This window comes from Bradyrhizobium roseum (assembly GCF_030413175.1).
Classification (GTDB): Bacteria; Pseudomonadota; Alphaproteobacteria; order Rhizobiales; family Xanthobacteraceae; genus Bradyrhizobium; species Bradyrhizobium roseum.
The window spans coordinates 857901-912431 of sequence record NZ_CP129212.1; the positions used below are offsets into that span (position 1 = coordinate 857901).

Here is a 54531-nt window from a genome sequence, read left to right on the forward strand (position 1 = left end):
ATCCGGGGGATGGCGGAAATCACTCGGGCCATCGCCGTTACGGTGACGTCGCCGTAGTCTTCACCGGAGGTTCGTGCCGCGTGGCCTTGGATGCAGTCGACGACCCTGTGGTCTAGTCCCAAGTTGCGGCTGATCGTTTTCAGCCGGTGTCGCCAAGCGTGATTGGGTTGGATCCGTTCGTCAGTGGCAACGGTTCGAACAAGATCAGTCACGCGCTTGTAGCTACCCTTCGCAAACAAGGGGCCATGGTCGGAGCCGTCAATGAAAGACAACAGGCCCAACTCGATCAAGTGTTGATGTACTGGTACCAACCGGTATGACCCCGATTTGATGCTGCCGGCCAGTGGGTTGAGATCAAAAATATAGTGTCCGGACTCATTCCGGATATCTTCTTTTCGAAGCTGCAACGCCTCGGCAATCCGGCATCCGGTATACGCGGCTATGAGCGGAGCCCATCGCTTGGCTGCGGCGGTCTTGGAATCCTCTTTCGGCTTTCGCACGTAGCCAAGGCAGGCCTTGAATATCGCCTTGGCTTCGTCATCGGTAAAGCCTTTCGAACGAGTCCGCTTTTTCTTCTCTGACTTTACCTTGACGGCATCGGCCGGATTTTTGGTCAGCTTCCGATTATCAACTGCCCAGCCGAAGACTGATCGTATTCCCGGTAGATCACCGTCCTTCAAGCTCTTGGCAGTGACCACCTTGAGCCGCGCGTCCTTGAACGCCAGCATGTCCGATTCGGTCACGCGGCGAGCATCGTCATGACCTAAATGCTTGACCAATCGGTCTACGGCGCCCCGGTAGGTTTCATAAGTTTTCTGCGAGCGGCCGGTGGCTCTGGCTTCCTGCCACCAGTGATCAAGTAGACCAGTGATGGTCAGCTTTGGTTTGACGGAGGTGACTGAGTCGATTGGCGGGAAACGTTGCGCCTTAGGATCGGGGCTGTAATCGCCTTCAGCGTTCCGGCGAAGTTGCCACGACGCATCCAGTGAGGCCACCCCCACTAATCTGAGGAAACGTTTCCGATCGTCAGGCGCTAGGTGGATGATGTGTCGGATGAGTACCCAATCCGCCAACAGCCCGAACCGTGCCTCTAGCCCATCGTGCTGACCGGCCGGCAATGCGTCGATCGACTGGGTTAAATTGCCCGTCTCGAACAGACCAGAGGCCGCGTCGTAATCATCAACCTTGAACGTGGCTGGTGGAGCGTCTTTGATCCGTCCTTCGAGAACGGCCCGTGTAAGCCCCTTGTGCCACGCCCATCTTCCCGGCTCGCCGGGATTATCTTCGTGGACATAGACATAGGCGTGATACACCTCGCCTGCCAAGGCGACCATGTCGCGATGGGACAGAGTAATTGGTGGACCTGCAGTCAGATCGAAAAGGCGCTGCAGGTGTTCAAGCGCGTTTGCGTGGCGAGCGGCAGCAATCGCTTCGTCGGTAGTCTCTAGACTGAAGGCGACATCGTTACCGATGGTCACGACCTTGATGCATGCGGAATCAGTATTGCGCGAGAGGTGCAGCAAGACTTGCTTGCCGCGCAATTGCGCAACCAACTTAGATGGGACGCGGCATCGGAATTGGGGGACGGAGGATCGGGCTCGCTTATCCATACGACGTTTTACGGAAACCATTGGTCTGTGTGGCACTCTTGTGTGGCACTCAGGACCGAATTTCCAATAAAATCAATGTTCCCAATGCAATGGGTGGTGCTGCCAGACAGGATTGAACTGTCGACCTCTCCATTACCAATGGAGTGCTCTACCACTGAGCTACGGCAGCGTGCCCGGTATATGAAGGAATCGGCCTTAAAGGCCCCTTACTAGGCGGCCGGTTCTTGCCACATGGGCCCCGCTGGCGCAAGCACGCGGGCGGGCCGGGAAGGGACAAAAATCGTCAGAAAGCGGGGCTTATTGCCGACCGACCGCTGCAACGCCGTCAAAAATCCAGAAAAATCTACCGGGGAGGCTCCCGACGCCAGCACGGATCCCGACCCTCCGCGGCGGACATTCGATGCGCCCGAACCGTGGCTTTCGCGCCGGTTTCCGGCGAGATGGTCATTGCGGCGGGCGGCGACGAAATCCGCTATGCTCGGGTCACGGCGTCGCGGACGGTGCGGTGCCGGATTCAACATCGAGACGTGTTCGACGGAATGACGACCAGGGACCATCAGGACGGCAGCTCCGAAAAGACCGGCGCGGGTGTGAAGGATTCACGACGCGATCGGCTGAAGCTCGCCTTGCGCGAAAATCTCAAGCGGCGGAAGTCGCAGGCGCGCGGGCGCGGCGATGTCGCATCTTCCGAAACCGGCGATACTTCCCTAGATACCGGCGGCGGAAAATCGTAGCCTCCATCACAGCGGGAACCCGTGCTTCGCTCGCCGGGCGGCTTGGCCCGTTTTTCGCATAGTTCTGGTTCTTTTGTGGGCGACGACAATGAGTTCAGACATCACGGCCGATCCGGCGATCGGCGCGGCTTCCGTCGTATTTCCCCGCCATGAGCAGACCTTTCCGTCGCTCACGGATTCCGAAATCGAGCGGATGCGCCGGTTCGGGGAACTTCGCAGCTACCGGCACGGCGAAGCGCTGTTCGAGACCGGCAAGATCGGTCCCGGCATGTTCGTGGTGCTGTCGGGCACCGTCTCGATCACCCAGCGCGACGGCCTCGGCCATGTCACGCCGGTTATCGACCAGGGGGCCGGGCAGTTCCTCGCCGAGATCGGCCAGCTTTCCGGCCGGGTGGCGCTGGTCGATGGCCATGCGGAGGGCGACGTCGAAACGCTGCTGATCCCGCCGGAGCAATTGCGCGCGCTGCTGGTCGCGGAAGCCGAACTCGGCGAGCGCATCATGCGCGCGCTGATCCTGCGCCGGGTCAATCTGATCCAGGGCGGCACCGGCGGTGTGGTGCTGATCGGCCCGACGTCGCTGGGCGACATGGCGCGGCTGCAGAATTTTCTGGCCCGCAACGGTCATCCGCACCATACGCTCGATCCCGCCACCGACAAGGACGCCGCCGATCTCGTCGCGCGCTACGTCACCACCCGCGCCGACCTGCCACTGGTGGTCTGTCCCGACGGCCAGGTGCTGCGCAACCCGACGGAGGCGGCGATCGCCTACGCGATCGGCATGATCGGCGACCACGACCATGAGAAACTCTATGACGTCGCGGTGGTCGGCAGCGGGCCGGCCGGACTCGCCACCGCCGTCTATGCGGCTTCCGAAGGACTGTCGGTCGCCGTGTTCGATTCGCGCGCGTTCGGCGGCCAGGCCGGCGCCAGCGCGCGGATCGAAAACTATCTCGGTTTCCCGACCGGCATTTCCGGCCAGGCGCTCACCGCCCGCGCGTTCAACCAGGCGCAAAAGTTCGGCGCCAACATGCTGATCCCGGTCTCGATCCAGTCGCTCGATTGCAGCCGCGCCGACGGCGCCTTTTATCTCGCGACCGACTGCGGCAAGAACATGCGGGCCAAATCCGTCGTGGTCGCGAGCGGCGCGCGCTACCGCCGGCCTGAGATCGAAAACCTCGCGACCTTCGAAGGCCGCGGCGTCTGGTACTGGGCTTCGCCGATCGAGGCCAAACTGTGCAGCGGGCAGGATGTCGTGCTGGTCGGCGCCGGCAATTCGGCGGGGCAGGCCGCGGTGTTTCTCTCCGCGCATGCCCGCAAGGTCTACATGATCATTCGCGGCGGCGGGCTCGGGGCCAGCATGTCGCGCTATCTGATCGACCGCATCGAGGCGGCCGACAATATCGAATTGATCTTCAACGCCGAAGTGGTCGGCCTCGAAAGCGACGATTCCGGTGCATTGTCGCGCATCCGCTGGCGTAGCCGCCTCGCGCCTGACGATGTGCAGACGCTGGATATCAGCAACCTGTTCCTGTTCGTCGGCGCCGATCCCGCCACCGACTGGCTCGACGGCTGCGGCGTCATGGTCGATCGCGGCGGCTTTGTCGTCACCGGCGCGCAATGCAAGCCGAAGGACGGACAGTTGGCATCGCCGCTGGAAACCTCGGTGCCCGGCGTGTTCGCGGTCGGCGACGTGCGTTCCGGCTCGGTCAAGCGCGTCGGCGGCGCGATTGGCGAGGGCGCGCAGGTGGTGGCGGCGTTGCACGGCTATCTGGCCGATTCCATGAAGCCGGCGCTGTAGTTCAATGATGCAGCTGAGGCGATCTATCCCCGTCACCCTTACGGTCCGTCGCCTTTGTAGCCCGCATGAGCACTTGCGATATGCGGGACCGGCGTGCGCGGCATCCCGCATGTCGCAAACGCTCATGCGGGCTACAATTCCGAACCCGTGCTCCAACCAAGAATGAGGAAATCTCACATGCCATCCATACCGAAGACGCTACGGGCCATTGCTTGTGTCACCTGGATGGCATTGTCGATCTCGTTGATCTCCTCAAGCGCTTCTTTCGCGCAGGCGCCGCAAAGCAAATTCGCCGAAGTCAACGGCGTCAAGCTGCATTATCTCGTGGCGGGTAAAGGCGATCCCGTCGTGCTGCTGCACGGCTTTGCCCAGACCAGCCACATGTGGCGGCCGCTGATCGCAAAGCTTTCCGCCAAACACACCGTGATCGCCCCCGATCTGCGCGGCTTCGGCCAATCGTCCACGCCCGACGGCGGCTACACCAAGAAAGCGATGGCGCAGGACATCCACGCTTTGGTGAAAAGCCTGAAATACGACCGCATCCGGCTGGTCGGCCACGACATCGGACTGATGGTCGCCTACGCCTATGCGGCACAATATCCTGATGAAGTCGACCGCATCGTGCTGATGGAGGCGTTTTTGCCCGGCGTCGGCGAATGGAATAACGTCTTCCTGCTGCGCGATCTCTGGCACTTCCACTTCTTCGGCAAGACGCCGCTGGCGCTGGTCACCGGCCGCGAGCGCACCTATCTCGAACATTTCTGGAACGATTTCGCCGCCGACGCCCAAAAATCTGTGCCCGAGGCTGACCGAAAATTCTACGCCAAGGAGTATGCGCGGCCGGGCCACATGAAGGCGGGCATGGAAGTCTTCCGCGCCTTCCCGCAGGACGCCAGCGAGTTTGCCGAACTTGCGAAGACCAAATTGCCGATGCCGATGCTGGTGTTGTCCGGCGAGAAGGCCGGCGGTACGTTCCTGATCGAGCAAGGCAAGATGGTCGCAACCAATGTCGAGGGCGTGCTGGTTCCAGGCCGCGGACACTGGCTGATGGAAGAGGCGCCCGATCAGGTGATCCCGAAGCTGGTCGAATTTCTCGATCGCTAACGCGACAAACGCTTTGCTGGCCGGTGCCTTCAATCCAATCGGTTCTCGTGCCGATGTTTGTGACAGCCGTGCAAATATTTCGTGCATCATACGACTTTCGTTGATGCGTCATTCTTTCGCGCACATGCCTGCATTGCCTGACCTGTGCGGGATGCGTGTGGAAATTCTCCGCGCTGCGTCGTAACCTTCGGAACAATTCCAGCGAGGGGGCGCTCCGATGATCTTGGGTATGAGTATGGCGACGTTTGTTCAGGTGCACGTCGTCATCAGTTTGATTGCCATTGTCGCGGGCCTGATCGTGATGTTCGGAATGCTCAGTTCGAAATCGCAGCCCGGGCTCACCGCGATCTTCCTGCTGTTCACCATCCTGACCAGCGCCACCGGCTTTCCGATTCCGCCGCTTCTGACCGAAAAGCTGCTGCCGTCGCACATCATCGGCATTCTGTCGCTGGTGCTGCTGGCGATCGCCTGTCTCGCGCTCTACGGCATGAAACTCGCCGGACCGTGGCGCTGGATTTATGTGCTGACCGCGCTGATCTCGCTGTACCTCAACACGTTCGTGCTGGTCATCCAGAGCTTCCTCAAGATTCCGGCATTGTCGGCGCTGGCGCCTGGCGCCCCGCCCTCAGGGCCGGTGTTCGCGGTGGTGCAGGGCATCGTGCTGGTGTTTTTCGTCGTCATGATCATCGGCGCCTTGCGGCGCTTCCGCCCGGTCTAGAGATGGCTCAAGGCGTAACCGCGTAACAGAAGGAGCATTCCCATGCCCACTATCACTACCAAAGACGGCGTCGAGATTTTCTACAAGGATTGGGGCAAGGGCCAGCCGATCGTGTTCAGCCATGGCTGGCCGCTGTCGGCCGACGACTGGGACACGCAGATGCTGTTTTTCGTCAACAACGGCTTTCGCGTCATCGCCCATGACCGCCGCGGCCACGGTCGCTCCAGCCAGGTCGCCGACGGCCACGACATGGATCACTACGCCGATGATCTCGCGGCGCTGACCGCGCATCTCGACCTGAAGAATGCCGTTCACGTCGGCCACTCCACCGGCGGCGGCGAGGTGGTGCACTACATCGCGCGCCACGGCGAAAGCCGGGTGGCGAAGGCCGCGATCCTCAGCGCCGTGCCGCCGCTGATGGTGAAGACGGATGCCAATCCCGGCGGCCTGCCCAAGGAGGTCTTCGATGGGCTGCAGGCGCAGGTAGCGGCCAGTCGCACGCAATTCTATCGCGACCTCGCGGCCGGGCCGTTCTATGGCTACAACCGGCCGGGCGCCAAACCGTCGGAAGCGGTGATCGAGAACTGGTGGCGCCAGGGCATGATGGGCGGCGCCAAAGCGCATTACGACGGCATCGTCGCGTTCTCGCAGACCGACTTCACCGAGGACCTCAAGAAGATCACCGTGCCGGTTCTCGTCATGCATGGCGACGACGACCAGATCGTGCCCTATGCCGACTCCGCGCCGCTGTCGGCAAAACTGCTGAAGAACGGCACGCTGAAGACCTACCCGGGCTTTCCGCATGGCATGCCGACCACGCATGCCGAGACCATCAACGCCGACCTGCTGGCGTTCATCAAGGGATGATCGGGGCTTTGGCATGAAGGCCATCCTGTTCGGCGCCACCGGCATGGTCGGGCAGGGCGTTCTGCGCGAATGCCTGCTCGATCCCGGTGTCGCCGAAGTCTTGTCGGTCGGGCGCAGCCCGAGCGGGGTGCAGCACGCCAAGCTCAAGGAAGTGCTGCACGACGATTTTACGGATTTCTCGAAGATCGAATCGCAGCTGGCGGGATATGACGCCTGCTTCTTCTGTCTCGGTGTCTCTTCGATCGGCATGGACCCGGAGCGCTACCGGCACCTGACCTACGATGTCACCATGGCGGCGGCGAACACGCTGGTGCGGCTCAACCCCGGCATGGTGTTCACCTATGTCACCGGCAAGGGCACCGATCAAACCGAAAAGAGCCCGCTCGGATGGGCGCGGGTCAAGGGCAAGACCGAGGCCGACCTGCTCAAACTGCCGTTCAAGGCGGCCTACATGTTCCGGCCCTCCGGCATCCAGCCGCTGCACGGCGTGCGGTCGAAGACCGGCTGGGTCAACGCGGTCTACGCGCTGACCGCGCCGCTGCTGTCCTGGATGGTGCGCGCCGTGCCGAGCCAGATGACGACCAGCGAGCAACTCGGCCGCGCCATGATCAAGGTGGCGCGCGAGGGGTATCCGAAGCCGACACTCGAGAGCGAAGATATCAATCGCGTCTAACCCGTCGTCACCACACTCTCGGCCGTCATTCCGGGGCAGCCCGTAGGGCTGAACCCGGAATCCAACTCACGGCCGAGTAGGTGGCGCGTTGGATTCCGGGTTCGCGCTTCGCGCGCCCCGGAATGACGACTGTGGGTTTGGCGCCCATCCCATCAAATCGCCGCAAATGTCGCCGCTTCTGCTGTGCGCCAATTTGTGCATCACAGAGGGATGGCATGGACCGCATTCGTATCGTCGGCGGCCGTCCGCTCAACGGCACCATTGCCATCTCGGGCGCGAAGAACGCCGCCCTGCCGCTGATGATCGCGGCCCTGCTGACCGAGGAAACGCTGATCCTCGACAACGTGCCGCGGCTTGCCGACGTCGCGCAACTGCAGCGCATCCTCGGCAACCACGGCGTCGACATCGCCGCGATGGGCAAGCGCTCCGGCGACCGTGCCTATCAGGGCCAGACCCTGCACATCTCGGCGGCCGACATCATCGACACCACGGCGCCCTACGAACTGGTCTCGCGGATGCGCGCCTCGTTCTGGGTGATCGCGCCGCTGCTGGCGCGGATGCATCAAGCCAAAGTCTCGCTGCCGGGCGGCTGCGCCATCGGCACGCGGCCGGTCGATCTCTTGATCATGGCGCTGGAAAAGCTCGGCGCTGAACTCACCATCGACGGCGGCTATGTGGTGGCGAAGGCGCCCGGCGGCCTGCGTGGCGCTCAGATCGATTTTCCGAAGGTAACGGTGAGCGGCACCCACGTCGCACTGATGGCGGCAACGCTGGCGAAGGGCACGACAATCATCACCAACGCCGCCTGCGAGCCCGAGATTTACGACGTCGCCCATTGCCTGAAAAAGATGGGCGCGCGCATCGCCGGCGCCGGCACGCCGCGCATCGTGGTCGAGGGCGTCGAAAAACTGCACGGCGCGCAGCATACCGTGCTGCCGGATCGAATCGAGACCGGCACCTATGCGATGGCGGTCGCGATGACCGGCGGCGACGTCCTGTTGTCCGGCGCGCGCCCTGAATTGCTGCAGTCGGCGCTCGACGTGCTGAGCGAGGCCGGCGCCGTCATCACCGTCAACCGTGACGGTATAAGGGTGGCCCGGAACGGCGCCGGGATCCGGCCGGTGACGGTATCGACCGCGCCCTACCCGGGCTTTCCGACCGACCTGCAGGCGCAACTGATGGCCCTGATGGCCTGCGCCGGCGGTTCCTCGCAGATCACCGAGACGATTTTCGAGAACCGCTTCATGCATGTGCAGGAACTGGCGCGGTTCGGCGCGCGGATATCGCTGGACGGCGAGACCGCGACCATCGACGGCACCGCACGATTGCGCGGCGCGCCTGTCATGGCGACGGACCTGCGGGCCTCGGTGTCGCTTGTGATTGCGGGGCTTGCCGCCGAGGGCGAAACCATGGTCAACCGTATCTATCATCTGGACCGCGGCTTCGAACGGCTCGAGGACAAGCTCTCCGGCGTCGGCGCGTCGATCCAGCGCATCAGTGATTAGGAATCATTTCAGGACGATCGAGGATGTCGGAGGACCCGCTCAAACTCATTGCGCTCGATGCCGACGATCTCGCCGTCATTTCGGCCCATGTGCAGGATGCCCGCGTCCAGGCCTCCGACATCGTCTGGCGGCAGGACGAAAAGCGGCTGGTGGTCGGCATCGACCGGCTGGACTGGGAGCAGACGCTGTCCGGCGGAACCGAGCCGCGCCGCTCGATTGCCGCGCTCCGGTTCGACCGCGTGCTGGCCTGCAAGTCGCGCAACATCGATCTGGACCAGCCCGAGGCGGTGCTGGAACTGATCGGGATCGAATTCCATCCGGGCGAAGCCCCCGGCGGCAGCGCGCTCTTGCTGTTCACCCACGACAAGGCGCTGCGGCTGGACGTCGAATGCCTGGAATGCGAGCTGACCGACCTCGGCACCGACGACCTCGGCGCCAGCGACCTGGCCATCGCCCCGGAGGGGTGATTCCGGCGCCGTAGGGCGGGCTAAGCGAAGCGAGCCCACCACTGGCCCGGGCGGCTGAGGATGGTGGGCACGGCGCAAACGCGCCTTTGCCCACCCTGCCGCCGCTGTTTCCGCGGCCGCAAGGGTTGACGGCCCTTGGCCGCCGCGCCATTGAGCAGGGGCTTCGACGTCTCCCGAGAAAGCCGCCATGCCCGTCCGCCTGGATACCAGCCGCGCCGATTTCGGCCCGCAATTCAAGCAGTTCCTCGCCGCCAAGCGCGAGGTGTCGGCCGATGTCGAGCGCGCCACCCGCGCCATCGTCGACGACGTGGCCGCGCGCGGCGACGCCGCCCTGATCGAGGCGACCCGGAAATTCGACCGGCTGGAGGTCACGGCCGCCGGCCTGCGCGTCACCGCCGCCGAGGTCGAGGCTGCCGTCAAGGCCTGCGACGCCGCCACGCTGGACGCCCTGAAATTCGCCCGCGACCGGATCGAGCTGTTTCACAAGAAGCAATTGCCGAAGGACGAGCGCTTCACCGATGCGCTGGGCGTCGAACTCGGCTGGCGCTGGAGCGCGGTCGAGGCGGTCGGGCTCTACGTCCCCGGCGGCACCGCGGCGTATCCGTCCTCGGTGCTGATGAACGCGGTGCCGGCGAACGTGGCCGGCGTGCCGCGGGTCGTGATGGTGGTGCCGTCCCCGGACGGCAAGCTCAATCCGCTGGTGCTGGCCGCCGCGCAGCTCGGCGGCGTCTCCGAAATCTACCGCGTCGGCGGCGCGCAGGCGGTGGCGGCGCTGGCCTACGGCACGGCGACCATTGCGCCGGTGGCCAAGATCGTCGGACCTGGCAACGCCTATGTCGCCGCCGCCAAGCGGCAGGTGTTCGGCAAGGTCGGCATCGACATGATCGCCGGCCCCTCCGAAGTGCTCGTGATCGCCGACGACACCGGCAATGCCGGCTGGATCGCCGCAGACCTGCTGGCGCAGGCCGAGCACGATGCCAGCGCGCAGTCGATCCTGATCACGGACAGCGCGGCACTGGCCGACGACGTCGCGCGGGCGGTCGAGTCGCAATTGGCGACGCTGCCCCGGGCCGACATCGCCCGCGCCTCGTGGAACGAGTTTGGCGCCATCATCATGGTCAAGAAACTCGACGAGGCGGTGGAGCTGGCGAACGCCATCGCCGCCGAACACCTGGAAATCATGACCGCGGACGCGGAAGGCCTGTCAGCCAAGGTCCGCAACGCCGGCGCGATCTTCCTCGGTCCGCATACGCCGGAGGCGATCGGCGATTATGTCGGCGGCTCCAACCATGTGCTGCCGACGGCGCGCTCGGCCCGGTTTTCGTCGGGGCTCGGCGTGCTGGACTTCATGAAGCGCACCTCTATTCTCAAATGCGGGCCGGACCAGTTGCGCGCGCTGGGGCCTGCCGCGATGACTCTTGGAAAAGCCGAGGGTCTGGACGCCCATTCGCGCTCGGTCGGACTGCGCCTCAACCTGCCATGAACCAGCCGCCACCAGACGATGACCAGCACAACCGCATCGTCGCGGTGACGCTCGACGAGGAATCGATCGGGCGTTCCGGGCCCGACATCGAGCATGAGCGCGCGATCGCGATCTACGATTTGATCGAGCAGAACCTGTTCGCGCCGGAAGGCGCCGGCGAGGGCCCCTACACGCTGCATCTGGCCATTACCGGCAACCGGCTGGTGTTCGACATCCGCCGCGAGGACGGCACGCCCGTGGTCGCGCATCTGCTGTCGCTGACGCCGTTCCGGCGGATCGTGAAGGACTATTTCATGATCTGCGACAGCTACTACCAGGCGATCCGCACCGCCACCACCGACAAGATCGAGGCGATCGACATGGGCCGCCGCGGCATCCATGACGAAGGCTCGCGCACGCTGCAGGAGCGGCTGAAGGGCAAGGTCAGAATCGATTTCGAAACCTCGCGCCGCCTGTTCACGCTGATCTGCGTCTTGCACTGGAAGGGGCAAGACGCATGACGCCGAAAAGTGCGAAGCGGTTTTCGGATCACGTCATGCGTAAGCAGGAAGGCATGACGCCGAAAAGTGCGAAGCGCCCCGCAAGGATCTCGTAACGCATGGAAGCGCCGCCGCGCGCGCGCAACCCGCAGGCCGTGCTGTTCGCGTGCGGGCTGAACAGCGTGCGTTCGCCGATGGCGGAAAGCCTGCTGCGGCAGATGTTTCCGCGGTCGCTCTATGTGAAATCCGCCGGCGTGAGAAAGGGCGAGCTCGATCCGTTCGCGGTCGCCGTGATGGCCGAACTCGGCCAGGACATTTCCGAGCACAAGCCGATGACGTTCGAGGAACTCGAGGATTGGGAGGGGCTCAATTTCGACCTCATCATCACGCTGTCGCCCGAGGCCCATCACAAGGCGCTGGCGCTGACGCACACGCTGGCCGCCGACGTCGAATACTGGCCGACGCCCGACCCGACCGACACCGAAGGGACGCGGGAGCAGAAACTCGCCGCCTACCGCGAAGTCTGCGACGGCCTGATGATGCGCATCCGACGCCGGTTTTCGAAAGCGGGCGCGGCGAGCGGGTAGGTTCCTTCATCCTCCCCTGGAGGGGGAGGATCGGTTCGCATACAATGCGAACCGAGGTGGGGTGACAGCCGATCCGCTCGGGCGGTGCCCGCGGAGAGATCACCCCGCCCCGTCTCGCATTCGCTTCGCGAACGCGAGCCGACCCGCCCCCTCAAGGGGCGGGTGTAGAAAACCGCACCGCCAATCGCCCTTGTCATCCCCACGACAACCGCCCGTGCTTTCCATCCCCCCAGTCCGCAACCGCCGCTGATTCGCAACAACAACAACCACTTGTTCCCCGGTTGTGGAATGAAGCCCCTTCCGATAGGTTCCGCGCGCGCATCCCCCGAATCCTTTCCGCGACACATCCCCGCATGCTTGGCCGCCCCAAAATCGTTCTCGCCTCCGGTTCGCCGCGACGGCTCAGCCTGCTCAACCAGGCCGGCATCGAGCCCGACGCGCTGCGCCCGGCCGATGTCGACGAGACCCCGAAGCGGGGCGAGCTGCCGCGCGCCTGCGCCAACCGCCTGGCCCGCGCCAAGGCCGACGCCGCGCTGAAATCGATCCAGCTCGACGACGAACTGCGCGGCTCCTTCATCCTCGCCGCCGACACCGTGGTCGCGGTCGGCCGCCGCATCCTGCCCAAGGCCAATCTGGTGGACGAGGCCGCCCAATGCCTGCGGCTGCTGTCGGGCCGCAACCACCGCGTCTACACCGCGATCTGCCTGGTGACGCCGAAGGAGGCGTTCCGCCAGCGCCTGATCGAAACCCGCGTCCGCTTCAAGCGGCTCAGCGAGGACGACATCCAGGCCTATATCGGCTCCGGCGAATGGCGCGGCAAAGCCGGCGGCTACGCCGTGCAGGGCATCGCCGGCTCGTTCGTGGTCAAGATGGTCGGCTCCTATACCAACGTCGTCGGCCTGCCGCTCTACGAGACGGTGACCCTGATGGGCGGCGAGGGTTTCCCGATCCGCTTCGGCTGGCTCAATGCCAGCTGAGCCGCCCGACGCGGCGCCCGGCGGCGGCGCCAGCCCGCCGGCCAAACCCTGCCCGGAATGCGGCAAGCCCGCCAAGGCGGCCACGCTCCCGTTCTGCTCCCCCCGCTGCCGCGACGTCGACCTGAACCGCTGGCTCTCCGGCCGCTACGTCATCCCAGGCCGCGACACCGACCCCGAAGACGCCGAATAGGCGTGATTCGCCAATAATTTGGGGATGAGGTGCCAGGCGGGCCGCGCCCGGCGTAGCCGAAGGCGAAGCCGGGTGGACATGCGCTCCCGACCTCTCTATAAACCGCCCGCTCGCACCGCCTTTGGGCCGTCCGGGTATGCCCAGGTAGCTCAGTTGGTAGAGCATGCGACTGAAAATCGCAGTGTCGGTGGTTCGATCCCGCCCCTGGGCACCATGCTTCTACCCACCAAGTGCCGGTGGTTCGATTCCCGATCCCACGCTACATGAAACGCTATGGACCGCGGTGAACAACCGCGTCGGTGTCATGTAAAGCGACAACGCCCGTCGCCTTTTCCTGCGATCACTCTATCGAGTTGGCAATGATGACAGGTCAAGAGTTCAGAACGGGCCTGTTCGCGGCTTTACAGCAGCATGGTTTCACCCGGCGTGGAAGTCTGATGCGGCTTCCGGGAGATGCGGTTCTAACCCTCATCGGAGTCCAGAAGGGATTTGGCGAACAATGGTTCGTCAACGTGGGCTTCTGGCTGAAGCAATTAGGTCGAGATGAACCCGATCTGATAGAGCAGTCACATTTGTACTTCAGGCTTGAAAGGCTATTTCCGCAGTATCGGGAATTTATTCTTGAGGCAGGCGATCTGGCCGCTAAGGGACAGCTGAGCGCATATCACAAAATTCTCACGGTGCTGGTCGATGAAATCGCGGGCGGTCTCAGGCAACTCGGGACAGCCGAGGGGCTTGCTGACGCATATCACGCGGGTAGATTAACAGCAGGCTTTGTGACGAAGGCAGCCAAGGAATTGTTGGCGAGAACTACGTGACGTCCATTTTTTAGCAAGCGTAGCCTGGATGAGTGAAGCGATAGCCGGGTCCTAGTCGTGCCGATCCTAGCACATCGTTGCTGATGCAGATTGCCGCGCAACGTACTGCAATCATCATAATCCACGGCGAAAATACCGGAAAACTTCGATCTACTGATAGAGCCACCAGCGCGCGAGCCACAATGCCGCCAGGTAGACCGTGCCGAGCGCGGCAGCGAAGATCAGGGCGAGGGGCCACAAATTGGATCCCTGGTACAGCGCGAGCAGGCTGAAACAAAGGGCGGGCGCGGTCAGGAGCAGCGGCGCCAGCGCCGCCAGGCGCCAGCCGCCGGGCCAGCGCACGATCGTCACCGGCTGGGCCACGAAATAGGCCGGTACGCCGGCCATGACGACCAGCCCGAGGAGCATTTCCATTTGGCTCCTCCTTCCGATGGAGCGAGGTCAAGCCTGTCCCGATCCTACCCGGTTGGATTTGCGTTTCCCTTAATGCTGGACCCCACACTCGTCGCACGCAAAGCCGGTGCAATCGTAGCCTGGATGAGGAGCGATATCCGGGGTGATGTCAGCGCTGAACCCGCATATCGCTTGGCTCATGCGGGCCACGAGTTCAGGCGAGCGCACGACCTTGAGCACGTCCACCGTCGTCATTCCGGGGCGCGCGGAGCGCGAACTATGATGTGCAATTGCACATCAGAGAATCTAACTCACGACGAATTCAGCCGTTGGTTGGATTCCGGGTTCATCGCTGCGCGATGCCTCGGAATGACGGCGGAGAGTATGGGCGACAGCCGAGTAGCTTGGATGAGCGCAGCGATATCCGGGGTGTTGTGAACGCCGATCCCGCATCTCGCTTCGCTCAAGCGGGCTACCGCCGAGTAACGCACCGCGCCGCTCACTCTGGAAACAGCCCCGCCAGAATCTCCCCAGCCATGTTGAACGCCGCCACGCCGCGGAACAGTGCGGCGATACCGGCGGCGGCGTGCAGTTCTTCCAGCGTGGCGCCGGCCTTGATCGCGGCCTTGGCGTGGTTGGCGGCGGCTTCGGAGGTCTGCACCAGCAGGATGGCAAAAGCCATCAGCTGCACGGTCTTCTGGTCCAGTGCATCCGGCGTCAGCGCCGCGATGCGCCAATCCTCCAGCGCCGTCACCAGATCGGGATCGACGCGCAGGCCGAGTTCTAATCGCTTGGCGATCTTGGGCGGCGTGAAGCCGATCATGGAGTCATAGCGGGACTTCAGTTCGTCCAGTGACGCCGGCTTCTTCGTCATGCGCTGCTCATCCTTGTCTTGGTGCCGGTTCACTCGACCTTGGCGCCTGAGGTTTTTACCACCTCGCCCCATTTGTCGACCTCGGTGCGCAGGAACGCGCCGAAGGCGTCGCCGGACAACGCGCCGGGCTCGGCGCCGACATCGGCCAGCCGTTTTGCCATGTCAGGCTCGCTCATGACCTTGCTCACGGCTTCGATCAGCGCCTTCGTGACCTCAGGCGGCGTCTTGGCGGGCGCGACCAGGCCGAACCACGACGACGCCTCGAAATTCGCCACGCCCGCCTCGGCCATGGTCGGAAGCTCGGGAAACAGCGGCGAGCGCTTGGCGCCGGCCACCGCCAGCGCGCGGATCTTGCCGCCCTGCACCTGCGGACGAACGGCCGGCATGTTGTCGAACATCATCGGCATCTCGCCGGAGATCAAATCGTTCATCGCCGGCGCCGCGCCGCGATACGGCACGTGCATGATGTCGATGCCGGCGCGCGCCTTCAACAGTTCGCCGGCCAGGTGATTGGTCGAACCGAGACCGGACGATCCGAAATTCAGCTTGCCCGGCGACGCCTTGGCCAGCGCGATCAGTTCGGACACGGTCGTCGCCTTCACGCCCGGATTCACCGCCAGCACGATCGGCACCGATGCGATCAGTGCGATCGGGGTGAAATCCTGCGCCGGGTTGAACGACAGTTTCGAATACAGCGATTGATTGACGACCAGCGGCCCCGGCGCCGCCAGCAGCAGCGTGTAGCCGTCGGCCGGCGCACGCGCCACCGCTTCGGCGCCGATATTGCCGCCGCCGCCGCCGCGATTGTCGATCACCACGGACTGCCCCCAGATCTCGGACAACCGGTTTCCCAACATGCGCGCCACCACGTCGTTCGATCCGCCGGCCGGGAAGGGGACCACGATCTTGACTCCGCGCTCGGGGAATCCGGCATGCGCCGGCTGGCCAAACAGCGATCCCATGGCAAGCGCCGCGAGAGCGGAAATGAGATACCGCATTCGTCTCTCCGAATAATCGATTTTTTGTGTTTCGTCGATTTTAGGTTGACCGCAATCGGCGGCGTGGTCAAACCGGTATTTCGATGCCGTTCCGGCAGAGTTAGCAAGCCGTCAACGAGGAGGATACGCGTGTACCGATCCGGCACAGCAAAGCCTTGCCCCGGCCCGGACCGTCATCCGAAGCGGCCGGCGTTCGCGATGCCGCCGGGCGCCTGCGATACGCATGTTCACGTCTTCGGGCCGCAGGCCGAATTTCCCTTCAGCGACGCGCGCAGCTACACGCCGGAGGACTGCACCTGTAACGACCTGATGCAGCTTCACGCCACGCTCGGCATCGATCGCGCCGTCATCGTCCACGGCGGCGCGCATGGCACCGACAACCGCGCCACGCTGGCGGCGCTCGACCGCCATCCCGAAAAACTTCGCGGCGTGGCCGTGGTCCCGTCCGGCCTGCCGCGCGCCGAACTGCAGGACATGCACCGGCGCGGCATGCGCGGCTGCCGCATGTCGACCGTGGTGAGCGGCGGCGCCTCGTTCGCGCATCTCGGCGGACTGGCTGAGGAGACCTTCGATTTCGGCTGGCATCTCGTGCTGCATTTCAACAAGGCCACCGAACTGGTGGAGGTCGCGCCGCAGCTTCTGCAGATCAAAAGCCCGTTCGTGCTCGATCATCTCGCGCGGATCAGCGCCGCCGAGGGCGTCGCCTCCGAACCGTTCCAAACGCTGCTGCGGCTGCTCGATACCGATCGCTGCTGGATCAAGCTCGCCAGCCTCTATCGCCTGTCGTCAAAACCCTATCCGCATCGCGACATGCTGCCGATGATCGAACAGGTCGTTGCGCGGCGGCCGGATCGCATCCTGTGGGGCAGCAACTGGCCGCATCCGATCTGTCCGGTGCCGATGCCGAACGACGGCGACCTGGTCGATCTGATTCCGCTGTGGCTGCCGGACCGCCGCACCCAGCAGCTCGCTCTGGTCGATAACCCCGCCTTGCTTTACGGCTTCGGGCCGGTAACCTGAGCGCATCATGAGCGACGCCCGCGCCTCCGCCGTTCCGGCCTCCGCCACGCTCTCGACGACGCTGGTCACCCGCCTGCGCGACGCGATCATGCGCGGCGAGTTGCTGCCGGGAAGCAAGCTCAATCTCGACCGACTGCGCACCGCCTTCGGCGTCAGCCTCAGCCCGCTGCGCGAGGCGCTCTGCCGTCTGGAAAATGACGGGCTGGTCGCGCTGATCGACCAGCGCGGCTACCGGGTCACGCCGGTCTCCGCGGATAACCTCACCGAGATCATCCGGCTGCGCGTCGAACTCGAGGGTCTCGCGATCAAGGAAGCGATCGAACACGGCGACGTCGCCTGGGAAGGCCGCATCCTGGCGGCGCTGCACCGACTGAGCCGCTGCAAGCGCGGCGCGCGCTCTGCGGCCGAGCAGGAGGTGTGGGAAACCGCGCATCGCGCCTTCCATGCCGAGCTGATCTCCGCGTGCCAGATGCCGCTGCTGCGCCAGTTCTGCGCCACCCTGCACGACCAGAGCGACCGCTACCGCCGGATTTTTCTCAAGAAGAATGCGCCGGACCGTAACGTGCCCGTCGAGCACACCGCCCTCGCGCATGCGATGATCGAGCGCCGCACCCGCGACGCCACGCGCATCCTGCGTGAACACATCGAACGCACCGGCCGTAACATCCAGGCGGCGCTGGCACTCACTTCGAAATAGTACTAATTCGTAGCCCGGATGAGCGAAAGCGATATCCGGGGTCTACGGAAGCCCCCGCATATCGCAAGCGCTCATGCGGGCTACCGTCGCGCAAGCGCATGCATGTTGCGCGCACACCATCATCCAGCCATTTCCGGGATGATGAACTTGTGCCGCTGATTTGCCCGACATGTCAAGTTTCGAACCAGACCTCAGACGGCCATCGCCGGCTACTTTGCATGGGGTTGTTTTCGATGTTTTTGTTTGGGACCCCCGCAATCCGGCGCACGCCTCACTTCTGCTCCTGCGCCTTCATCACGTCCGCAAACGGCTGCAGCGCCTTGTTCATGTCGTCGAGGCGCTTCTGCCATTCGGCGCCGGGCATGAAGGCGAGAACGGCGGCATCGGCGGGCGAGGCCTTGATGAACTCGGGGTCGCGCAGGCCCTCCGCGATGGCGGCTTCGAGCTTTTTGGCGATGTCGTCGGGGATGGCCTTGGGCACCGCAAAGCCGCGTTCGGCGGTCATCGTCACCGCGACGCCCAGCTCCTCTGCCGTCGGAACGTCGGACAGCACGGGCGCGCGCTGCTTGGAAAGAATCGCCAGCGCGCGGAGCGTGCCCTTGCCGCCGCCGTGCAGTTCGGGCACTTCGCTGACGCTGACCATGCCGACCTCCAGATGGCCGCCGAGCAGATCGGTGCGCTGCACGGCGGTGCCGCGGTAGGAGATTTCGTTGGGCTCAACCTTGGCGGCGCCCGCCATCATGCGGATCGCCAGATGGCCGTTGGTGCCCGCGCCGTTATGGCCGAACGTCACCGAGCCCGGCTTGGCGCGCAGCGCCGCCAGCACGTCGGCCAGCGTCGCATACTTGCTGTCCGCCGGCACCACGATCACGCTGGGGTCGTCGACCACGCGCGCGATCAGGCGGATCTCGTCCATGCTGTACTGGGTCTTCCGCGTCATCGGGATGAAATTGTAGCCGGGCACGTTGACCACGCCGATCGAATAGGCGTCGGGCGCGGCGCGCTGGATTCCGGCAAAGGCGATCTCGCCGCCGGCGCCGGGCTTGTTCAGCACGACGAACTTGGCCTTGCCGCCGAGCTTCTGCTCGACGAACGGCAGCAGCTTGCGCGCCATGACGTCGGTGGCGCCGCCCGGCGCAAACCCGATCACGACCTCGATCGGCTTGTCCTCCGGCCATCCCGCCGAGGCCGGTCCCCCAGCCAAACATCCCAATGCCGCTGCAACCAGCGCGATGACCTTACCCTGCATGGCGTTCCAACCCCTGTTCTTATTGTTGCCCGGTCGTCCCGCCAGGGCGGCGCGGCCGGTGAATGATGTGGAGCGGTTGTAGCGGTGCGGTTCGGTCGGGAATAGCGGGCGGCACGCATAGCCCCATGAGCGGCTTGTGGCGCCACGGCAATCCTAAAAATTGAACAGGCTGAAAATCGCCCCCAAGATCCCCGCGATGACGGCCAGCACGCCGAAGAGCACGGTCGCTACCGCGTCGAGCAGCACGTCGATTACATTCGACAGCGAACTGGCCGCCACGATCACGACGCAGCAGCCGGCGCCGATCAACAGCGACGTGATCATGCTGAACACCATGATCCACAGCACGGCGAACACCAGCGCGCTCAACATTACCGCCACGGCGAGGCGGCGGGCAGGGCTGGATTTTGAGGCCGGCCGGGCGGCTGGCTCTGACGGGCTCATGACGGGAAATTCCAACGGGCGATGCGGATTTTGTCTCGGCAGGGCCGCAAACGGTTCAACCGGAGCCGAGCCGCCGGCGTCGCCTGGCGGCTTGCATGGCCAAGCGCGCAAGTCGCGTGAGGCTGCGCCAGCTTGAACCCCCTACATTTGAAGATCGGGCACGAACATCGCCCGCACCGTCCATTTCATCTGCGGCTGGCTTTGCCGGATGCAGTACCGGCCGTCGATGACGGGCACCTTGATGACGGAAGTCGGCCTGTTGCCACAGCAATTCTGGACGCTGTCCGGAAATCCCGGCTGGTAGATGTAGAAGCGGGCGTAGAAGGGGTCGACGGTCACCACGAGGTAGATCGAGTTCAGGCCCCGCGGAATCTTGTCGCGCAGGTCGACCAGACGGTCGCCGGGAGTGCAGGCCAGGGCGGCCGTGACCAGGAGCCAGTTCATCGCCACAGCGTAGCCTAATTCGCGCCGTCCGAAAGACCGCCTGTTGGCGTGGGTCGCCGGGTTGTGTTCTGATCGGCTGTCGGCCATCAGGCCGCGGCGCATCTGGATTGACGCGCGGCCGGTCTTATCTTCTCGAAGTGGCCACGTGGCGTTGTCCTGCTGACTGTGGCCCGAAGGGTGCAGCCATGACGGAATGGTATTTTGTCTGGGTCGAAGGTCTGCGCGGGCCAATGCCGCAGAAATGGTCGTCGGATGGGCTCTGGGGCCAGGTGGGCCGGCAGGATGTCATCGTTCGTTTCACACTTGATGACGCGGAGGCGCATCTGCCGCTCGACGAATTAGCCAGGCGTCATCCGGTTCCCCGCGGCAAATAGGTGAGGGGTGGCCGCCACAACACCGCCGGCATTTCGGGGCCGCGTGGTTCGCCGGTCAGTTCTCGAAATGGACGCCGATCCGCCTCTCCTTGCGCCAGACGACGCGGCTCGGCAGATGGCGGTGGTCGGCTTCCACCACCAGCATGAAGCGTTCGGGAATGCCGACTGGAGAGTTGACGTCGAGGGCAGCGCCGGTGTCGGAGAGATTGCGGATCGTGCAGTCGATAACGGCGCCGTTACTGAATGAAATCTTGCCGCCTTTCAACAGCCGCCGCCGGGGTGCGATTCTGTGCTCGTCCATGGCCTGGACCTCCGCATTGATGCGGAAGTCTTTCACACCCACTGTTACCATCCTATTACCGTACGTTGTACTCCAAAGGAAGCACACCAAGTTGTGAATTGCCGCAGGCCGGCCTGGCCGTTCAGCGGGGCGAGCTATCGGTCCGCGCCCGCCGGCCTTCAATCGGGTAGCCGGGGTCGTTGAATCCCGGCGTCGAGGGATGGCCGCTCACCACCAGCCGGTCGATCAGCGCCTCGTCCTCGGCCGTGAAGCGATAGTCGATCGCCTTCAGATAATCATCCCATTGTGCCTCGGTGCGGGGGCCGGCGATGACAGCCGAGACGAACGACGAGTTCAGCACCCATGACACCGCGAACTGTCCGGCGGTGATGCCGCGGGCTTCGGCATGCTGCTTGATCTGTTGGGCGAGTTGCAGCGACTCCGGCCGCCATTCGGTCTGCATCATGCGCTTGTCGGCGCGGCCGGCGCGCGTCTCCTTGTCGGGTTCTGCGTCCGGTCTGTACTTGCCGGTCAGCACGCCGCGCGCCAGCGGGCTATAAGGCACGATGCCGAGTCCATAATAGCCGCAGGCCGGAAAATGCTCGACCTCGGGCATGCGGTTCATCGCGTTGTAATAGGGCTGGCTGACGATCGGGCGGTCGATGCCGTTATTGTCGCAGATGTTGCAGATCTCGGCGACGCGCCAGGCGCGGTAATTCGACACGCCGAAATAGCGGATCTTGCCCTGGCGCATCAGGTCGCCGATGGCGCGAACCGTCTCCTCCAGCGGAGTCGCATGGTCTTCCTTGTGCAGATAATAGATGTCGATGAAATCGGTGCCGAGCCGCTTCAAACTTTCATCGGCCGCCTGCAGCACCCAGCGGCGCGACAGCCCGCCGCGATTGGGATCGCTGCCAAGCTGGTTGGCGAGTTTGGTCGCGAGAATCCAGTTTTGCCTGTTGTTGGAGATGGCGCGACCGACCACCTGTTCCGACTGTCCGCCATTATAGGCGTCCGCCGAGTCGATGAAGTTGACGCCGGCCTCGCTGGCTTTAGCGATGATCCGCGACGACGTCGCCTCGTCGGTGGGGCCGCCGAACATCATGGTGCCGAGACAGATCGGCGAAATCTTCAGGCCGCTGCGGCCGAGGTGGCGATATTGCATCGGGTGTGTCCTCTCCGTAACGCTGGAAGCATAGCGGCTAGACGTGGAAAGTCGGTGGCCTCAGCCCTCGCTCTTCAATATCTTGAACACGCCGCTCGCCATCGCGATACAGCGCTTGTCGACGGTCACCTCGGTCGTGATGAAGATCAGGCTGCGGGTGGAGCGTACCACGTGCGGCCGCGAGATCAGGATCTCGCCGATCTTGCCGGCTTCGACGAAATGCGTATCGAGCTGCACGGTCGCCAGTGTCGGCTTGCCCGAGACGTACCGGGCCGTCATGCCGCAGGTGCGGTCGGCAAACGTCATGAGCACGCCGCCCTGCACCAGGCCCCGGCGGTTGTGGTGCTTGTCCTCGGTGGCGAGGGCGTATTCGTGGGTGTCGTCGACCACGCGCTGCCATAGCGGCCCGATCAGGTGCAGGAAACCCGTGGTTTCGACGATTTTCCAGCCGTCGGATTTGAGTTTGTCCGCGGCTTTGCTCGTCATCGTGCTGTCCATTCCCTGCGGGTTGTCATGCGGTCCGTGTCATTTCATCTGATGCGCTTGTGTTGTAGTCAAGCAGGATGGCCCGGTCATTTGACGATACCACCCGGCGGAATATCGCAGAGCTCTGTGCGGCATTCACGCGGGCGCCTTCGGGCGACGCTGCGCCGGGGCTGAAGCGCGCGGCGGTCGCCATCGCGCTGACCGAGGGCGAAGCCGGTGGCGGCACGACCTTCTTGCTGACCCGCCGCGCCGCGACCTTGCGCTCGCACGCCGCGCAGTGGGCGCTGCCGGGTGGGCGTTGCGACCAGGGCGAGACGCAGGCGCAGGCCGCGCTGCGCGAACTGCATGAAGAACTCGGCGTCGGCCTCGGGGAGGGCGATGTGCTCGGCCTGCTCGACGACTATCCGACCCGGTCGGGCTATCTGATCACGCCCGTCGTGGTCTGGGTGAGCACCAGCACCGAACTGGTTCCGAACCCGGGAGAGGTCGCCTCGGTGCATCGTATCGCGCTCGACGATATCGAGCGTGGGGATGCCTTCAGCTTTACCACGATCCCCGAAAGTACGCGGCGGGTGATCCGCTTCCGTCATGCCGGCCAGCATATCCACGCGCCGACGGCGGCGTTGATCTATCAATTTGCTGAAGTGCTGGCGGGAAGAAGTACCCGCGTTGCGGAACTGGAACAGCCGGTATTTGCGTGGAAGTAGATGGGCGCGTCATTGCGAGCGAAGCGAAGCAATGACGGAAGCTCCGATCTGCCGGGTTGCGCAGGTGTATGGTTTCGGCGACGATGTCCTGGCCAATAAGAAAATAACTCCGGGAGTTCGCTCGACATGCTCAGAAACTGGCTTTGCGTTGCCGCCGCCATTCTCTGCTTGGGCGCAGCGACCGGTGCAGCACAGGCGCAAAACTATCCCGTGCGCGCCGTCACGCTGGTGATCCCGTTTGCGCCCGGCGGCAGCACATCGATCGTCGGCCGCGCCATTGCCGACAAGATGAGCGACGTGCTCGGCGAGAAGGTCGTGGTCGACAATCGTCCCGGCGCCGGCGGCACGGTCGGCACCAAGGCCGTCGCCAAGAGCGACCCGGATGGCTACACGCTGCTGCTGGGCTACACCGGCACGCTGGCGATCGGTCCCTCGCTCTACAAGAGCCCCGGCTACGATCCGCGCAAGGATTTTGCGCCGATCGGGATGATCGGCAACGCGCCGAATTCGCTGGTCGTGCATCCATCGTTTCCCGCCAAGAGCGTCGCCGAACTGATCGCCTACGCAAAGGCCAATCCGGACAAGGTCAATTTCGGCTCGGCGGGCGCCGGCACCGCCAGCCACATCACCGGCGAATATTTCGCCCGTGCCGCCGGCATCAAGCTGGTGCACATTCCCTACAAGGGCACCGGCCCGGCGCTGACCGATCTGCTCGGCGGCCACATTCCGATGGCGTTCGCGCCGATCCCGGCCTCGCATCCCAACGTCTCCGCCGGCAAGCTGCGCGCGCTCGCGGTCACCAGTGTCGCCCGCACGGGAATGTTGCCCGACGTGCCGACGATGATCGAAGCGGGCCTGTCCGGCTTCGACGCCTCGCTCTACTACGGCCTGGTTGCGCCCGCCGGCACGCCGCGGCCGGTGATCGACAAGCTGAACAAGGCACTGCGCGATGCGCTCGCATCCGACGAGGTGAAGAAGCAGCTGGGCAATGATGGCACCGAGATCACACCCGGAACGCCGGAAGACTATGCCGACTTCATCGACAAGGACGAGAAAAAGTGGTCGCAGCTCGTGAAAGCCAGCGGCGTCGAGCAAGAGTGATGCCGGACCTCGTCGGGAGTTTTCCGCATCGCCGTTGATTTGCATCAAGTTCTGCGTCGTACCGGCGGTAATATGATCGCAAACCAGCGTTGCGGAATTATGCCATGACTGACGATATGAAAATCGTTGTTCGCGAAGCCTTGATGAGCACGCGTGCCGTCACGGTTTGCCCGTTCCATCCCGACGTGACGATCCGCATTGGCGATGACGCGGCAGAAACCCATGCCTCGCACCGTCTGACCAATATCGCCGACGCCAACTGGGACCACGACACTCGATTGGTCGAAATGGCCAGACAGCTAGGCGACTGTGCGGATGGCGTCTGTCCGAAATGTTCCGAGGGACGGCGCTGAAGGTGGCGACATGACGCATTCGGCCGGCGTCGATCCTCGCAACCCATTGAAACTGCGTTGCCACATGGCCAGAGGCAAAAAGGTCGCGCCGTTTCGGGGCTGACTTGGGCCGCGTCCTTGCTACAAGAGCCGTATGCGCCTGCGGTTGATTCGCTTGAGGTCCGGATTTGTCGTGCTCGCGTTGCTCGCTGGCGCACCGCCTGCTGTTGCGATGGAGGCGGCGGAAATATTCCCTCTCTCGACCGCTAACGCGATGGCGCAAGCGGCTTCGCCGCAGGCGATCGCCGAATATCGCCGCAAGCTGAAAGAGTACCAGGAAGCCCGTGCGGCGTTCGAGCAGGAGGCGGGGGCCTACTGGTCCTTGATCTCGGAAAAGCGCAAGGGTCGCAATGCCAAGCGGCGGGAACGCCAGGCCATTGCGCTCAACGATTATGTGCTGACCCAGCCGCCGGTCTACAGCGGTCCGAAGGCCCCGGTGAATCCGGAGCCCGAGGCAGAAAAGCCGCCGCGCGAGCGCAAGGCAATCCCGGTGGTCGCCGATTTCCTGAAGGCCGCCGCGGAGCAGTTCCAGTTCGTGCCGCAGCGGCCGTCATCCGAGGTCGAGTTCAAGCGCGCCTATGCCCGCTACGCGCTGGCCGCGGGGCTGACGCGCGAACAGGTGGTGCGGGTCTATTCGTTCGAGACCGGCGGCACCGGCAATCACGATATGCAGTCAGGCCTGAGCGCCTCGCGCCCCGGCTCGCGCGCGATCTCGACGGCGATTGGCTACAACCAGTTGCTCACCACCAACAGCGTCGAATTGCTGGCCGAGCAGGGCCACGAATTCATCAAGGAATTGACGGCGCGGGCTTCGGCGCTCTCCGGCGCGCAGCGCACGGCAATGGAGCGCAAGCTCGCGGTATTGAAGAAGATGGTGGCGTTTACGAAAACGGTGCCCGACACCTGGTCCGAGCATGAAAAGCTCGCCAGCACCCCGCAGGGCTGGGCGGTGCACGCCATGGTGCTCGATATCGACGTCGGGCCGATGCTGCAGACCCACAAGCTGCTGACATCGGTAAATTTTGCGCGCGCCAAGGGCTATAACCGTCCGCTTTCGGCCGCCGAGCTCGAAATGATGAACCTCACCGGCGACGGCACCGGTTTCGACATGGTGACCATGCCGCAGGCAATGCGCGAACAGGTGCCGACCTCGAACTTCTTCCAGCGCGGCGGATACGAGCGCAACCCCGTCGCAATCCGCCACAATACGGTGGCAAAGCTGCTCGCGGTCACCGACGAGCGGATGGATTTCAACAGCAACAAACCTGGTGCGAAGGAATTGGCGGCAGCGTTTTAGTTTCCCTTCTCCCCTTGGGGGAGAAGGTGGCGCGAAGCGCCGGATGAGGGGTTCTCTCAACGGGAACGATTCGCGGAGACATACCTCTCATCCGCCTCCGCTTCGCTCCGGCAGCTTCTCCCACAAGGGGAGAAGGGAGGAGTCGCCCTCAATTCGCCCCGAACTTGAACCTGCCGTCGTCCTCGAGATAGGGACCGGTGCGCATGTAGAGCTGCCCATTCTCGCCGACGAAGAACAGGGTGCCTTTCGGCACCTTCTTGGCGCCCTTGAGCAGCATGCCGGCATTGTTAGTGCCCATCTTGTAGGACACCGTCTTGCCGTCCTTGCCGTAGGCATAGCCCATATCGGACTTCAGCTCCCACGGTGTCGGCGTCGCGCCTTGCGCGAATGCGCCAGTCGAAAAACCCGCCAGGACGGCCATCGCCAAAACCGTCTTCGTTGAAATGCCCGTCATCATCCATCCTCCCCGTGACCCTTCGGCCTCTTGCCCCGTGTTTTGAACAAATCACGAACGGTGTCGCGCCGTCAATTGGCACATTCGACGCATTGCACAGGCCTTCTGGCAAGTGTTGAGACTTTGTGATTTCCCGCGTGCGGCTTCGCGACTATGTTCGTCTTTCAAGCTACAATCATGCATTGCGAAGGACGTCATAGGGATGGTCAGGATGAACCACGTCGTGAAGATCGGTCTTGGTGTTGCGCTGTCGTTCATGACGCTGGCCCAGGCGACGGCGGCCAACGATTTCAAGCTCTCGAACAACCAGCGCATCTCCTGCAGCCGCGGCCTGAGCGCGGGCAAGCTCAATACCTCGACCTGCAAATCCTATGCGTATGTGTTCAACACCAAGACGTCGGAATATTTCCGCTGCCAGGTCTCGCTGGCGCTGACGCGCGACAACAAGGAAGTCATCAACGTGCAGGCCGACGGAGGCTGCGCTAAGAAGCCGCGGATCTTCGACGCCGATTCCAGCTATTCGTTCGACGCCACCGAAACCGAACCGCCGAACACCAATTCGTTCTTCGGTCCCGGCGGCTATGCGGTGTGGGCCAGCGACAACAACAATCTGAAAGTACGCGGCTGCATCATCATTTCATCCGGCCTCGGCTCCGATATTTCGAAATGCATCGACATGAAGTTCGATTGAGGTTGGGTCAGGAAGGTTTGTCGGAGCCGGGTGCGAGCTGAGGGCGGGAACGCGCAAACTTCCGCACCGCCACCGGCTTGCCGAACAGGTGGCCCTGCACGAGATCGAATCCCATATCATGCGCGGCCAGGAAATCGGCGCGGGTTTCGATCCCCTGCGCGATGGCGCGGGCACCGTTGTCGTGCGCGAGTTCGACGATGCTGCGGCACACCGTCTGCTTCAGGCGGTCGTCCGCGCAGCCGTTGATGTATTGCTGGTCGACCTTGAGTTCGGCGAACGGAAAACTCGGAAGCTCCAGCAAAGACGGCCACTCCGCGCCGACATGGTCGACGGAGAGCGCGATGTTGTGCAGGCGCAGGGCACGCGCGGCGTCCAGGACGAGGTCCGCATGTTCGTTGGCTTCGCCGCTGTCGATTTCGATCAAGAGCCCGCCAAAGGCGGGGTGCGCCGGTATGGCGCGGCAGAGATCGCGTACCGCCGCACCGTCGCCCAGAAACGCCACCGGCAGGTTGATCGAGAGATCGACCGGGCCCTGGCTCTCCAGGAGGTAGCGCCAGTCGTCGATGGCGCGGCCGATCACGAATTCGGACAGTTTTCGAAAATGCGGGTCCTTGTCGTCGGGAATGAAATAGGCCGGCGGGACTACGCCCCAGGCGGGATGTCTCATCCGGACCAGCGCTTCAGCGCCGCCAGGCGCCAGCGAGCGCGTGTTGATCTTCTGCTGGTACCACAATTCGAGCCAGCCGGCCTTCAGCGCCTCGGCGACATCGACCGCCGGGCTTGGCGCCGGCTCGGCGGGCAGCAACTCCGCGACGCTGGCGCGCAGGCTCGCCGCGCCGAACGGCGTGGGCAATGAGGGCAACATGGCGATGCCGTACTCGTCGCCGATTTGCCTGACCGCCTTCACCATGATCGAGTCGGGCTGGCCGATGACGAGCACCTTGCCGCCGAAATTCTTCCGCACGATGGCTTCGAGAATTTCGCCGACATTGATGCCGTCGACACATACGCTGAGCAAGATCAAGTCCGGGTGCTCGGTCTGCAGCAGGCCCGCCAGATCGCCGGCCTGACCGCACTCGCAGGTCACAAAGCCGAGATCCTCGAGCGCATCGGAAAGAAACAGCCGAAGATGTTTCTTGCTGTCGATGACGCAGGCCCGCGGTGTCAGCTTGCGATGTCCGAAATGCGCCGCGCGCGCATGTTCGCTGATGTTGACTTGCTCCATCCCCGCCCTCCATCAAATACCCCGATGGCAGTGGTACATCCGCGTTGAGGTCGCAATAATGGAATTTTGCGGGAAGCCCCAGGATTACTTCAACAGGGTTAAGACCGCCGACGAAATGGCTGCGATGGCGTTGCACTGCGCGCGTGCGTAGAAAACCATTCCGTTTCATGAACTTCAGCGAGCGCCTGTTCGCCTGGGCTGATCTTGATCCGCGTGGCGTGTTAACGCCTGTGTTCGCTTGTCGGCGGCGCGGTGTTCGTAACTCGTTCGCAGAAGCAGAGATGATGCGGCGCACACCGCCGTGCTGAGCGCACCGCCGAGGCTCGCGGCGGTCGCGAACGTCCCGGTGGCTGGGCTGGTTCCCGCCACCAAAAGAAATGACCGCGGCCCATGACGGACCGCGGTCATCGAGGTGTGTGCTGAGAGAAGCGAGCCGACTATTTGCAGCTTACTTGCCGATGCCCTGCTCCTTGAAATATTTCAGCGCGCCGGGATGGAACGGGATCGGCGAACGCTCCTGCACCTGGTTGCTGAGCGAGAAACTCTCGGCTTCCTTGTGCACGGCGACGATATCGGCCTTCTTCTCCACCAGTGTCTTGACGATGGCGTAGGCGTCGTCATTGCTCATCTTGTCACCGGTGACGATCAGATTCCAGACCTCGGTGATGGCATTGTCCTTGTCGTAGCCGGGATAGGAGCCCGCCTTGATCTTGCTCGCCGTGTAGAGCTTGCCGTATTTGGCGTTCATCTTCTCGGCGAGGTCGCCATGGTCGATCAGCTTCATCTTGATGTTGGGCGTCGCTGCGAGGTCGGTCACCGCGGCGGTCGGAATGCCGCCGACCCAGAAGAACGCGTCGATCTTGCGGTCCTTGACCGCGTTGACGGATTCGGCGACGCCGAGTCGTTCGCGCTTCAAATCCTTGTCCTTGTCGAGGCCGGCAGCCTCGATAACGCGGAACGCCATCACTTCGGTGGCGCTGCCAGGCGAGCCGGTCGAAACGCGCTTGCCCTTGAGGTCCGCCATGGTGTTGATGCCGCTGCCTTCCACCGTCACCACGTGCATGCGGTTCGGATAGACCACCAGCAGCGCCTGCAGCGGCAGCTTGCCGCTCTTGAACTTGTCCTCGCCGTTCAGCGCATCGAGCGCGGCGTCGGCCATGGTGAAGCCAAGCTCGCTCTTGCCGGCGCCGATCAGCTTGAGATTGTCGACCGAGCCGCCGGTGACCTCGGCGGTGGCCTGCACGTTGGGCAGGCTCTTCGACAGCACGTTGGCGACCGCGCCGCCGAGCGGATAATAGACGCCACCGGTGCCACCGGTTCCGATCGACATTGTTTTTTGCTGGGCATAGGCGGCGCCCGCGAGGGCGAGCCCCAGAGTGATCGCCAATGCGGCTGTGGTTTTTCTCATTGTTGTCTCCTCAATCCCTTCATTAACTATGTCGTTAGAGCGGGCCGCGCTGGCGACCGCGTTCTGGCCTGCCACAACACCACGCCGAGGCCGATGATCAGGCCTGGGACGTAGGTGTAGCTGATATCGCGGCCGATGATCCATTCGACGATCGCCTCGATCAGGCTCGGGAACACCAGCAGCAACCCGGATAGCAGAAGCAGGCTGCGCTCGACCGGTGTATTTTGTCGCAGCGCCCAGTTCTGGGCGAAGGAGGCCAGCGCTAGCAGGCCGAAGGTCGTCTTGATCGTGATCTCCAGGACATCGACCCAGGATCCACCCTTCGGGATCGACAGCAGGAGGCCGACGCCCTGCGGGTCGAGCACGAACACGAACGGCACCAGGAACGCAGGCAGCGTGTATTTCCAGGATTGCAGCGTGGTCTTGTAGGGATCGCCGCCGGTGATGGCAGCGGCCGCGAACGGAGACAGCGCCGTCGGCGGCGACACCTCGGACAGCACCGCATAGTAGAAGATGAACATGTGCGCGGCATAGTCGGGCACGCCGAGCTTGATCAGCGCAGGCGCCGCGATGACCGCGCAGATGATGTAGGAGGCCGTCACCGGCACTGCGAGGCCGATGATCCAGACGATCAGCGAGGTGTAGATCGCCGTGAGCAGCAGGCTGCCGCCGGCATAGCTGATGACGATCGCCGAGAATTTCAGGCCGAGTCCGGTCAGTGTCACGATGCCCACGACGATGCCGGCGCAGGCGCAGGTCGTCGCGGCGTTCAGCGCGCCGATCGAGCCGTCGGCCAGCGCCTTGACCAGCTTGGCCGGCATCAGCGCGGTTTCCTTGCGCAGGAACGAAAGCGCGAAGGTGACAACGATGGCGTAGAACACCGACAGCGACGGCGAGTAGCCGATCACCATGAACACAACCACGGCCAGCAGCGAGATGAAATGGAAGCCGTAGCGCTTCGTCATTTCGCCGAGCGACATTTCCGGCTTGAAGTCGACATCCCTGGCGCCGAACTTCTTGGCGTCCAGTTCGACCATGAACAGCAGCGACATGTAGTAGAGGCAGGTCGGAATGGTCGCCATCCAGATCACGTCGAGATAGCTGATCTTGAGGAACTCGGCGATCAGGAACGCGGCTGCGCCCAGCACCGGCGGCGACAGGATCGCGCCCAAACCACCGGCTGCGAGCAGGCCGCCCGCGGCATTCTTCTCGAAGCCGGCCTTCGCCATCATCGGATAGGCCACGGTGCCGATCATCACGGTGGTGGCGACGCCCGATCCGGAGGGACCGCCGAGCAGGAACGACGACAGCACGACCGTGCGGCCGGCGCTGTTCGGCTTGCCGCCCATCAGCGCCAGCGAGAAGTCGATGAAGAATTTCCCGGCGCCGGACTGCTGCAGGAATGCGCCATAGATCGTGAACAGGATGATCAGCGTCGCCGAGACGTCGACCGCGACGCCGAAAATGCCTTCCAGCGTGATGAAGAGGTGGCCGATCAGCCGGTCCACGTCATAGCCGCGATGGGTCCAGGGCGCCGGCAGATGCGGGCCGAGCATCGCATAGGCGATGAACAGGAGCGAAACGACAGGCATGATCGCGCCGGTGGTGCGGCGCGTCGCTTCCAGCAGCAGGATGATGAAGACAATGCCGACGATGACGTCCCAGCGGTCCGGCATGGTGGCGCGGTCGGTGAAGTCGTCGCCGCCCCACAGCGCATAGACGATGGTGGCGACCGCGACGATCCCGGGAACGATATCCCACCAGCGCACGCGGTTGCGAAAGCGCGTCGCCAGCGGAAACAGCAGGAAACTAAGCACCAGGGTGAAGGCGACATGGGTGTAGCGCAGTTCCTGGGTCGGAACGATCGCGTAGGCCGCGTAGAGGTGAAACAGGCTCATCACCACCGCGATCGCGGTCGAAATTTTCCCTGCCCATCCCAACAGGCGGTTGGCCGCGCCTTCTTCCGCCTCGACGAAGGATTCCGCCTTCTGCAGCGCTTCATCGGATACCGCAACGATCTCTTCGTTGGGTGGCAATGTCTTGTCTGCGGCCATGCTTTCCCCGGGGACCCCGTTAACTCCCAGACCCGGTGTTCCCCAGGCCGTTCGCGGCCGCATTCAGTCCATTTTGGGTAGCCGTGGCAAGGCCCTTGTAGCAGCATGCCCGCCGGTTCGCTTTAGCTCATCGGACAGGTTGACCCGGAGCCTCCATCCGTCCAGTTTCCCGGCCCAAATAGGGGACCAGCAAAAATCCGTAGCCCGCCGAGCGAAGCGATATCCGGGAAAACTGCCTGCGGGATCCCGGGTCGCTTCGCTCTCCCGGGCTACAAGGGAACGAATACGGGAAAAGAAGGTCGATGGAACGGCTGAAGGGCAAGACGGCGATGGTGGTGGGGGCGGGCTCGATCGGTCCCGGCTGGGGCAATGGCAAGGCGACCGCCGTCACCTTTGCGCGCGAGGGCGCGCAGGTGTTTTGCGTCGACCGCAACGCCGCAGCAGCCAGGGAGACCGCGGACATCATCACCGGCGAGGGCGGCAAGGCGACCGCCTTCACCGCCGACGTCTCGCGCGAGGCCGAGGTCGAAGCGATGGTGGCGGCGTGCGTGAAGGCCTATGGCCGCATCGACTTGCTCGACAACAATGTCGGCATCGCCGAAATGGGAAGCGTCGTCGAGGTGAACGAGGCGAGCTGGGATCGCGTCTTTGCGGTGAACCTCAAGAGCGCCTATTTCGCCATGAAGCATGTGATTCCCGTGATGCAGAAGCAGGGCGGCGGTTCGATCATCAACATCTCGTCGATCGCCTCGATCCGCCATCTCGGCATTTCCTACGTCACCTACGGCGCCTCGAAGGCAGCGATGAACCAGATGACGCGCACGACCGCCGTGCAGTTCGCGCGCGACCATGTCCGCGTCAATTGCATCCTGCCGGGCCTGATGAAGACGCCGATGGTCGAGCACTCGGCGGGATTGGCGGCCAGCTATTCGGCCGGCGATGTCGAGGCGATGTGGCGGGCGCGCGATGCGCAGGTGCCGATGGGCCACATGGGCGATGCCTGGGACGTCGCCCATGCCGCGCTGTTTCTGGCCTCCGACGAATCGAAATATGTCACCGGGATCGAGCTGATTGTGGACGGCGGCATCACGAGCAAGTCGGGCGCGTAGCGTTCCACTATGCCTGTGCGCTCAATTCGGCGCGGTGCCGGTGCTGGATCGATGTCGCCATCAATCCAGCACCGGATCCGGTCGATCTATTGCGCCATCGCCAGGATACCGCCCGCGAAGGAATGCCACAGCGGCGTCATGCTGATCGGCCAGTTCAGGAGTTTGACCGCGAGCAGCGCGATGCCGCCGTAGACATAGACCGGATGCGGCTTACCGCGCGAGCGCCAGTCGAACACCATCGCGATTACCAGCAACAGATAGGCGACAAAGGCCGGCGGAATGGTCACCGGCACCGGTGGCGGACCGAGCGGTCCGGGAGGCGCAAGGAAGGTCAGAAACCAGCGCGCGACTGCGGCGTCGAGCAGCGAGATGCCGGCCAGCAGCATCAGCCGCTTGTGCGTCTCGGGCTTGCGGATGGCGGCAATCGCCAGCGCGAACACCACGGCGAAGAAGGCAATTCCGCTGAGCGGAACGATTGCGAAGGCAATGCCCTCATTGATCATTCCGATCTCTGCCGAGCGCTTCATCGCGTGGACGGCCACCAGGAAGCCGAAGATCGTCATCGTGGTCGAGAGCGACACGCCGATCATGCCGATCGCGCGATGCCTTGCGACTTTGCCGGATGCAGCGAGCCAGCTCTGGAAGACGAAATAGAGCGACCAGGCGAAGAACAATAGTCCATGAAAATGAACCACGGGCGAAGCCGATAATGAGCGCTTCGCCAGCGGCAACCAGTAGGTCGGCGCAAAGCCGAGAAAAGCGACGGCCATGCAGGCCAGCGCCATGTAAAAATAAAAGTAGCCCGTTTGGGATTGCGCAATGCTGCGCGGTGGATTGAAGTCGGTCAATGTGGTCATGGTTCATGAGTCCGCTCGACCCGCAAAAGGTTCATGGGTGATCGACATATCCGTTCACGTGCGGGTGAAGCCGTTTTCGCGCGCGTCATGTTTCGGCCCAAATTCATCCCCTTACGAAAGCGGATACGCGCCCGTGCCCGTTGTCGGAAAAGCCGGCGGCTTGCTAGAATTGCGGGCTAATCCAAGACTCCCGGATCGACTGATGCGATTTCATTCCGACATCCGCAAACTGATTGCGGCTTCCTTGCTGTGCGTCGCATTTGCTGAAGGTGCGTCCGCGACCGGCGTCGAACCCGCCAAGGACTTGCGCGTCGACCCCGCGCTCTGCCTCGCCGCCGCGCACTCGCGTAACGACGACAAGACGATCGTGGCCTGTGGCGCGCTGATCGACAACGCCAAGACGGAAAAGCCCGACCGCGTCAAGGCGCTGACCGCGCGCGGCGGCGCCTATGAACGCAAGGACATGATCGAGCGCGCCATCGCCGACTATGACGGCGCGCTGCGGCTCGATCCCTCGCTCGCCGATATTCACAACACGCGCGGCGAACTCTGGCGCAAGAAAGGCGACCTGCCGAAGGCGGTGGCGGATTTCGCCGCGGCGATCAAGCTCAATCCGGATCACGTCTTGGCCCGGGCCAACCACCGTGCGCTGGCGCAGGAGGTGGAGCGGCTCGGTGCGCTGAAGGCGGTCGCCGGGAAGCCGAGTTTCAATTGCGCCATCGCCCGCCGCAAGGTCGAAAAGGCGATCTGCGCGAACCCCGAACTTGCCGATCTCGATCGCCAGGTTCAGGGATCGTATGTCAGGACAGTCGCTGAGAAGCTGACGCCGCAGCTGGCGCGCAAGCTCAAGCGCGAGCAGGAGGAATACATCTCCCGCCGCAACGCTGAATACGGCCGGCCCGGCTACGATCTGAAAAAGGCGATGCTCGACCGCCTGCAGCGCATCAACGGGATCGACGGGTACTAGATTCGGCGGACCGTCCGGCCTGTTCCGGCTTGATCTGGCGCAACTTCCCGTGACAATGCTTGAAATAAATTCGCCCAGACAAGACGAAGTCGCGGGCGGTCGGGGAGTGCGCCATGAACATTCAGAGCAACAGCCGGTATCACGAGGTTCACGCCCGCTCGCTGGCTGATCCGGAAGGGTTCTGGGCCGAGGCGGCGCGCGAGATCGACTGGATCGAACCGGCGAAGAAGATCTTCGATCCGTCGATGGGGGCGTATGGCCGCTGGTTTACCGGCGCCGTCGTCAATACCTGCTACAACGCGCTCGACCGCCATGTTGCGAACGGCCGCGCCGACCAGCTGGCGCTGATCCACGATTCGCCGCTCACCAACTCGGTCTCGAAATTCACCTATGCCGAGATGCTGAAGGAGGTCCAGACGCTCGCCGCCGTCATGCAGGATTTTGGCGTCGCCAAGGGCGACCGCGTTATTCTCTATATGCCGCTGGTGCCGGAAGCGGTGTTCGCGATGCTGGCCTGCGCGCGGATCGGCGCGGTGCATTCCGTGGTGTTCGGCGGCTTTGCCGCAAAAGAGCTCGCGACCCGGATCGAGGACGCCAAGCCGAAGCTCATTTTGTCGGCCAGCTGCGGCATCGAGCCCGGTCGTATCGTGCAGTACAAGCCGCTGCTCGACGAGGCGATCCGGCTGTCGAGCGTCAAGCCTGAAAACTGCATCATCCTGCAGCGACCGCAGCAGACCTGCGAGCTCACCGCCGGGCGCGATCACGACTGGGCCACGCTGCGGGACGCCGCGCTCAAGGCCGGCAAAGCAGCGCCGTGCACGCCGGTGCTGGCGACCGACCCGCTCTATATTCTCTATACGTCAGGCACCACGGGAATCCCCAAGGGCGTGGTGCGCGACAATGGCGGGCATCTGGTCGCGCTGAAATGGTCGATGTTCAATCTCTACGGCGTCAAGCCAGGCGAGGTCTGGTGGTGCGGCTCCGACATCGGCTGGGTGGTGGGCCACAGTTACATCGTCTATGGCCCGCTGATCCATGGCGCGACCTCGATCATGTACGAGGGTAAGCCCGTCGGCACGCCGGATGCCGGCGCGTTCTGGCGCGTGATCGCCGAACACAAGGCGGTGGCGCTGTTCACGGCGCCGACCGCGTTCCGCGCGATTCGGAAAGAAGATCCGGACGGATCGTTCATCCGCAAATACGATCTATCGAAACTCCGGACGCTGTTTCTGGCCGGCGAGCGGGCCGATCCGCCGACGGTGGAGTGGGCGGAAGCGCAATTGAAAGTGCCGGTCATCGACCATTGGTGGCAGACCGAAACCGGCTGGTGCATCGCCGGCAACCCGGTGGGCCTGGGCACGCTGCCGGTCAAGCACGGCTCGCCGACGGTGCCGATGCCGGGCTACCAGGTCGACGTGGTCGACGAGGCGTCAAAGCCGGTGCCCGCGGGCACCATGGGCTCGATCGTGATCAAGCTGCCGATGCCGCCGGCCTGCCTGCCGACGCTGTGGCAGCAGGACGAGCGCTTCAAGGAGGCCTACCTCAACGAGTTCCCCGGCTACTACAAGACCTCGGACGCCGGCTACAAGGATGAGGACGGCTATATCTGGGTGATGGGTCGCACCGACGACATCATCAATGTCGCCGGCCACCGGCTCTCCACCGGCGGCATGGAGGAAATTCTGGCCTCGCATCCCGACGTCGCCGAATGCGCGGTGCTCGGCATCAAGGACGCGATCAAGGGCGAAGTGCCCTGCGGCTTCCTGGTGCTGAAGGCCGGCGTGTCGCGCGCGCCGATCGATATTGAAAAAGAGATCGTGGCGCTGGTGCGCGACAAGCTCGGCCCCGTCGCTGCGTTCAAGCTTGCGATCACCGTCGGCCGCCTGCCGAAGACGCGCTCGGGAAAAATCCTGCGCGGCACCATCAAGAAGATCGCCGACGGCGAAAGCTGGAGCATGCCGGCCACCATCGAGGATCCCAAGGTGCTCGACGAAATCGGCGACGCGCTGAAGGGCAGGGTGTAGCGGATAGGGCGAGCCGATCGCTCGCCCCGCCCATCTTCGCGTGACCCGTTATCCCAACAGCTCCTCGGTGACCTCTTCGGAGAACCGCTTTCGTGTGCCGGCGATCAGCACCCGTTCGGGATCGTCAGGAATGGCGGTTGCGCCGGGCATGCCGTGATCGAGCAAGGCGCGCGCGCAGCCGACCCAGTCGCCGCCGTCGACCGGCTCGTTGCACGATGCCCAGCCGAGCGTGCCGCAGGCGTTGTCGCGATGCCCATGCTGCTCCGTCCATTTCGCGCCATGTTCGAGCAGGAAACGTGTCAGGCCGGCATCGCCGCGGAACACCGCGAGATTGAGCGCGGACGCATCCCAGTCGCCGCCGCGCACCGCGATCGGCCAGCCGAGTCGGACCATCAGCTTCACGACATCATTAGCGCCCGCCGCAGTCATGTCCGGCAGCAGGCGCAGTTGCGCGGCCGACAGCCCAGAAGGCAGATCGGGACGTCGCGATACCACGGCGCGCGCGCTGGCTTCGTCGTTGCGCGCGCAGGCGGCGACAAAGCGTTCGTCGTCGGAAATTTCCGGCGCATCGGTTTGCGCCTGCAGCAGGGCGGCGGCCTCGGTCATCCCGAACTGCAGCGCCAGACGGTAAGGACTGATGCCTTCTCGCGTAGCGCGCGACGGGTCGGCGCCCGCATCCAGCAGAGCTTTTGCGTGAAGCGGCCGGCGGCGGTAGATCGCCCACGCGAGCGGCGAACCCCAATCGGTCAGCGGTGGATTTTGCGCAGGTTCGTTCGGGTCGCCGCCATGCGCCAGCAGCAATTTCAGCGCGGTGGCGTCCTCGAGATCGATCGCGCGATAGATCGCGTTGCTTCCGGCGATACGCGCGCCGTGCTCCAGCAACAGGCGCGTGCAGTCCGGGTTTTCCAGCGAATGATAGAGAGATTCGCCGTCATTGGGATCCGCGCCGGCTTCGAGCAACAATCTGGTCAGCACCGGATCGTGGTTGCTGCCTGCCGCGCCGTAGAGCGTCGAGAGCGGACAGTTCTGATTGGGTTCGCTCAGCGATCCCGGCGGCCAGCGGCTGTGAATGCGCTGGTTGACGTCGGCGCCGTCAGCGATCAGCAACGCCGCGCAGCGATGCAGCCTTTCGCGGAACTCCTCCACGCGCAGCAGGCTCGAATGGGCCACGGCGACAAGCGGCGGCAATCGCAGGGGGCCGCCCGACTGGTTGACCCATGCGGGATCGGCCTGTGTCGCCTGCCGCAGCGCGCGGTCGTCACCGATCGCGCAGGCAAGCCAGGGATCGCCCGCAGCCAGATCGGGATCATCGGCCAGAATCCGCAACGCGACGCGCGGGTTTGCGCGGTTGACCGTGCCGCTGACGTCTCCGGCATAAAGCAACTGCGCCCAGTGCAGCACGCGAATGGCGCGCTCCTGCTGCGCCACCGCCTGCACCTCGACGTAGCGCTTCAGATCGTGCCAGGACGCAAAGCCGTGTTCGCGCGCGATGCAGGATTGCGCATCGTGCAGGCGCAATCCCAAGCTCAAAAGAGCGTCATCGCCGAGGCCTGCCGCAGCCGGCAGCGCGCTGCGAAACCGCGCCATCGCCGCCGCATCGCGGCTTCGATAGAGGCGGATCAACTGCTTGGCTTGCTTTTTCAGATGATCGAGGTTCAGCCGATCGGGGAGCGGATTCATCAAAACACCTCCGTGCATGACTTCGCCGAAGGCCCGCAATACCGGCTGCACAAAGGCTGTGGATGTCGCTCGAAAGCTGCAAGTGGGTTCAACCCTTCCCGCGGGCCCGGGAGCGGCTTGCACCGCATGCGCGACCATATGGCCCGCACGGGCGATGGTCAATTGGCCGGGATTCCGGACGGCAAGAAATCCCGGCCGCACGAAAGGCGGCCGGGATCCTCGCCTGAATGTTGGATCAGTAGGCGCAGACGTTCACGGTGCGCAGGCGCATGCCGCGTCGGGTTTCGACCCAGCGCTGCTGCAGGCAGCCGTTCAAGCCGGTGTTGACATAGAGGCCGCCGATGCCGACGCCGACAGCCGGACCCCAGCCATAGCCGTAACCGTGGCCCCAGTGATGGCCGTGATAAAAGCCGCCGGCGGAAGCGGGCGCTGCAGCGGCAATGGTGAGCGAGGCGGCGGTGATCAGTCCAAGGGTCATCTTGCGAAACATTTCAAATACTCTCCGGTTTGATTGGCGCGAGGCCGTTGTTGCGTCCCTGCCCATCAGTCGGATCGAAATCGCCGTGCGTTCATGCGCGTCGTGGAGAATCGTGTTTCAGGAATGTTTCGTGGTGCGGGACCGGGTCTTTCGATCCTGGTAACCATGTTGCGCCGTCCGGTAGCGCGCGGCCATGGCCTGCGTCAGTTCGGTCATCTTGTCGCGCAGCTCGGCCGGCGCCAGCACTTCCGCCTCGGCGCCGAGACGAAGCAGTTCGGCCGCCGCATGCCACACCGTTTTGCCGATCGGAACGAACGCGATCCGCCAGCCGTCGGCATCGGCGTTCTCCTCGATGCGGGTGCGCGTCTTCACGTATGGCTGGCTCAAGGCGTTGAGCAGTTTGATGCCGAACGGCGACAGCCGTACAGTGGCGGTGTTCGGGTGCATCTCGCCTTCGAGCCGCGTGGTCGCCGCAAGCCAATAGGCGGCGAGGTCGAAACCGGCGGGTCGCTCGAAGCGTTCGTCGAGAACGTTGCAATCGAGCACGCGCGCCACGCGATAGGTCCGCACGCTGCCGTCGACCTGCCCAGCGAGATACCAGCTGCCGCCTTTCAGCACGAGGCCGAGCGGCGCGATGCGCCGGCGCTTCTCGGCCCGCCAGCTCTGGTAGCGGATTTCGATCGGGTTTTCGCGCAGCACAGCGCCCGCGATGGCACGCAGATGTTTTGGCTGCTCGGATTCGCCAAACCAGCTCGGCGCATCGAGATGAAAGCGCTCCTGCATCCGGCCGGCGTTCGGACGCAGACTGGCCGGCAGCGCCGCCATCAGCTTGGTCTGCGCAGCCAGCATCGCGGGCTCGAGGCCGAGCGCGGCGGCGGGACCCGGCAGGCCCGTCATGAACAGCGCCTCGGCCTCCGGCTGCGACAGTCCGTTCAGTCGCACGCGATAGCCGTCGAGCAGGCGATAGCCGCCTTCCGCGCCGCGATCGGCGTAGACGGGAATGCCGGCGGCGGCAAGCGCATCAATGTCGCGATAGATGGTGCGCACCGAAACCTCGTTAGCCTCGGCGAGTGCAGGCGCGGTGACCTGTCCCCGCGCCTGCAGGGTGGTGAGGATCGAAAGCAGCCGGCTCGCGCGCATGGTTCCTTAAACCATACCTGACACAGGATGTCAGGTATGGTCGGGCATACAGGGTCCGTTGCCGAGAGGCCCCATTGGAGACAGCTCATGATCAGCCCGGACCGCATCACGCTTTATTATTCGCCGCAGACCCGAGCGACTGGCGCGCGGGTGCTGCTGGAGGAGCTCGGCGCGCCCTACGATCTCCATGTCCTCAACATGAAGGCGGGGGAGCAGCGCCAGCCGGCCTATCTCGCCGTCAACCCGCTGGGGAAGGTGCCGGTGGTTCGCCATGGCAACGCGCTGGTGAGCGAACAGGTCGCGATCTTCATCTATCTCGCCGACCTGTTTCCGGAAGCCGGTCTGACGCCCGCGCTCGACGATCCCTTGCGCGGGCCGTATCTGCGCTGGATCGCCTATTACGGTTCGTCCTTCGAGCCGGCCCTGATCGATCATTTCATGAAGCGCGAGCCGGCGCCGCAGACGCAATCGCCCTATTCCGACTACGATTCCATGCTCGGCGCATTGGAAGCGCAGCTTGCCAAGGGGCCGTATCTGCTCGGCGAGCGCATGACGGCGGCCGACGTTCTGTGGGGCGTGGCGTTCAGCTGGACGATAATGTTCGGCCTCGTGCCGCGAAAGGACGTATTTACGGCCTATGCCGAGCGCATGACGTCCCGCCCCGCCTTCCAGCGGATCACGGCGGCCGATGCGGAGATGGCGGCGCAGCATGCCGCGGCCGCCGGCGGGTGAGCGGCCACGGATTTCCGATGCCAAGGACCATGCACACGACCAACTATTTCGACACGTTCATCCAGGTCGCGGAGGATTGCCCGGCGCGCACCGGTGAGGAGCCGCTGCCGCGCGCCGGCAATCCGACGGTCGCAGGTTTGCAATACAAGATGATTGCGGATGCGCCGTACAAGTACACGTCGGACGACGTGGTATTCGCGACCTCGTCCCAGGGCCGGCAACTCGACGCCAAGGCGACGAGGAAGGAGCGCAGTCTCGCGCGTGACGAATTTTTCTCCAAAGGGCAGGCGTGCCTGAGGGCATCGGGTCTGGGCAAGCGCTTCGGCTGGGGCGTGCATGCCGATGCCGAGGGGCGCATCGCGATCTATGGGGTCGACAGCAAGCGCTACCAGGCGCTTGCCAAGGATGCCGGCATCAAACAGGTTCGTGCGATGCGGACGAAGCGGACCTGAAGTTCTCTCAGAATTTGGGCGGGCGCTTCTCGGCGAACGCCTTGATACCTTCCTTGATCTCGTCACTGCGCATGCTCTCGCGGTGGCGCAGGTCGGCGGCCTCCTCGTCGAATTTGCCGTGGGCGAATTCGTTGATGGCGCGCTTCATGCCGCGCATCGCCTGCGGCGCGTTGCCGGCGAGGATGTTGGCGAGCCTGTCGACTTCCCCGTCGAGCGCCTCCTCGGGCACCATGGCGGTGAGGTACCCGATCCGCAGCATTTCCGGCGCCGTGATTTTTTGCGCGGTGAGAAACAGCATTTTGGCGTTGTCGACGCCGAGCCGCGACACGTAGCGGGCGATGCCGCTCCTGTAATAATGCAGGCCGAGCCGCGCCGCCGGCATGAACATTTCGGCGCTGTCGACGCCGATGCGGAAATCGCAGGCCAGCGCCAGGTCGGTGGAGCCGCCATAGACGCCGCCATTGAGCCGGCAGATCGTCGGCACTCCGATATCCTCCAGGCGGTCGACCACCGCCTCGAACGCCGATCCCGCGCTCGGCTGCGCGGTCGCGCTGGTGGCGCGGTCCGCCACCGAGTTGAGGTCGTAGCCGGCGCTGAAGGCGCGGCCGGTGCCGGTCAGCACCAGCACGCGGATCGCGGGATCGGCCTCGATCTGGTCGAACAGTTTAACGAGATCGACGAGATCCTCGCTCTGCAGCCGGTTCAGATGTTTCGGCCGGTTGAGGCGGATGGTGGCGCGGGCGCCGCTGATCTCGAGGAGGGGCGCGGTTGCCGCCTCGGTTGTATCAGGCATGCTGGTCTCCATTGTTCTTGCTTGTTTGATCTACTTGTTTTCTTGCGCCCGCCGCCGGGCTTCGGCGTCGATGGTTTCGGCCAGTTCGGGATGCCGCGCCATCAGCAGGCGAAAATCCACGAGGTCGAGCACCAGAAGCCGTGTCACCTTGGTGGTCGTGACATTGGCGCCGCGCACATGGTTGCCGAGCAGCGCCATCTCGCCGAAGAACGCACCCTCGCCGAGTGGCACCTTCTTGCCGGGCAGCTCAACCTCGGCTTCGCCAGCGGCGATGAAATACATGCATTCGCCCCGCTGGCCTTTGCGGATGATCATGGTGCGCGCCGGCAGGTCCATGGTTCGCAGCATATTGGTGACGTCGGCGATCGCGGCAGGCCCGAGGCTTGCGAAGAACGGCACCTTGCTTACGGTCTCCCACGTCTTCAGAAAACTGTCGCGTCGGGTCTCGGCGGCAAAGCCGGTCGCCAGAATACCGGTCCACAGTCCGAATACGCCGAGGCCGGAGATCATGACCAGTGCCGCCACCATGCGGCCGAGCGGTGTGATCGGCACCACGTCGCCGTAGCCGGTCGTGGTCAATGTCACCACCGCCCACCACAGCGCCGCCGGCACGCTGCCGAAAGTCCCCGGCTGCACGTCGCGCTCCAGAAAATGCTCGGCGACCGATGCCAGAAACACCACCATCAGGAAGATCACGAGCACGCTGAGCAGCGGCCCGGATTCCAGCACCAGCACCCGGCGCAACTGTCGCAGCCCAGGGATGCCCGGAACGACCTTGAGCACCCAGAGGATGCCGAGCAGCCATGCCGTCCTGGGTTCGATGCCCGCCACGAGCGCGGCCGGAACGGCAAGCGCGCCGATGGCGTCGACGATTCCGCTGGCGGAAAATACGTAAAGCGGCAGCCGTCCCTGTACGGCCATATGGCGGAGCCGCACCAGCCACTCGAACACGAAATAGCCGAGGCATGCCCACAGCACCGCATCGACCCAGAGCTGAGCCGCCTCGTAGGCCGGCGCCATGGTGAGGACCGCCATCGCAGCGACGCCGGCCGCGACCGCGGCATAGGCCGTCCTGGTCATGTTGCGGCCTGCCGTCTTGGCGATGAACTGGGCCAGTGCCGAGAGAACGAGCCGCTTGGACATCGGATGAGGCGGAGCCTGACGGGTGCGATGAAAACTGGATGACGGTCAGGCCGTAGCGTGACCGATGCCCGCAAGGTGCCTGCCCGCCGGGGAGCCGTCAACGACGGCCTTCACACCGCGGTGCTTACAGGGTGTCGGGGCTCAGCCCGTCAGGGCGCCGGGCAAAGGGTCGAATTTTACCCGGGAAGGGTGAGAAACCCGACAAATCGTCGTTCTTTCCTCGTATATCAAAATGGCCCCGCGGACATTACGATGGCGGGCACAGCCGCAGAATCGCGACAACGCACACGTTCAGATATTGGTTGGATTCCGATGGATACGTCTCATCTGGCACAACACGCAGGAACCGCGGGCGCGCTATTCGCGTCGATCTTCGTGGTCGCCACGACCACGATGAAGACCATGATCCCGTTGCGGGTGTTCGGCATCCTTGCCAACGTGGTCCTGATTGTAACCGCGATCCCGTCCCACAATTTTCTGGTCATGGGGGTGCAGGTGGTGATGCTGCTGGTCAACTCCTATCGCCTGCACCAGATGCTGCAGCTGGTGCGCGACGTCAAGAAATCCGTCAATAGCGACCTCTCGATGGAGTGGTTGAAGCCGTTCATGACCGAGCGCCAATGCGCCGCTGGCGAGATTCTGTTCTACAAGGACGAAAAAGCCGAGGACATGCTCTATATCGTCAGCGGCAGGTTCAAGCTGGTTGAGTCCGGCATCGTGCTGCCGGTCGGCGCCATCGTCGGCGAACTCGGCATGCTGTCACCGTCGAACATGCGTACCCAGACGCTGGAATGCGTGGAGGCCGGCCTCGTGCTGAGCGTGAGCTACACCAAGGTCGAGGAACTCTACGTGCAGAACCCGGCCTTCGGCTTCTATTTTCTTCGTCTCGCCAGCGCGCGGCTGTTCCAGAATCTGGAAACGCTGCAGCAGCAGCTGAACCAGCAAACGGCGTCCGCTGCTGCGCCGAAGCCCGCATAGAGGCCGGAGCCCGAAGGAGTGGCAGACCGCGGTATCCTGTCGTCGTTGCGTTATCTGTTCGCCGATGTCATCGGCGACGATGACGACACGCCACCGTTCCTGCCCGAAGGGCTGCCGGAGCCTGTCATGGCGGCGGCGAGCGAGGCGATCCATCGGTTGATTGATTATCAAGGCCCGGGTTACGCGCACCTCTATGTTACCCGGCTGCGGCGGTTCATCGGCAAACAGGGTGTCGACGAGGCGATGCTCTTCGATATTGCGCAGCTGATGGCGGCACGCATGAGCTACGAGGATCCGATCCGGATCGCGCAGTTGAAGCTGTTCGAACTCGACGGCCGGCCCGGCGCATCAGCCGGTTCCGTCGAGGTCAAGAAATTCCGGATCGAGGAACTGATTGGCGCGCTTCCGGCCGTCATCGCCGAATATTTGCTCGATGCCCTCGATTGGGCCGGATGGTCGAACAAGCGGATCTCCATTCGCTTCAGCACGGCCAGCTGGCTCGGCATCCGCCGTCTCAGGATCGAGGCGGGGCTCAAGCGCTGGCGACTGTTTTCGGTGCGCTACGCCAGAGAGCGGGTCTGGGTCGAACGCTGGTTGCACATGATCGACCGCAGCCTGACCAAGCAACCCCAGGCCGCGCCCGCGATCATCCACACCGCCTCCATGATCGAGGGGTATGGCGACGTCTATCGCCAGGGCATGGCGGACTGGAATGCGATCATCGACAGCCTGGTCAAGCCGACTTTCGATGGCGTGCTGGCGCTGCCCGATCTCGGACGCGCGGTAACCGAGGCCCGCGCCGCCGCATTGCCCGACCCGCGGCAGGCGTCGCTCAAGCGCAAGATCGCCGAAATCCGCGCGCGGGTGGCGGCCAGCGCCTATGTGACCTGATCTTACGCGCTCTGGGCGGTCTTCACGGCCACCACCTTGTCGTCCGGGGATGGCGGGTGCCGCTTGAGATGTTCGCGGCGCAAGCCGATCTCGTCGCGCACGAATTCATAGCCAAGTTTGAACGTGTCCAGTCCGTCGCTGGAAATGGTACCGTCGCGCAAGCCGATCACCGCGCGGCGCAGGATGGTTTCCAGTTCGTCCTGCAACTCGTCGAGCGCATCCAGCGATGTGGCATATTCCATGCGTTCGCCGACGTCGAGGATGGCGGTCGCGAGCTGGCTGGCCTTCTCCGGCGCGACTCGCGTCACCTTGGTGTAGATCGCGGCAAAGATCGAGCCGATGATGCTGAGTGCGGCGAGCCCGACATAGATCGGCTCGCTGTAGCGCTCGAAGAAGGACTTCGATTCGTCGTTGATGTATTCGGCGGCGCCTGGATGCGCCACGATGAAGGCGTCCTTGTCGGTAGCCGCCGGCTCGATCTTGGACGCGAAACCGTCGGGCAGCGCCAGTTCGGTCTTGTTCTCGTAGATGATCCGGGCGAGGTCGGCGACGGTCGCAGCCGGCAGCTTGGACTGGGCGACCAGCAGCCATTCCAGCCCGATCGTATCGAGGTCTTCCTCGGGCACTGCGGGCGAAGCCGACAGCATGCCGGTCGCCACTGTTTCCTCCGAAATGGCGGGGTTCTTCCTCGCGATCGACTTCGCCGAATCGATCGGGTTCAGGGCGAAGGCGCCGCGCCTGGCGAGCGGCTCGTAGCTCTTGTCCTTGACGATGTGCGAGGCGTGCGCGACCTTGATCACCGCGCCGAAGCCCGAAGAAAACAGCTTCTCGAGGGTCGCGCCGGGTGGAGCCATCTGAATGCGGGCTGCGCCATCCGCGTCCGGAAGTTCGAGAACATTGCGCACCAGCGCGCCGCTGCTCTCGCTGTCGGCGATGACCGCGATCTTCTTTTTCTTCAATTCGGCAATTGTCTTGATTTTCTTGCCGCCGGGGCTGATCAGCAAGAACAGGTCGCGATCGAGAATGGCGAGCGCGCGGGCGCGCGGCGGAATTCTGGCGTCGGTACGCAATATCGCCAGGTTTGCCTCCTTGCGGTCGAATTGCGAAAGCGCCTTCACATTGTCGCCATTGGGCACGATCTTGAGCCGCAGCCTCGAGGAATTATTCTTCAACACCGTCGCCAGCCGGGCTGCGAAGCGCGCCTCGGGGCCGTTGGCCTCGCCGACGGCAAACACCAGCGTTTCGGAATTGCGCAACCATGTCCGGCCGCCCCATACCACGGCGGCGGTCAGGACCAGGGTCAGGACAGAGAACAGCAGGATCTGGGTCCGATTGCCCTTGACGATGCGCAAACGGCGGTGCGGCATTTCCGGACGCGGCGTTGCGGCTTCAGCGCTCATGGCTCGTACCCGGAGATCCACGGACGTGTCGCCGCGTGCAGGCCGCAGGCCGTCCGACTGAATTCGTAAATGCCTAGAAAAGAACGATAATTTTACCCTCGGGACAAGGATAGTCCGCTCCTATGGGTTTGCAAACGGCGCACGACGGTAACCTTACCCCCAAGGTCATGCTGCGCGCCGGCGCCGCAGTATCGCAGTTCCGCCACACCGTGCTATTTTCAGACCACCCACAGGTGCATTCCGGCGCGGGAGATGTCATAAATCATGACAACTTTCGAATAGTCCGGGTTTGACAAGAACATTGCGCTGACAGCCTAGGTCCCGGTTTTTCGCCACCTCTTCAGTCCCAGCAAAGGGCGTCAGCTTTGTTGTTTCCCTCGATGTCGTCCTCGGTCCCGGTAGGTGCGCTGATAGGATGGATGCTGCTTCTGACCGTGAAGCACGTTATTGCCGATTTCATGCTGCAAAACTCCTGGATGGCGATCGGCAAGGATCAGAAGACCGGCTGGGCCCTGCCACTATTGGCGCATTGCCTCGTCCATCTCGCGGTATCGCTGGTTTTCATATCGATCGTCGCGCCGCGATTCTGGTTCGTGGCCTTTATCGACTTCGCCATCCACATCACCGTTGACCGTATCAAGGGGATCATCGCTTCCAGGCTCGGCGTGACGCTGGAGAACGAGCATCCCTGGTTCTGGACACTGATCGGCGTCGACCAGGCGCTGCACCATCTCACCGGGTTCGGCCTGTCGATCTTCATGGCCGCGAACTGATCCGCGCGCCAAACGGGGCTCGAGCCTGTTTGTTCATCGCGCCTCAGGCATGGCCGCACCTCCGCGAATCAGTTCCCGGAACCGGAGGGCAAGCCCCCCGGTACACTACTAGTGGTCGTGGTTAACCTTTCGTTAGAGAATTGCGCTGCATCTTCCGCGAAGGGAGAACCCGCAATGTTTTCAAGCCGCGACGCCTTCGAGAACGATTTCTGTCCGGTTCGCGACGAACTGCTCGGCGAGATGTATCGGGCCAATGCCAATGGCCTGCCGCTTCTCGTGGATAGCGTTTCGTCCGACGTCCGCGCCATGCTGGCGCTGTTCTGCTATCGCCGCAGCCACCTCCATGCGCTGGCCGTCGCGATCGCTGCGAGCTGCACCGAGCGTGAACTGGTCCATTTCGGCGGCCGGGTCGGGTCAACGCTGTACGCGCTGTCGCGCGAGCCCGCCGACCGTTCCGCCGGGTTATCATCCAGCAGCGGCCGCAAGCCGATCACGCTGTCGACCAAGCCGCTCTCGACCTTCAAGCCGATCGAGGACGAAGTCGATGATGAAGATCTTGAATCAGTGACGGCGTAAGGCTTGCTGTCGTTCCTGCGAACGCAGGAACGACGCCGTTGCTACGCCAACACCGGCAGTCCGTGACGCTTCCGTGCCATCGCACATTCGACGTCGCCGGGCATGCAGGTGCGGCACACGTCGGGCCGCACCGCATAGACCAGGCATGACGTCGCTTCGCCGACCTTGCCCGACAGCGCCGAACAGCGGTCACCGTCGCAGCGCATGCCTGACAGTCTTTCGTTGACGAATTTTTCCGGAATCAGGTCGAGCGCCGAATCGTCTTCGATCGTGAAGCGCGGCCAGTTCTGCGAGTAGCTGCAGCAGGCGCCACAGGCCTGGCAGGGGCTTTCGCTATCGGCGGCGATTCGAGGCATACCCAGCGTTTAGCCGCAAATCGTGGCCGCGGCCAGCCGACAGGTTTCTTCAGGTATCCTTCGGCGCTTCCCAGACCAGGCTGCGCCGCCATTTCGCCCGCAGGATGTCGCGGCGCTCCGGATATTTTTCGTCGTGGTACACCGCATCGACGACGCGGTCGGTGCGGAAACTGCGAAAGTCCTTGCGCAGTTCGCACCACGCCGCGAGGATTCGCACGGCTTCGTGATAGCCGACCGCGATCGGCCAGATCGTGCGCTGACTGTCGCGGCCATGCTCGTCGCGATAGTTCAGCGTGATCTTCCTACCCTCGTGGATCTGCGTGCGTGTCCGCACCATGTCGATTCGGTCGGGCTCCCGGTTCCAGGCTCGCCGGGCACGGCTCGCCGGCTCCAGCACGAAGGGGCGCAGCCGCTCCGGCACCGTTTCAGCGACTTTCGCCATCAGGTCCTGGGCGGCGCGCGCCAGCGCCGGATCGGCGTGACCGACCACCCATTGCGCGCCGAGCACGCAGGCCTCGATCTCGTCAGGCGTCAGCATCAATGGCGGCAGGTCGAACCCCTTTTCCAGGATGTAACCCACGCCGGCCTCGCCGCGGATCGGCACCCGCTGTTCGATCAGGGTCGTTATATCGCGGTAGATGGTTCGCTTTGAAGTCTCCAGCTCGGCGGCAATGGCATCCGCTGTCAGGGGTTTGCGGGTGCGCCGAAGCACCTGGATGATCTGGAATAGCCGGTCGGCCCGTCGCATGGCGCGTTCTCTTTTCTAACAGCACCTGCCCGATGCTGACAGCATGTTGGCAGCAGGGGGTGGGTATATCCGGACAACACCTCAAGTGAAGGGATTTTGTCCATGACGATTTTCGGCGATTTCGGCTTCCGGGGAAGCCGCACTCCTCTGGCGAATGTCCGGGGATTTGCGTTCGAACAACTTGTCTCCGTCCATTGCGTCACCACCGATCTGCGCTGGGCGATGGTCGAACTGGCGTGGCGCTCATTCACGGCATTGTGTGGTTTGGCACAAGGGCAGTTCGCCTCGTGGGCGCGCAAGGCACGTGCGCCGCGGCCGCAGGGCCGCGGCGACCACTGCTGCTGCTGACACCATGGTGGCAGCAGGGGGGCGCTAAGCCTCAGCGACGTGTCAAGAGATCGGGAGACCAGTATGATTACCTTGTATGGCTTCGGCGCCGGTTTCGGCCTCCCGGAGATCAGCCCCTTCGTGACCAAGACCGAGGTTCAGCTGAAGATGGCCGGTCTTGCCTATCGCAAGGAAAAGGCAAAACCGCCGGCCTCGCCGAAGGGGCAGTTGCCTTACATTGTCGACGAGGCCGAGACGATCGCCGATTCAACTTTCATTCGCGCGCATCTCGAAGCCAAACATGGTTTCGATTTCGACGCGCCGCTGAGCCTGCAGGCGCGGGCGCAGGCCTGGGCCTTCGAGCGGATGATCGAGCACCATGTCTATTGGGCGCTGGTCGGCGCGCGCTGGGTCGATGCCGATAATTTCGCCAAGGGCCCGGCGCATTTCTTCGACGGCGCGCCGGCCCACCTGCGCGAGAAGATGCGCGAGGACGCGCAATTTCGCGTCGCCGAGAATTATCTGCTCAGCGGTCTCGGCCGCCATGCTCCCGACGAGGATATCGATCTCGCCGTGCGTTCCATATTCGCATTGTCGGTGCAACTCGGCGACAAGCCCTTTCTGATGGGCGAAACGCCCTGTGGCATGGACGCCACCGCCTTCGGGGCGCTCGCCGGAATCCTGACGCCGTTCTTCGATTCAGCACTCCGGCAGCGCACCGAGCAGTTCTCCAATCTCACCGCCTATGTCGACCGGATGATGCTGTTGTACTATCCCGAGTTCGCCTGGGCTTCGGTGCAGCAAGCCGCTGCCTGACTATTGCTTCGCCGCTGCGGGCTGGCCCTTCAATGCGGCCAGCTCCGCTTCGAGTTCGGCGATGCGGCCATCGCGCACGGCAAGCGCCTGTGCGACATCGGCCGCGTCGAATTTTTGCGGGATGTGCTGCGGGCAGTTGGTGTTCCACGCCGAGATCTTGAACAGGATCACCTGTTCGGGCCGCGCTTTGTAGCCTTGCGGCATCAGCGATTCCGTCAAGGCTGGATCGTCTTCCACAACACGTGCTTCGCCCCAGATTTTGACGCGGCGGCGATGGGCGTAATCCATTACGAAGATGTTCGCCTTCGGATTCTCCGACAGATTGCCCTGCGTGATGTACTGTCGGTTGCCGCTGTAGTCGGCGAACGCGATGGTGTTCTTGTCGAGGATCTTGACAAAACCCTTCGGTCCGCCGCGGTGCTGGATATAGGGCTGGCCATCGGCGGAAGCGGTCGCAAGGAAGAAACTGTCGGCCTCGGCGAGAAAGCCGGCGAGATTCTCGTCGATCTCGGTCCGCCAGCCGCCCCGGGCCTCGACATTGGCATAACCCTGTCGCGAGCCTTTTCGGGTCTGGATCGTCTTCACCGCCGGGGTGAAAGCAACATCGCTGGAATAGGTGTGAACGTCTGACATTTGAGCCTCCAGTCGGGGGGCGCCGGTACGGTCGTCCTTCGCCAGCCAAAATGGGAGGTTTCCTAAAATAAAACAATCTGGCGTATTGACACTACACTATTGCGATATATGCAATAATTAGATGGACCGGATCGAAGCGATGCAGGCGTTTGTGACCGTGGCCGACCTGCGGGGTTTTGCACCCGCAGCGCGTCGGCTTGACCTGTCGCCCTCGGGCGTCACACGGCTGATTGCGGCGCTGGAGGACCGTCTTGGCGCTCGGCTGCTGCAACGAACCACACGACAGGTGACCCTGACCGATGCCGGTTCGCGTTACCTGGAGCGGGCGCGGCGGATCCTGGCGGATATTGCGGAGGCGGAGAACGCCATCGAGGGCGAGCGCACGAGGCCGGAGGGACAACTTGTCATTTCGGCGCCGGTCGGGTTCGGCCGGCTGCATGTCAGCGGCATCGTGACCGCCTATCTGAAGAGCTACCCCGACGTCAGCGTCGACCTCCGTTTGTCCGATCGCATGATCAACCTCGTGGAGGATGGCGTCGACCTCGCGGTCCGGATCGGCCATCTGCCGGACTCGACGCTGGTGGCGCGCCAGGTCGGCGAGATGCGGCGGATCGTGGTGGCCTCGTCAGGCTACCTCATGGCGCACGGCGAGCCGAAGCGGCCGCAGGAGATTCCCGCGCATGACACCATCCAGTTCGGAGCGATGTCGGCGGCGCTCGACTGGCGCTTTGTCGAGGACAACGGCGAGATTCGCGTCGCCAGCACGCCGCGCCTCGCCACCAACAGCTCGGACGCCGCGATTCAATATGCGAAAGCGGGCGGCGGGCTGACGCGGGTGCTGGCCTATCAGGCCGCCGAATCGCTACGGGCGGGGCAGCTCAAGATCGTACTGACGGAGTTCGAGCCGCCGGCGCTGCCGATCCACATCGTCTATCCGACGTCGCGACTGTTGTCGGCGAAAGTTCGCACCTTCATCGACCTGGTGACGGAGACCGCCGACTGGCATTTCGGCTAGGACACCGGCGCCTTCTTCGGCACGACCCGAAACGTTGCGTTCGCGCGCGCGATCACGACGCCGTCGGCCTTGATCAGGCTCTGCACGAAACAGATCGTCTTGCCGGTCTTGACCACGTCGCTCTCGATCGCGAGCCATTGCCCGACCTCGGCGGTGCCGACGAAATCGACCGCCAGCGAGATCGTCACCAGCGACGACACCCCTCCCATGACGTGGGCGCAGGAGTGACCCATGGCGTTGTCGGCGAGTGCTGCGATCAGCCCGCCGTGAATGAGACCGCGACCATTGGTGTGCGGTTTTGCAAGCCGCAGTCCGATGATCAAGGCCTTGTCGGTCCGCTTCGAGTACAGCGGCTCCCAGGGATCGGTGAGTGGACTGCGGCGGGTGTGGCGCTCGAAGCCTTCGGGGATGTCGGTCATATGCGGCTCGCGTGCAATGATGTTTGTCGTCATTGAACGCAACGCGGCGCAGAAGTCACCACCTACAAAGTTTTAAACGGGATTACGGAGCGTGTTTAAAGTCCACCACCGTGTCGTCACCCGCGCAGGCGGGTGACCCAGTATTTCAGAGGCGCTTGGTACAGAACCGAGAAGCCGCAGCGTACTGGATGCCCCGCCTTCGCGGGGCATGACGACGATAATTTGGCGCCACGGACTTATCTAAAACGGCAGCCCCACGTAATTCTCCGACAGCGACGCCGAGGCTGCCTTCGAGTTGACCACGTAGTCCAGTTCGGCGAGCTGGATGCGCGCGCCGAATTCGCCCTCGTCGGGGAATTTGTGCAGCATCGAGGTCATCCACCAGGAAAAACGCACCGCCTTCCAGACCCGCGCCAGCGCCTTGGCCGAATAGGCGTCGATGCCCGCCGACGACTTTTCGTCGTAATATTCGCGGAACGCGTGCGAGAGATAATGCACGTCGCTGGCGGCTAGGTTCAGCCCCTTGGCGCCGGTCGGTGGCACGATGTGCGAGGCGTCGCCGGCCAGAAACATCCGGCCGAACCGCATCGGCTCGGCAACGAAGCTGCGCAGTGGCGCAATGCTCTTTTCGATCGAGGGCCCGGTGACGAGTTCGTCCGCTGCCTGCTGGTCGATCCGGCGCTTCAACTCGTCCCAGAAGCGCTCGTCCGGCCATTGCGCGATATCGTCGTCTAGCGCGCACTGTACGTAGTAGCGGCTGCGGCGGGTCGAGCGCATCGTGCACAGTGCAAATCCGCGCGCGTGGTTGGAATAGATCAGTTCGGGACTGACCGGGGGGGTATCCGACAGGATGCCAAGCCAGCCGAACGGATAGATCCGCTCATAGGTCTGGATCGCCGACGGCTTTACGCTGGCGCGGCTGACGCCATGGAATCCGTCGCAGCCGACGATGAAGTCGCATTCGATCTCGTGGCTGACGCCATCCTTGACGTAGGTGACGCGCGGGTGGTCGGTATCGAAATCATGCGGCGTCACGTCCACGGCCTGGTAGACGGTGGTGAGACCCGCGGCCTTGCGTGCATTCATCAGGTCGAGTGTCACCTCGGTCTGGCCGTAGATCATCACGGTCTTGCCGGTGGAAGCGTGCATGTCGATGCGATGCCGCGCGCCGCCGAACGCGAGTTCGATCCCATGGTGCACGAGTCCCTCATCATGGGCGCGCGCGCCGGCGCCGGCTTCGTCAAGCAACGCCACCGTGCCTTCCTCGAGCAGGCCGGCGCGGATGCGGCTCAGCACATATTCCCCCGTCTGGCGCTCGAGGATGACGTTGTCGATGCCGTAAAGGCGTAATAGTTGCCCAAGCAACAATCCCGCCGGACCTGCGCCTATGATCGCTACTTTTGTCCTCAATCCCGCCTCCCCTGAGGGCTGTCGTCGGCAGGCCGGTTGCCTGCGAGCTTGCGCCGATAATTATATGATATAACAGTCTTGGCAAAGCATGCCGGCACAAAAACCGCGAAGCGCCTACGCTGCACTGCAAAAGGTGCGGCCGGATGTCCGCCTTGAAAAAGCGGACAAGCTAGATAACATGTTAAATAACGGGGCCGCGCAACAATGGCCTGTCATTCGAGGGGAGAGAAAGTCCATGAGGAAAGCGTTATTGGCGCTGTTGCTTGCCGCCGGTGTAACGCCTGCGCTGGCGCAGGAAAAAACCTTTGAGCTGAAACTATCGCACTGGGTGCCCGCCTCGCACCCGCTGCAGAAGGCTCTGGAAGAGTGGGGCGCTGCGGTCGAAAAGGAATCCGGCGGCACGATCAAGTCAAAAGTGTTTCCGGCGCAGCAACTCGGCAAGGCGTTCGACCATTACGACATGGCGCGGGACGGCATTGCCGACGTCACCTATGTCAACCCCGGCTACCAGCCCGGTCGGTTCCCGATCATCGGCGCCGGCGAATTGCCGTTCCTGATGTCGGATGCCAAGGGCGGCTCGATGGCGCTCGACGCCTGGTACCGCAAATATGCCGAGAAGGAGATGAAGGACGTCAAATTCTGCCTCGCCTTCATCCACTCGCCGTCCTCGTTCCATTCGCGCAGCAAGAAGATCACCGTGCCCGAGGACATCAAGGGCATGAAGATCCGTCCGGCCCACGCCACGATGGCCAATTTCGTCACCCAGCTCGGTGGCACCAATGTGCAGTCGTCGGCGCCGGAAGTGCGCGACATCATCGAGCGCGGCGTGGCCGACGCCGTCACCTTCCCGTGGGGTTCGGTGGTGCTGTTCGGCATCGACAAGGTGACGAAGTATCACATGGACGCGCCGCTCTATGTCACGACCTTCGCCTTCGTGATGAACAAGGACAAATACAACCAGATGTCCGACAAGCAGAAGAAGGCGATCGACAACAATTGCAGCACGGAAGCCGCCGGGCGTGTCGGCGAGCCTTGGGGCAAGTTCGAGGAT

Annotated in this window: 61 protein-coding genes and 2 tRNA genes (2 of these 63 running past the window's edge); 36 read left to right on the plus strand and 27 right to left on the minus strand. The window is 63.6% G+C overall.

Going from position 1 to position 54531, the window contains the following annotated elements; genetic code table 11:
• Together QUH67_RS03895 and QUH67_RS03900 are read right to left on the minus strand one after the other, a co-directional pair.
• A protein-coding gene (locus QUH67_RS03895; RefSeq protein ID WP_300945328.1) for a tyrosine-type recombinase/integrase crosses the window boundary here: on the minus strand, positions 1–1541 show its 5' portion. Its footprint begins 55 nt before the window's first position; 1541 of the gene's 1596 nt are visible here — the first part of the coding sequence; the start codon lies at positions 1539–1541; its stop codon lies beyond the left edge, outside the window.
• Positions 1542–1704: 163 nt separating this feature from the next.
• Positions 1705–1779, minus strand: a tRNA-Thr gene (locus tag QUH67_RS03900).
• Between the two features lie 244 nt (positions 1780–2023).
• Between QUH67_RS03900 and QUH67_RS03905 the strand changes: the two genes are divergently transcribed.
• The 15 genes from QUH67_RS03905 (at position 2024) to QUH67_RS03975 (ending at position 14010) form a co-directional block, all read left to right on the plus strand.
• A complete protein-coding gene (locus QUH67_RS03905; RefSeq protein ID WP_300945329.1) occupies positions 2024–2344 on the plus strand; it encodes a hypothetical protein in 321 nt (106 codons plus the stop codon).
• An 88-nt stretch (positions 2345–2432) separates the two neighbouring features.
• On the plus strand, positions 2433–4142 hold the full coding sequence (locus tag QUH67_RS03910; RefSeq protein ID WP_300945330.1) for an FAD-dependent oxidoreductase: 1710 nt from the start codon (positions 2433–2435) through the stop codon (positions 4140–4142).
• 177 nt (positions 4143–4319) lie between these two features.
• Complete coding sequence (locus QUH67_RS03915; protein WP_300945331.1) at positions 4320–5246, plus strand: alpha/beta fold hydrolase; 927 nt, start codon at positions 4320–4322, stop codon at positions 5244–5246.
• Between the two features lie 217 nt (positions 5247–5463).
• Complete coding sequence (locus tag QUH67_RS03920; protein ID WP_300945332.1) at positions 5464–5964, plus strand: hypothetical protein; 501 nt, start codon at positions 5464–5466, stop codon at positions 5962–5964.
• Positions 5965–6006: 42 nt separating this feature from the next.
• Positions 6007–6831 (plus strand): alpha/beta fold hydrolase, encoded by an 825-nt coding sequence (locus tag QUH67_RS03925; protein ID WP_300945333.1) that lies wholly within the window; start codon positions 6007–6009, stop codon positions 6829–6831.
• A 13-nt stretch (positions 6832–6844) separates the two neighbouring features.
• On the plus strand, positions 6845–7504 hold the full coding sequence (locus QUH67_RS03930) for a Rossmann-fold NAD(P)-binding domain-containing protein (protein ID WP_300945334.1): 660 nt from the start codon (positions 6845–6847) through the stop codon (positions 7502–7504).
• A gap of 215 nt (positions 7505–7719) precedes the next feature.
• Positions 7720–9009, plus strand: a complete 1290-nt coding sequence (gene murA / locus QUH67_RS03935; RefSeq protein ID WP_300945335.1) for a UDP-N-acetylglucosamine 1-carboxyvinyltransferase — start codon at positions 7720–7722, stop codon at positions 9007–9009.
• A 23-nt stretch (positions 9010–9032) separates the two neighbouring features.
• Positions 9033–9476 (plus strand): DUF2948 family protein, encoded by a 444-nt coding sequence (locus tag QUH67_RS03940; protein WP_300945336.1) that lies wholly within the window; start codon positions 9033–9035, stop codon positions 9474–9476.
• Between the two features lie 187 nt (positions 9477–9663).
• On the plus strand, positions 9664–10959 hold the full coding sequence (gene hisD / locus QUH67_RS03945; protein WP_300945337.1) for a histidinol dehydrogenase: 1296 nt from the start codon (positions 9664–9666) through the stop codon (positions 10957–10959).
• Positions 10956–11459 carry a UPF0262 family protein gene (locus QUH67_RS03950; protein WP_300945338.1) on the plus strand — a complete coding sequence of 168 codons (504 nt, stop codon included), beginning with the start codon at positions 10956–10958 and terminating at the stop codon, positions 11457–11459. The genes hisD and QUH67_RS03950 overlap by 4 nt, the downstream gene beginning before the upstream one ends.
• A gap of 98 nt (positions 11460–11557) precedes the next feature.
• The gene (locus QUH67_RS03955; protein WP_300945339.1) at positions 11558–12025 is read left to right on the plus strand and encodes an arsenate reductase ArsC; all 468 of its coding nucleotides are present in this window, start codon (positions 11558–11560) and stop codon (positions 12023–12025) included.
• Positions 12026–12378: 353 nt separating this feature from the next.
• Positions 12379–13002: a Maf-like protein gene (locus tag QUH67_RS03960; RefSeq protein WP_300945340.1), complete on the plus strand. Its 624-nt coding sequence runs from the start codon at positions 12379–12381 to the stop codon at positions 13000–13002.
• On the plus strand, positions 12992–13192 hold the full coding sequence (gene yacG / locus QUH67_RS03965) for a DNA gyrase inhibitor YacG (RefSeq protein WP_300945341.1): 201 nt from the start codon (positions 12992–12994) through the stop codon (positions 13190–13192). The genes QUH67_RS03960 and yacG overlap by 11 nt, the downstream gene beginning before the upstream one ends.
• Before the next feature lie 138 nt (positions 13193–13330).
• Positions 13331–13406: transfer RNA gene (locus QUH67_RS03970), tRNA-Phe, on the plus strand.
• Positions 13407–13551: 145 nt separating this feature from the next.
• Positions 13552–14010: a DUF4304 domain-containing protein gene (locus QUH67_RS03975; RefSeq protein WP_300945342.1), complete on the plus strand. Its 459-nt coding sequence runs from the start codon at positions 13552–13554 to the stop codon at positions 14008–14010.
• A 150-nt stretch (positions 14011–14160) separates the two neighbouring features.
• Here the strand turns inward: QUH67_RS03975 and QUH67_RS03980 are convergent, their stop codons facing one another.
• From QUH67_RS03980 to QUH67_RS03990, 3 genes are all read right to left on the minus strand, one after another.
• Complete coding sequence (locus tag QUH67_RS03980) at positions 14161–14424, minus strand: hypothetical protein (protein ID WP_300945343.1); 264 nt, start codon at positions 14422–14424, stop codon at positions 14161–14163.
• A 478-nt stretch (positions 14425–14902) separates the two neighbouring features.
• The gene (locus QUH67_RS03985; protein WP_300945344.1) at positions 14903–15277 is read right to left on the minus strand and encodes a carboxymuconolactone decarboxylase family protein; all 375 of its coding nucleotides are present in this window, start codon (positions 15275–15277) and stop codon (positions 14903–14905) included.
• A 29-nt stretch (positions 15278–15306) separates the two neighbouring features.
• Complete coding sequence (locus QUH67_RS03990) at positions 15307–16275, minus strand: Bug family tripartite tricarboxylate transporter substrate binding protein (protein WP_300945345.1); 969 nt, start codon at positions 16273–16275, stop codon at positions 15307–15309.
• Positions 16276–16404: 129 nt separating this feature from the next.
• Here QUH67_RS03990 and QUH67_RS03995 point away from each other — a divergent pair, with 129 nt between their 5' ends.
• Together QUH67_RS03995 and QUH67_RS04000 are read left to right on the plus strand one after the other, a co-directional pair.
• Positions 16405–17295 (plus strand): amidohydrolase family protein, encoded by an 891-nt coding sequence (locus QUH67_RS03995; RefSeq protein ID WP_300945346.1) that lies wholly within the window; start codon positions 16405–16407, stop codon positions 17293–17295.
• A 7-nt stretch (positions 17296–17302) separates the two neighbouring features.
• Entirely contained in the window at positions 17303–17992 is a 690-nt protein-coding gene (locus tag QUH67_RS04000; RefSeq protein WP_300945347.1) for a GntR family transcriptional regulator, read from the plus strand.
• Between the two features lie 271 nt (positions 17993–18263).
• On the opposite strand, the gene QUH67_RS04005 is transcribed toward QUH67_RS04000, so the two are convergent.
• The 3 genes from QUH67_RS04005 to QUH67_RS04015 all read right to left on the minus strand — a co-directional run bounded on the left by QUH67_RS04005 (position 18264) and on the right by QUH67_RS04015 (position 20129).
• A complete protein-coding gene (locus QUH67_RS04005; RefSeq protein ID WP_300945348.1) occupies positions 18264–19241 on the minus strand; it encodes a tripartite tricarboxylate transporter substrate binding protein in 978 nt (325 codons plus the stop codon).
• A gap of 153 nt (positions 19242–19394) precedes the next feature.
• Positions 19395–19685 carry a hypothetical protein gene (locus QUH67_RS04010; RefSeq protein ID WP_300945349.1) on the minus strand — a complete coding sequence of 97 codons (291 nt, stop codon included), beginning with the start codon at positions 19683–19685 and terminating at the stop codon, positions 19395–19397.
• Positions 19686–19826: 141 nt separating this feature from the next.
• The gene (locus tag QUH67_RS04015; RefSeq protein WP_300945350.1) at positions 19827–20129 is read right to left on the minus strand and encodes a hypothetical protein; all 303 of its coding nucleotides are present in this window, start codon (positions 20127–20129) and stop codon (positions 19827–19829) included.
• 185 nt (positions 20130–20314) lie between these two features.
• On the opposite strand from QUH67_RS04015, the gene QUH67_RS04020 reads away from it, so the two are divergent.
• Positions 20315–20503, plus strand: a complete 189-nt coding sequence (locus tag QUH67_RS04020) for a hypothetical protein (RefSeq protein ID WP_300945351.1) — start codon at positions 20315–20317, stop codon at positions 20501–20503.
• Between the two features lie 55 nt (positions 20504–20558).
• Here the strand turns inward: QUH67_RS04020 and QUH67_RS04025 are convergent, their stop codons facing one another.
• The 3 genes from QUH67_RS04025 to QUH67_RS04035 all read right to left on the minus strand — a co-directional run bounded on the left by QUH67_RS04025 (position 20559) and on the right by QUH67_RS04035 (position 22434).
• Positions 20559–20804 (minus strand): PilZ domain-containing protein, encoded by a 246-nt coding sequence (locus QUH67_RS04025; RefSeq protein WP_300945352.1) that lies wholly within the window; start codon positions 20802–20804, stop codon positions 20559–20561.
• Between the two features lie 121 nt (positions 20805–20925).
• Complete coding sequence (locus QUH67_RS04030; protein WP_300945353.1) at positions 20926–21948, minus strand: aldo/keto reductase; 1023 nt, start codon at positions 21946–21948, stop codon at positions 20926–20928.
• Between the two features lie 60 nt (positions 21949–22008).
• Positions 22009–22434, minus strand: coding sequence for a PaaI family thioesterase (locus tag QUH67_RS04035; RefSeq protein WP_300945354.1), 426 nt, complete (start codon positions 22432–22434; stop codon positions 22009–22011).
• A gap of 77 nt (positions 22435–22511) precedes the next feature.
• On the opposite strand from QUH67_RS04035, the gene QUH67_RS04040 reads away from it, so the two are divergent.
• The 4 genes from QUH67_RS04040 (at position 22512) to QUH67_RS04055 (ending at position 25931) form a co-directional block, all read left to right on the plus strand.
• Positions 22512–23141 carry an NUDIX hydrolase gene (locus tag QUH67_RS04040; protein ID WP_300945355.1) on the plus strand — a complete coding sequence of 210 codons (630 nt, stop codon included), beginning with the start codon at positions 22512–22514 and terminating at the stop codon, positions 23139–23141.
• A 126-nt stretch (positions 23142–23267) separates the two neighbouring features.
• Positions 23268–24242, plus strand: coding sequence for a Bug family tripartite tricarboxylate transporter substrate binding protein (locus QUH67_RS04045; protein WP_300945356.1), 975 nt, complete (start codon positions 23268–23270; stop codon positions 24240–24242).
• A 104-nt stretch (positions 24243–24346) separates the two neighbouring features.
• Complete coding sequence (locus QUH67_RS04050) at positions 24347–24595, plus strand: hypothetical protein (protein ID WP_300945357.1); 249 nt, start codon at positions 24347–24349, stop codon at positions 24593–24595.
• 133 nt (positions 24596–24728) lie between these two features.
• Positions 24729–25931 carry a hypothetical protein gene (locus QUH67_RS04055; protein ID WP_300945358.1) on the plus strand — a complete coding sequence of 401 codons (1203 nt, stop codon included), beginning with the start codon at positions 24729–24731 and terminating at the stop codon, positions 25929–25931.
• A gap of 148 nt (positions 25932–26079) precedes the next feature.
• Here the strand turns inward: QUH67_RS04055 and QUH67_RS04060 are convergent, their stop codons facing one another.
• Complete coding sequence (locus QUH67_RS04060) at positions 26080–26385, minus strand: hypothetical protein (protein ID WP_300945359.1); 306 nt, start codon at positions 26383–26385, stop codon at positions 26080–26082.
• A gap of 211 nt (positions 26386–26596) precedes the next feature.
• Here QUH67_RS04060 and QUH67_RS04065 point away from each other — a divergent pair, with 211 nt between their 5' ends.
• A complete protein-coding gene (locus QUH67_RS04065) occupies positions 26597–27076 on the plus strand; it encodes a hypothetical protein (protein ID WP_300945360.1) in 480 nt (159 codons plus the stop codon).
• Between the two features lie 7 nt (positions 27077–27083).
• Here the strand turns inward: QUH67_RS04065 and QUH67_RS04070 are convergent, their stop codons facing one another.
• The 3 genes from QUH67_RS04070 to QUH67_RS04080 form a co-directional block, all read right to left on the minus strand.
• Positions 27084–28301 (minus strand): EAL domain-containing response regulator, encoded by a 1218-nt coding sequence (locus QUH67_RS04070; protein ID WP_300945361.1) that lies wholly within the window; start codon positions 28299–28301, stop codon positions 27084–27086.
• Between the two features lie 448 nt (positions 28302–28749).
• Positions 28750–29709 (minus strand): TAXI family TRAP transporter solute-binding subunit, encoded by a 960-nt coding sequence (locus tag QUH67_RS04075; RefSeq protein WP_300945362.1) that lies wholly within the window; start codon positions 29707–29709, stop codon positions 28750–28752.
• 26 nt (positions 29710–29735) lie between these two features.
• On the minus strand, positions 29736–31763 hold the full coding sequence (locus QUH67_RS04080) for a TRAP transporter permease (protein WP_300945363.1): 2028 nt from the start codon (positions 31761–31763) through the stop codon (positions 29736–29738).
• Between the two features lie 302 nt (positions 31764–32065).
• Here QUH67_RS04080 and QUH67_RS04085 point away from each other — a divergent pair, with 302 nt between their 5' ends.
• On the plus strand, positions 32066–32872 hold the full coding sequence (locus QUH67_RS04085) for an SDR family NAD(P)-dependent oxidoreductase (RefSeq protein WP_300945364.1): 807 nt from the start codon (positions 32066–32068) through the stop codon (positions 32870–32872).
• Positions 32873–32958: 86 nt separating this feature from the next.
• On the opposite strand, the gene QUH67_RS04090 is transcribed toward QUH67_RS04085, so the two are convergent.
• Positions 32959–33729 (minus strand): hypothetical protein, encoded by a 771-nt coding sequence (locus QUH67_RS04090; protein ID WP_300945365.1) that lies wholly within the window; start codon positions 33727–33729, stop codon positions 32959–32961.
• Between the two features lie 202 nt (positions 33730–33931).
• Here QUH67_RS04090 and QUH67_RS04095 point away from each other — a divergent pair, with 202 nt between their 5' ends.
• On the plus strand, positions 33932–34696 hold the full coding sequence (locus QUH67_RS04095) for a tetratricopeptide repeat protein (protein WP_300945366.1): 765 nt from the start codon (positions 33932–33934) through the stop codon (positions 34694–34696).
• Between the two features lie 113 nt (positions 34697–34809).
• On the plus strand, positions 34810–36720 hold the full coding sequence (locus QUH67_RS04100) for a propionyl-CoA synthetase (protein ID WP_300945367.1): 1911 nt from the start codon (positions 34810–34812) through the stop codon (positions 36718–36720).
• 48 nt (positions 36721–36768) lie between these two features.
• On the opposite strand, the gene QUH67_RS04105 is transcribed toward QUH67_RS04100, so the two are convergent.
• The 3 genes from QUH67_RS04105 to QUH67_RS04115 all read right to left on the minus strand — a co-directional run bounded on the left by QUH67_RS04105 (position 36769) and on the right by QUH67_RS04115 (position 40018).
• Positions 36769–38400, minus strand: a complete 1632-nt coding sequence (locus tag QUH67_RS04105; protein ID WP_300945368.1) for an ankyrin repeat domain-containing protein — start codon at positions 38398–38400, stop codon at positions 36769–36771.
• Between the two features lie 235 nt (positions 38401–38635).
• Positions 38636–38890 (minus strand): hypothetical protein, encoded by a 255-nt coding sequence (locus tag QUH67_RS04110; RefSeq protein ID WP_300945369.1) that lies wholly within the window; start codon positions 38888–38890, stop codon positions 38636–38638.
• Positions 38891–38995: 105 nt separating this feature from the next.
• Positions 38996–40018 (minus strand): helix-turn-helix transcriptional regulator, encoded by a 1023-nt coding sequence (locus QUH67_RS04115; protein ID WP_300945370.1) that lies wholly within the window; start codon positions 40016–40018, stop codon positions 38996–38998.
• An 87-nt stretch (positions 40019–40105) separates the two neighbouring features.
• On the opposite strand from QUH67_RS04115, the gene QUH67_RS04120 reads away from it, so the two are divergent.
• Complete coding sequence (locus tag QUH67_RS04120; protein WP_300945371.1) at positions 40106–40750, plus strand: glutathione S-transferase family protein; 645 nt, start codon at positions 40106–40108, stop codon at positions 40748–40750.
• Positions 40751–40767: 17 nt separating this feature from the next.
• Positions 40768–41202, plus strand: coding sequence for a DUF6157 family protein (locus QUH67_RS04125; protein WP_300945372.1), 435 nt, complete (start codon positions 40768–40770; stop codon positions 41200–41202).
• Positions 41203–41209: 7 nt separating this feature from the next.
• Here QUH67_RS04125 and QUH67_RS04130 read toward each other — a convergent pair whose 3' ends face one another.
• A complete protein-coding gene (locus QUH67_RS04130; protein ID WP_300945373.1) occupies positions 41210–41995 on the minus strand; it encodes an enoyl-CoA hydratase/isomerase family protein in 786 nt (261 codons plus the stop codon).
• A 30-nt stretch (positions 41996–42025) separates the two neighbouring features.
• Positions 42026–43138, minus strand: coding sequence for a cyclic nucleotide-gated ion channel (locus QUH67_RS04135; RefSeq protein WP_300945374.1), 1113 nt, complete (start codon positions 43136–43138; stop codon positions 42026–42028).
• A gap of 312 nt (positions 43139–43450) precedes the next feature.
• Between QUH67_RS04135 and QUH67_RS04140 the strand changes: the two genes are divergently transcribed.
• Positions 43451–44116 (plus strand): Crp/Fnr family transcriptional regulator, encoded by a 666-nt coding sequence (locus QUH67_RS04140; protein WP_300945375.1) that lies wholly within the window; start codon positions 43451–43453, stop codon positions 44114–44116.
• 18 nt (positions 44117–44134) lie between these two features.
• Positions 44135–45007 carry a DUF6537 domain-containing protein gene (locus QUH67_RS04145; RefSeq protein ID WP_300945377.1) on the plus strand — a complete coding sequence of 291 codons (873 nt, stop codon included), beginning with the start codon at positions 44135–44137 and terminating at the stop codon, positions 45005–45007.
• Between the two features lie 2 nt (positions 45008–45009).
• Here the strand turns inward: QUH67_RS04145 and QUH67_RS04150 are convergent, their stop codons facing one another.
• Entirely contained in the window at positions 45010–46407 is a 1398-nt protein-coding gene (locus QUH67_RS04150) for a TAXI family TRAP transporter solute-binding subunit (RefSeq protein ID WP_300945378.1), read from the minus strand.
• 419 nt (positions 46408–46826) lie between these two features.
• Between QUH67_RS04150 and QUH67_RS04155 the strand changes: the two genes are divergently transcribed.
• Together QUH67_RS04155 and QUH67_RS04160 are read left to right on the plus strand one after the other, a co-directional pair.
• On the plus strand, positions 46827–47180 hold the full coding sequence (locus tag QUH67_RS04155; protein WP_300945379.1) for a DUF3307 domain-containing protein: 354 nt from the start codon (positions 46827–46829) through the stop codon (positions 47178–47180).
• Positions 47181–47354: 174 nt separating this feature from the next.
• On the plus strand, positions 47355–47756 hold the full coding sequence (locus tag QUH67_RS04160) for a hypothetical protein (protein WP_300945380.1): 402 nt from the start codon (positions 47355–47357) through the stop codon (positions 47754–47756).
• Positions 47757–47797: 41 nt separating this feature from the next.
• Here QUH67_RS04160 and QUH67_RS04165 read toward each other — a convergent pair whose 3' ends face one another.
• Positions 47798–48112, minus strand: coding sequence for a YkgJ family cysteine cluster protein (locus QUH67_RS04165; RefSeq protein WP_300945381.1), 315 nt, complete (start codon positions 48110–48112; stop codon positions 47798–47800).
• Positions 48113–48161: 49 nt separating this feature from the next.
• The gene (locus tag QUH67_RS04170) at positions 48162–48860 is read right to left on the minus strand and encodes a helix-turn-helix transcriptional regulator (RefSeq protein ID WP_300945382.1); all 699 of its coding nucleotides are present in this window, start codon (positions 48858–48860) and stop codon (positions 48162–48164) included.
• 102 nt (positions 48861–48962) lie between these two features.
• Here QUH67_RS04170 and QUH67_RS04175 point away from each other — a divergent pair, with 102 nt between their 5' ends.
• A complete protein-coding gene (locus tag QUH67_RS04175; RefSeq protein WP_300945383.1) occupies positions 48963–49208 on the plus strand; it encodes a hypothetical protein in 246 nt (81 codons plus the stop codon).
• Positions 49209–49271: 63 nt separating this feature from the next.
• Positions 49272–50003, plus strand: a complete 732-nt coding sequence (locus QUH67_RS04180; RefSeq protein ID WP_300945384.1) for a glutathione S-transferase family protein — start codon at positions 49272–49274, stop codon at positions 50001–50003.
• On the opposite strand, the gene QUH67_RS04185 is transcribed toward QUH67_RS04180, so the two are convergent.
• Positions 50004–50636, minus strand: coding sequence for a pyridoxamine 5'-phosphate oxidase family protein (locus QUH67_RS04185; protein ID WP_300945385.1), 633 nt, complete (start codon positions 50634–50636; stop codon positions 50004–50006).
• Between the two features lie 121 nt (positions 50637–50757).
• Here QUH67_RS04185 and QUH67_RS04190 point away from each other — a divergent pair, with 121 nt between their 5' ends.
• Positions 50758–51651 (plus strand): LysR family transcriptional regulator, encoded by an 894-nt coding sequence (locus tag QUH67_RS04190; RefSeq protein ID WP_300945386.1) that lies wholly within the window; start codon positions 50758–50760, stop codon positions 51649–51651.
• Here QUH67_RS04190 and QUH67_RS04195 read toward each other — a convergent pair.
• On the minus strand, positions 51648–52070 hold the full coding sequence (locus QUH67_RS04195) for a PaaI family thioesterase (RefSeq protein ID WP_300945387.1): 423 nt from the start codon (positions 52068–52070) through the stop codon (positions 51648–51650). The genes QUH67_RS04190 and QUH67_RS04195 overlap by 4 nt on opposite strands.
• 240 nt (positions 52071–52310) lie before the next feature.
• A complete protein-coding gene (pobA, locus tag QUH67_RS04200) occupies positions 52311–53480 on the minus strand; it encodes a 4-hydroxybenzoate 3-monooxygenase (RefSeq protein ID WP_300945388.1) in 1170 nt (389 codons plus the stop codon).
• Positions 53481–53715: 235 nt separating this feature from the next.
• On the opposite strand from pobA, the gene QUH67_RS04205 reads away from it, so the two are divergent.
• A protein-coding gene (locus QUH67_RS04205; protein ID WP_300945389.1) for a TRAP transporter substrate-binding protein crosses the window boundary here: on the plus strand, positions 53716–54531 show its 5' portion. It continues 201 nt past the right edge of the window; 816 of the gene's 1017 nt are visible here — the first part of the coding sequence; the start codon lies at positions 53716–53718; the stop codon falls past the right edge of the window.

Excerpts from the sequence above, each read along its gene's own strand:
- QUH67_RS03910 (WP_300945330.1), top strand. The coding sequence starts at position 2,433 with ATGAGTTCAGACATCACGGCCGATCCGGCGATCGGCGCGGCTTCCGTC.
- QUH67_RS03915 (WP_300945331.1), top strand. The coding sequence starts at position 4,320 with ATGCCATCCATACCGAAGACGCTACGGGCCATTGCTTGTGTCACCTGG.
- QUH67_RS03920 (WP_300945332.1), top strand. The coding sequence starts at position 5,464 with ATGATCTTGGGTATGAGTATGGCGACGTTTGTTCAGGTGCACGTCGTC.
- QUH67_RS03925 (WP_300945333.1), top strand. The coding sequence starts at position 6,007 with ATGCCCACTATCACTACCAAAGACGGCGTCGAGATTTTCTACAAGGAT.
- QUH67_RS03930 (WP_300945334.1), top strand. The coding sequence starts at position 6,845 with ATGAAGGCCATCCTGTTCGGCGCCACCGGCATGGTCGGGCAGGGCGTT.
- murA (WP_300945335.1), top strand. The coding sequence starts at position 7,720 with ATGGACCGCATTCGTATCGTCGGCGGCCGTCCGCTCAACGGCACCATT.
- QUH67_RS03940 (WP_300945336.1), top strand. The coding sequence starts at position 9,033 with ATGTCGGAGGACCCGCTCAAACTCATTGCGCTCGATGCCGACGATCTC.
- hisD (WP_300945337.1), top strand. The coding sequence starts at position 9,664 with ATGCCCGTCCGCCTGGATACCAGCCGCGCCGATTTCGGCCCGCAATTC.
- QUH67_RS03950 (WP_300945338.1), top strand. The coding sequence starts at position 10,956 with ATGAACCAGCCGCCACCAGACGATGACCAGCACAACCGCATCGTCGCG.
- QUH67_RS03955 (WP_300945339.1), top strand. The coding sequence starts at position 11,558 with ATGGAAGCGCCGCCGCGCGCGCGCAACCCGCAGGCCGTGCTGTTCGCG.
- QUH67_RS03960 (WP_300945340.1), top strand. The coding sequence starts at position 12,379 with ATGCTTGGCCGCCCCAAAATCGTTCTCGCCTCCGGTTCGCCGCGACGG.
- yacG (WP_300945341.1), top strand. The coding sequence starts at position 12,992 with ATGCCAGCTGAGCCGCCCGACGCGGCGCCCGGCGGCGGCGCCAGCCCG.
- QUH67_RS03975 (WP_300945342.1), top strand. The coding sequence starts at position 13,552 with ATGATGACAGGTCAAGAGTTCAGAACGGGCCTGTTCGCGGCTTTACAG.
- QUH67_RS03980 (WP_300945343.1), bottom strand. The coding sequence starts at position 14,424 with ATGGAAATGCTCCTCGGGCTGGTCGTCATGGCCGGCGTACCGGCCTAT.
- QUH67_RS03985 (WP_300945344.1), bottom strand. The coding sequence starts at position 15,277 with ATGACGAAGAAGCCGGCGTCACTGGACGAACTGAAGTCCCGCTATGAC.
- QUH67_RS03990 (WP_300945345.1), bottom strand. The coding sequence starts at position 16,275 with ATGCGGTATCTCATTTCCGCTCTCGCGGCGCTTGCCATGGGATCGCTG.
- QUH67_RS04000 (WP_300945347.1), top strand. The coding sequence starts at position 17,303 with ATGAGCGACGCCCGCGCCTCCGCCGTTCCGGCCTCCGCCACGCTCTCG.
- QUH67_RS04005 (WP_300945348.1), bottom strand. The coding sequence starts at position 19,241 with ATGCAGGGTAAGGTCATCGCGCTGGTTGCAGCGGCATTGGGATGTTTG.
- QUH67_RS04010 (WP_300945349.1), bottom strand. The coding sequence starts at position 19,685 with ATGAGCCCGTCAGAGCCAGCCGCCCGGCCGGCCTCAAAATCCAGCCCT.
- QUH67_RS04015 (WP_300945350.1), bottom strand. The coding sequence starts at position 20,129 with ATGAACTGGCTCCTGGTCACGGCCGCCCTGGCCTGCACTCCCGGCGAC.
- QUH67_RS04020 (WP_300945351.1), top strand. The coding sequence starts at position 20,315 with ATGACGGAATGGTATTTTGTCTGGGTCGAAGGTCTGCGCGGGCCAATG.
- QUH67_RS04025 (WP_300945352.1), bottom strand. The coding sequence starts at position 20,804 with ATGGACGAGCACAGAATCGCACCCCGGCGGCGGCTGTTGAAAGGCGGC.
- QUH67_RS04030 (WP_300945353.1), bottom strand. The coding sequence starts at position 21,948 with ATGCAATATCGCCACCTCGGCCGCAGCGGCCTGAAGATTTCGCCGATC.
- QUH67_RS04035 (WP_300945354.1), bottom strand. The coding sequence starts at position 22,434 with ATGACGAGCAAAGCCGCGGACAAACTCAAATCCGACGGCTGGAAAATC.
- QUH67_RS04040 (WP_300945355.1), top strand. The coding sequence starts at position 22,512 with ATGGCCCGGTCATTTGACGATACCACCCGGCGGAATATCGCAGAGCTC.
- QUH67_RS04045 (WP_300945356.1), top strand. The coding sequence starts at position 23,268 with ATGCTCAGAAACTGGCTTTGCGTTGCCGCCGCCATTCTCTGCTTGGGC.
- QUH67_RS04050 (WP_300945357.1), top strand. The coding sequence starts at position 24,347 with ATGACTGACGATATGAAAATCGTTGTTCGCGAAGCCTTGATGAGCACG.
- QUH67_RS04055 (WP_300945358.1), top strand. The coding sequence starts at position 24,729 with ATGCGCCTGCGGTTGATTCGCTTGAGGTCCGGATTTGTCGTGCTCGCG.
- QUH67_RS04060 (WP_300945359.1), bottom strand. The coding sequence starts at position 26,385 with ATGACGGGCATTTCAACGAAGACGGTTTTGGCGATGGCCGTCCTGGCG.
- QUH67_RS04065 (WP_300945360.1), top strand. The coding sequence starts at position 26,597 with ATGAACCACGTCGTGAAGATCGGTCTTGGTGTTGCGCTGTCGTTCATG.
- QUH67_RS04070 (WP_300945361.1), bottom strand. The coding sequence starts at position 28,301 with ATGGAGCAAGTCAACATCAGCGAACATGCGCGCGCGGCGCATTTCGGA.
- QUH67_RS04075 (WP_300945362.1), bottom strand. The coding sequence starts at position 29,709 with ATGAGAAAAACCACAGCCGCATTGGCGATCACTCTGGGGCTCGCCCTC.
- QUH67_RS04080 (WP_300945363.1), bottom strand. The coding sequence starts at position 31,763 with ATGGCCGCAGACAAGACATTGCCACCCAACGAAGAGATCGTTGCGGTA.
- QUH67_RS04085 (WP_300945364.1), top strand. The coding sequence starts at position 32,066 with ATGGAACGGCTGAAGGGCAAGACGGCGATGGTGGTGGGGGCGGGCTCG.
- QUH67_RS04090 (WP_300945365.1), bottom strand. The coding sequence starts at position 33,729 with ATGACCACATTGACCGACTTCAATCCACCGCGCAGCATTGCGCAATCC.
- QUH67_RS04095 (WP_300945366.1), top strand. The coding sequence starts at position 33,932 with ATGCGATTTCATTCCGACATCCGCAAACTGATTGCGGCTTCCTTGCTG.
- QUH67_RS04100 (WP_300945367.1), top strand. The coding sequence starts at position 34,810 with ATGAACATTCAGAGCAACAGCCGGTATCACGAGGTTCACGCCCGCTCG.
- QUH67_RS04105 (WP_300945368.1), bottom strand. The coding sequence starts at position 38,400 with ATGAATCCGCTCCCCGATCGGCTGAACCTCGATCATCTGAAAAAGCAA.
- QUH67_RS04110 (WP_300945369.1), bottom strand. The coding sequence starts at position 38,890 with ATGTTTCGCAAGATGACCCTTGGACTGATCACCGCCGCCTCGCTCACC.
- QUH67_RS04115 (WP_300945370.1), bottom strand. The coding sequence starts at position 40,018 with ATGCGCGCGAGCCGGCTGCTTTCGATCCTCACCACCCTGCAGGCGCGG.
- QUH67_RS04120 (WP_300945371.1), top strand. The coding sequence starts at position 40,106 with ATGATCAGCCCGGACCGCATCACGCTTTATTATTCGCCGCAGACCCGA.
- QUH67_RS04125 (WP_300945372.1), top strand. The coding sequence starts at position 40,768 with ATGCCAAGGACCATGCACACGACCAACTATTTCGACACGTTCATCCAG.
- QUH67_RS04130 (WP_300945373.1), bottom strand. The coding sequence starts at position 41,995 with ATGCCTGATACAACCGAGGCGGCAACCGCGCCCCTCCTCGAGATCAGC.
- QUH67_RS04135 (WP_300945374.1), bottom strand. The coding sequence starts at position 43,138 with ATGTCCAAGCGGCTCGTTCTCTCGGCACTGGCCCAGTTCATCGCCAAG.
- QUH67_RS04140 (WP_300945375.1), top strand. The coding sequence starts at position 43,451 with ATGGATACGTCTCATCTGGCACAACACGCAGGAACCGCGGGCGCGCTA.
- QUH67_RS04150 (WP_300945378.1), bottom strand. The coding sequence starts at position 46,407 with ATGAGCGCTGAAGCCGCAACGCCGCGTCCGGAAATGCCGCACCGCCGT.
- QUH67_RS04155 (WP_300945379.1), top strand. The coding sequence starts at position 46,827 with ATGCTGCTTCTGACCGTGAAGCACGTTATTGCCGATTTCATGCTGCAA.
- QUH67_RS04160 (WP_300945380.1), top strand. The coding sequence starts at position 47,355 with ATGTTTTCAAGCCGCGACGCCTTCGAGAACGATTTCTGTCCGGTTCGC.
- QUH67_RS04165 (WP_300945381.1), bottom strand. The coding sequence starts at position 48,112 with ATGCCTCGAATCGCCGCCGATAGCGAAAGCCCCTGCCAGGCCTGTGGC.
- QUH67_RS04170 (WP_300945382.1), bottom strand. The coding sequence starts at position 48,860 with ATGCGACGGGCCGACCGGCTATTCCAGATCATCCAGGTGCTTCGGCGC.
- QUH67_RS04175 (WP_300945383.1), top strand. The coding sequence starts at position 48,963 with ATGACGATTTTCGGCGATTTCGGCTTCCGGGGAAGCCGCACTCCTCTG.
- QUH67_RS04180 (WP_300945384.1), top strand. The coding sequence starts at position 49,272 with ATGATTACCTTGTATGGCTTCGGCGCCGGTTTCGGCCTCCCGGAGATC.
- QUH67_RS04185 (WP_300945385.1), bottom strand. The coding sequence starts at position 50,636 with ATGTCAGACGTTCACACCTATTCCAGCGATGTTGCTTTCACCCCGGCG.
- QUH67_RS04190 (WP_300945386.1), top strand. The coding sequence starts at position 50,758 with ATGGACCGGATCGAAGCGATGCAGGCGTTTGTGACCGTGGCCGACCTG.
- QUH67_RS04195 (WP_300945387.1), bottom strand. The coding sequence starts at position 52,070 with ATGACCGACATCCCCGAAGGCTTCGAGCGCCACACCCGCCGCAGTCCA.